54 protein-coding genes, 1 tRNA gene and 1 pseudogene (1 of these 56 running past the window's edge) are annotated in these 57,671 nt (G+C 57.7%); 16 read left to right on the top strand and 40 right to left on the bottom strand.

Annotated elements, in window-relative coordinates:
* Positions 1 to 188: 188 nt before the first annotated feature.
* Positions 189 to 264, bottom strand: a tRNA-Thr gene (locus tag QP978_RS00005).
* Between the two features lie 359 nt (positions 265 to 623).
* Between QP978_RS00005 and thrE the strand changes: the two genes are divergently transcribed.
* From thrE to QP978_RS00020, 3 genes are all read left to right on the top strand, one after another.
* Entirely contained in the window at positions 624 to 2,252 is a 1,629-nt protein-coding gene (thrE, locus tag QP978_RS00010; protein WP_016421439.1) for a threonine/serine exporter ThrE, read from the top strand.
* A gap of 277 nt (positions 2,253 to 2,529) precedes the next feature.
* On the top strand, positions 2,530 to 2,907 hold the full coding sequence (locus tag QP978_RS00015; protein ID WP_016421440.1) for a hypothetical protein: 378 nt from the start codon (positions 2,530 to 2,532) through the stop codon (positions 2,905 to 2,907).
* A 14-nt stretch (positions 2,908 to 2,921) separates the two neighbouring features.
* Positions 2,922 to 3,398 carry an META domain-containing protein gene (locus tag QP978_RS00020; protein WP_016421441.1) on the top strand — a complete coding sequence of 159 codons (477 nt, stop codon included), beginning with the start codon at positions 2,922 to 2,924 and terminating at the stop codon, positions 3,396 to 3,398.
* Here the strand turns inward: QP978_RS00020 and QP978_RS00025 are convergent.
* Both QP978_RS00025 and QP978_RS00030 read right to left on the bottom strand, forming a co-directional pair.
* Positions 3,380 to 4,003: a flavin reductase family protein gene (locus QP978_RS00025; RefSeq protein ID WP_016421442.1), complete on the bottom strand. Its 624-nt coding sequence runs from the start codon at positions 4,001 to 4,003 to the stop codon at positions 3,380 to 3,382. The two genes, QP978_RS00020 and QP978_RS00025, sit on opposite strands and share 19 nt — an antisense overlap.
* A gap of 103 nt (positions 4,004 to 4,106) precedes the next feature.
* Positions 4,107 to 5,213 (bottom strand): LacI family DNA-binding transcriptional regulator, encoded by a 1,107-nt coding sequence (locus QP978_RS00030; RefSeq protein WP_016421443.1) that lies wholly within the window; start codon positions 5,211 to 5,213, stop codon positions 4,107 to 4,109.
* Between the two features lie 317 nt (positions 5,214 to 5,530).
* Between QP978_RS00030 and QP978_RS00035 the strand changes: the two genes are divergently transcribed.
* From QP978_RS00035 to QP978_RS00045, 3 genes are read left to right on the top strand one after another with little or no spacing between them, the layout of a single operon-like run.
* Complete coding sequence (locus QP978_RS00035; protein WP_016421444.1) at positions 5,531 to 6,541, top strand: metal ABC transporter solute-binding protein, Zn/Mn family; 1,011 nt, start codon at positions 5,531 to 5,533, stop codon at positions 6,539 to 6,541.
* Between the two features lie 2 nt (positions 6,542 to 6,543).
* Positions 6,544 to 7,224 carry a metal ABC transporter ATP-binding protein gene (locus QP978_RS00040; RefSeq protein WP_016421445.1) on the top strand — a complete coding sequence of 227 codons (681 nt, stop codon included), beginning with the start codon at positions 6,544 to 6,546 and terminating at the stop codon, positions 7,222 to 7,224.
* Positions 7,224 to 8,096, top strand: a complete 873-nt coding sequence (locus QP978_RS00045; RefSeq protein ID WP_048731809.1) for a metal ABC transporter permease — start codon at positions 7,224 to 7,226, stop codon at positions 8,094 to 8,096. Before QP978_RS00040 ends, QP978_RS00045 begins: the two co-directional genes overlap by 1 nt.
* Positions 8,097 to 8,654: 558 nt before the next feature.
* Here the strand turns inward: QP978_RS00045 and rlmB are convergent.
* The 3 genes from rlmB to QP978_RS00060 form a co-directional block, all read right to left on the bottom strand.
* A complete protein-coding gene (rlmB, locus tag QP978_RS00050) occupies positions 8,655 to 9,599 on the bottom strand; it encodes a 23S rRNA (guanosine(2251)-2'-O)-methyltransferase RlmB (protein ID WP_070833295.1) in 945 nt (314 codons plus the stop codon).
* Positions 9,600 to 9,656: 57 nt separating this feature from the next.
* Positions 9,657 to 11,060, bottom strand: a complete 1,404-nt coding sequence (cysS, locus tag QP978_RS00055; protein WP_042388940.1) for a cysteine--tRNA ligase — start codon at positions 11,058 to 11,060, stop codon at positions 9,657 to 9,659.
* 139 nt (positions 11,061 to 11,199) lie between these two features.
* The gene (locus tag QP978_RS00060) at positions 11,200 to 11,775 is read right to left on the bottom strand and encodes a CarD family transcriptional regulator (protein ID WP_016421449.1); all 576 of its coding nucleotides are present in this window, start codon (positions 11,773 to 11,775) and stop codon (positions 11,200 to 11,202) included.
* A 156-nt stretch (positions 11,776 to 11,931) separates the two neighbouring features.
* On the opposite strand from QP978_RS00060, the gene QP978_RS00065 reads away from it, so the two are divergent.
* Entirely contained in the window at positions 11,932 to 12,618 is a 687-nt protein-coding gene (locus QP978_RS00065) for a hypothetical protein (protein ID WP_016421450.1), read from the top strand.
* 292 nt (positions 12,619 to 12,910) lie between these two features.
* Positions 12,911 to 14,470: a DNA repair protein RadA gene (radA, locus tag QP978_RS00070; RefSeq protein ID WP_284856699.1), complete on the top strand. Its 1,560-nt coding sequence runs from the start codon at positions 12,911 to 12,913 to the stop codon at positions 14,468 to 14,470.
* Here radA and QP978_RS00075 read toward each other — a convergent pair.
* Complete coding sequence (locus tag QP978_RS00075) at positions 14,467 to 15,177, bottom strand: hypothetical protein (protein WP_016421452.1); 711 nt, start codon at positions 15,175 to 15,177, stop codon at positions 14,467 to 14,469. The two genes, radA and QP978_RS00075, sit on opposite strands and share 4 nt — an antisense overlap.
* Positions 15,178 to 15,181: 4 nt before the next feature.
* Positions 15,182 to 15,814, bottom strand: coding sequence for a carbonic anhydrase (locus QP978_RS00080; RefSeq protein ID WP_042388218.1), 633 nt, complete (start codon positions 15,812 to 15,814; stop codon positions 15,182 to 15,184).
* A gap of 29 nt (positions 15,815 to 15,843) precedes the next feature.
* Between QP978_RS00080 and QP978_RS00085 the strand changes: the two genes are divergently transcribed.
* Together QP978_RS00085 and QP978_RS00090 are read left to right on the top strand one after the other, a co-directional pair.
* Positions 15,844 to 16,776, top strand: coding sequence for an HhH-GPD family protein (locus QP978_RS00085; RefSeq protein ID WP_284856700.1), 933 nt, complete (start codon positions 15,844 to 15,846; stop codon positions 16,774 to 16,776).
* A 62-nt stretch (positions 16,777 to 16,838) separates the two neighbouring features.
* A complete protein-coding gene (locus QP978_RS00090; RefSeq protein ID WP_284856701.1) occupies positions 16,839 to 18,101 on the top strand; it encodes a lipase family protein in 1,263 nt (420 codons plus the stop codon).
* A 39-nt stretch (positions 18,102 to 18,140) separates the two neighbouring features.
* On the opposite strand, the gene QP978_RS00095 is transcribed toward QP978_RS00090, so the two are convergent.
* Together QP978_RS00095 and QP978_RS00100 are read right to left on the bottom strand one after the other, a co-directional pair.
* Complete coding sequence (locus QP978_RS00095; protein WP_005510144.1) at positions 18,141 to 18,317, bottom strand: hypothetical protein; 177 nt, start codon at positions 18,315 to 18,317, stop codon at positions 18,141 to 18,143.
* A 333-nt stretch (positions 18,318 to 18,650) separates the two neighbouring features.
* Positions 18,651 to 19,484, bottom strand: coding sequence for a DUF1266 domain-containing protein (locus QP978_RS00100; RefSeq protein WP_187400235.1), 834 nt, complete (start codon positions 19,482 to 19,484; stop codon positions 18,651 to 18,653).
* Positions 19,485 to 19,617: 133 nt separating this feature from the next.
* On the opposite strand from QP978_RS00100, the gene QP978_RS00105 reads away from it, so the two are divergent.
* Together QP978_RS00105 and QP978_RS00110 are read left to right on the top strand one after the other, a co-directional pair.
* Entirely contained in the window at positions 19,618 to 20,178 is a 561-nt protein-coding gene (locus QP978_RS00105; protein WP_187400234.1) for a hypothetical protein, read from the top strand.
* Complete coding sequence (locus QP978_RS00110; RefSeq protein ID WP_284856702.1) at positions 20,178 to 21,023, top strand: hypothetical protein; 846 nt, start codon at positions 20,178 to 20,180, stop codon at positions 21,021 to 21,023. Before QP978_RS00105 ends, QP978_RS00110 begins: the two co-directional genes overlap by 1 nt.
* A gap of 123 nt (positions 21,024 to 21,146) precedes the next feature.
* Here QP978_RS00110 and QP978_RS00115 read toward each other — a convergent pair whose 3' ends face one another.
* Positions 21,147 to 23,864, bottom strand: coding sequence for an ATP-dependent Clp protease ATP-binding subunit (locus tag QP978_RS00115; RefSeq protein ID WP_016421459.1), 2,718 nt, complete (start codon positions 23,862 to 23,864; stop codon positions 21,147 to 21,149).
* A gap of 210 nt (positions 23,865 to 24,074) precedes the next feature.
* On the bottom strand, positions 24,075 to 24,527 hold the full coding sequence (locus QP978_RS00120) for a hypothetical protein (protein WP_016421460.1): 453 nt from the start codon (positions 24,525 to 24,527) through the stop codon (positions 24,075 to 24,077).
* Between the two features lie 231 nt (positions 24,528 to 24,758).
* Between QP978_RS00120 and QP978_RS00125 the strand changes: the two genes are divergently transcribed.
* Entirely contained in the window at positions 24,759 to 24,953 is a 195-nt protein-coding gene (locus QP978_RS00125) for a DUF4236 domain-containing protein (RefSeq protein ID WP_016421461.1), read from the top strand.
* Here the strand turns inward: QP978_RS00125 and QP978_RS00130 are convergent.
* The 7 genes from QP978_RS00130 to QP978_RS00160 all read right to left on the bottom strand — a co-directional run bounded on the left by QP978_RS00130 (position 24,950) and on the right by QP978_RS00160 (position 32,655).
* The gene (locus QP978_RS00130; RefSeq protein WP_224784275.1) at positions 24,950 to 25,645 is read right to left on the bottom strand and encodes a hypothetical protein; all 696 of its coding nucleotides are present in this window, start codon (positions 25,643 to 25,645) and stop codon (positions 24,950 to 24,952) included. The two genes, QP978_RS00125 and QP978_RS00130, sit on opposite strands and share 4 nt — an antisense overlap.
* A gap of 150 nt (positions 25,646 to 25,795) precedes the next feature.
* Positions 25,796 to 27,391, bottom strand: a complete 1,596-nt coding sequence (locus tag QP978_RS00135; RefSeq protein ID WP_284856703.1) for a serine/threonine protein kinase — start codon at positions 27,389 to 27,391, stop codon at positions 25,796 to 25,798.
* The gene (locus QP978_RS00140; protein ID WP_070546640.1) at positions 27,388 to 27,978 is read right to left on the bottom strand and encodes a hypothetical protein; all 591 of its coding nucleotides are present in this window, start codon (positions 27,976 to 27,978) and stop codon (positions 27,388 to 27,390) included. Before QP978_RS00140 ends, QP978_RS00135 begins: the two co-directional genes overlap by 4 nt.
* Positions 27,978 to 29,597: an Hsp70 family protein gene (locus QP978_RS00145; RefSeq protein ID WP_284856704.1), complete on the bottom strand. Its 1,620-nt coding sequence runs from the start codon at positions 29,595 to 29,597 to the stop codon at positions 27,978 to 27,980. The genes QP978_RS00140 and QP978_RS00145 overlap by 1 nt, the downstream gene beginning before the upstream one ends.
* Positions 29,598 to 29,712: 115 nt before the next feature.
* The gene (locus tag QP978_RS00150) at positions 29,713 to 30,612 is read right to left on the bottom strand and encodes a hypothetical protein (protein WP_284856705.1); all 900 of its coding nucleotides are present in this window, start codon (positions 30,610 to 30,612) and stop codon (positions 29,713 to 29,715) included.
* The gene (locus QP978_RS00155) at positions 30,599 to 31,900 is read right to left on the bottom strand and encodes a hypothetical protein (protein ID WP_284856706.1); all 1,302 of its coding nucleotides are present in this window, start codon (positions 31,898 to 31,900) and stop codon (positions 30,599 to 30,601) included. The genes QP978_RS00150 and QP978_RS00155 overlap by 14 nt, the downstream gene beginning before the upstream one ends.
* Positions 31,897 to 32,655, bottom strand: a complete 759-nt coding sequence (locus QP978_RS00160) for a hypothetical protein (protein WP_284856707.1) — start codon at positions 32,653 to 32,655, stop codon at positions 31,897 to 31,899. The genes QP978_RS00155 and QP978_RS00160 overlap by 4 nt, the downstream gene beginning before the upstream one ends.
* A gap of 192 nt (positions 32,656 to 32,847) precedes the next feature.
* On the opposite strand from QP978_RS00160, the gene QP978_RS00165 reads away from it, so the two are divergent.
* Together QP978_RS00165 and QP978_RS00170 are read left to right on the top strand one after the other, a co-directional pair.
* Positions 32,848 to 33,597 (top strand): hypothetical protein, encoded by a 750-nt coding sequence (locus QP978_RS00165; protein WP_284856708.1) that lies wholly within the window; start codon positions 32,848 to 32,850, stop codon positions 33,595 to 33,597.
* Positions 33,598 to 33,599: 2 nt separating this feature from the next.
* On the top strand, positions 33,600 to 34,313 hold the full coding sequence (locus QP978_RS00170) for a hypothetical protein (protein ID WP_284856709.1): 714 nt from the start codon (positions 33,600 to 33,602) through the stop codon (positions 34,311 to 34,313).
* A gap of 107 nt (positions 34,314 to 34,420) precedes the next feature.
* On the opposite strand, the gene QP978_RS00175 is transcribed toward QP978_RS00170, so the two are convergent.
* Positions 34,421 to 34,549: a hypothetical protein gene (locus QP978_RS00175; RefSeq protein WP_284856710.1), complete on the bottom strand. Its 129-nt coding sequence runs from the start codon at positions 34,547 to 34,549 to the stop codon at positions 34,421 to 34,423.
* A gap of 375 nt (positions 34,550 to 34,924) precedes the next feature.
* Between QP978_RS00175 and QP978_RS00180 the strand changes: the two genes are divergently transcribed.
* Entirely contained in the window at positions 34,925 to 36,643 is a 1,719-nt protein-coding gene (locus tag QP978_RS00180; protein WP_284856711.1) for an AMP-binding protein, read from the top strand.
* Between the two features lie 112 nt (positions 36,644 to 36,755).
* On the opposite strand, the gene QP978_RS00185 is transcribed toward QP978_RS00180, so the two are convergent.
* The 20 genes and pseudogenes from QP978_RS00185 to folP all read right to left on the bottom strand — a co-directional run.
* Positions 36,756 to 37,583: a hypothetical protein gene (locus QP978_RS00185; RefSeq protein ID WP_070439715.1), complete on the bottom strand. Its 828-nt coding sequence runs from the start codon at positions 37,581 to 37,583 to the stop codon at positions 36,756 to 36,758.
* A 149-nt stretch (positions 37,584 to 37,732) separates the two neighbouring features.
* A complete protein-coding gene (locus QP978_RS00190; protein ID WP_284856712.1) occupies positions 37,733 to 39,190 on the bottom strand; it encodes a purple acid phosphatase family protein in 1,458 nt (485 codons plus the stop codon).
* A gap of 218 nt (positions 39,191 to 39,408) precedes the next feature.
* Positions 39,409 to 40,620 carry an acyl-CoA dehydrogenase family protein gene (locus tag QP978_RS00195; RefSeq protein WP_016421475.1) on the bottom strand — a complete coding sequence of 404 codons (1,212 nt, stop codon included), beginning with the start codon at positions 40,618 to 40,620 and terminating at the stop codon, positions 39,409 to 39,411.
* Positions 40,621 to 40,662: 42 nt separating this feature from the next.
* On the bottom strand, positions 40,663 to 42,069 hold the full coding sequence (locus QP978_RS00200; RefSeq protein ID WP_070858976.1) for an acyl-CoA dehydrogenase family protein: 1,407 nt from the start codon (positions 42,067 to 42,069) through the stop codon (positions 40,663 to 40,665).
* Between the two features lie 122 nt (positions 42,070 to 42,191).
* Entirely contained in the window at positions 42,192 to 43,697 is a 1,506-nt protein-coding gene (locus QP978_RS00205) for a metallophosphoesterase family protein (RefSeq protein WP_101687902.1), read from the bottom strand.
* Positions 43,698 to 43,823: 126 nt separating this feature from the next.
* Positions 43,824 to 45,356, bottom strand: a complete 1,533-nt coding sequence (gene lysS, locus QP978_RS00210) for a lysine--tRNA ligase (RefSeq protein WP_101687903.1) — start codon at positions 45,354 to 45,356, stop codon at positions 43,824 to 43,826.
* Positions 45,357 to 45,426: 70 nt separating this feature from the next.
* A complete protein-coding gene (locus QP978_RS00215) occupies positions 45,427 to 46,989 on the bottom strand; it encodes a polyamine aminopropyltransferase (RefSeq protein WP_070862568.1) in 1,563 nt (520 codons plus the stop codon).
* Positions 46,990 to 47,499: a DUF350 domain-containing protein gene (locus tag QP978_RS00220; RefSeq protein WP_083308211.1), complete on the bottom strand. Its 510-nt coding sequence runs from the start codon at positions 47,497 to 47,499 to the stop codon at positions 46,990 to 46,992.
* A 2-nt stretch (positions 47,500 to 47,501) separates the two neighbouring features.
* Positions 47,502 to 47,966: a DUF4247 domain-containing protein gene (locus QP978_RS00225; RefSeq protein WP_101687905.1), complete on the bottom strand. Its 465-nt coding sequence runs from the start codon at positions 47,964 to 47,966 to the stop codon at positions 47,502 to 47,504.
* A gap of 4 nt (positions 47,967 to 47,970) precedes the next feature.
* Positions 47,971 to 48,510, bottom strand: coding sequence for a DUF2617 family protein (locus tag QP978_RS00230; protein ID WP_284856713.1), 540 nt, complete (start codon positions 48,508 to 48,510; stop codon positions 47,971 to 47,973).
* 11 nt (positions 48,511 to 48,521) lie between these two features.
* Positions 48,522 to 49,151 carry a DUF4178 domain-containing protein gene (locus QP978_RS00235; RefSeq protein ID WP_070601080.1) on the bottom strand — a complete coding sequence of 210 codons (630 nt, stop codon included), beginning with the start codon at positions 49,149 to 49,151 and terminating at the stop codon, positions 48,522 to 48,524.
* A 155-nt stretch (positions 49,152 to 49,306) separates the two neighbouring features.
* A complete protein-coding gene (locus tag QP978_RS00240) occupies positions 49,307 to 51,502 on the bottom strand; it encodes a PhoX family protein (RefSeq protein ID WP_284856714.1) in 2,196 nt (731 codons plus the stop codon).
* A gap of 247 nt (positions 51,503 to 51,749) precedes the next feature.
* Positions 51,750 to 52,172, bottom strand: coding sequence for an aspartate 1-decarboxylase (gene panD, locus QP978_RS00245; RefSeq protein ID WP_016421480.1), 423 nt, complete (start codon positions 52,170 to 52,172; stop codon positions 51,750 to 51,752).
* Positions 52,173 to 52,486: 314 nt separating this feature from the next.
* Positions 52,487 to 53,428 (bottom strand): annotated as a pseudogene (gene panC, locus QP978_RS00250) (pantoate--beta-alanine ligase); the annotation flags it as partial.
* Positions 53,429 to 53,525: 97 nt separating this feature from the next.
* Positions 53,526 to 54,446, bottom strand: a complete 921-nt coding sequence (locus QP978_RS00255) for a Rossmann-like and DUF2520 domain-containing protein (protein WP_070429763.1) — start codon at positions 54,444 to 54,446, stop codon at positions 53,526 to 53,528.
* Positions 54,447 to 54,510: 64 nt separating this feature from the next.
* Positions 54,511 to 55,782: a DUF6779 domain-containing protein gene (locus QP978_RS00260; RefSeq protein WP_070429764.1), complete on the bottom strand. Its 1,272-nt coding sequence runs from the start codon at positions 55,780 to 55,782 to the stop codon at positions 54,511 to 54,513.
* A complete protein-coding gene (locus QP978_RS00265) occupies positions 55,779 to 56,285 on the bottom strand; it encodes a DUF3180 domain-containing protein (protein WP_049190665.1) in 507 nt (168 codons plus the stop codon). The genes QP978_RS00260 and QP978_RS00265 overlap by 4 nt, the downstream gene beginning before the upstream one ends.
* A 2-nt stretch (positions 56,286 to 56,287) precedes the next feature.
* Positions 56,288 to 56,800, bottom strand: coding sequence for a 2-amino-4-hydroxy-6-hydroxymethyldihydropteridine diphosphokinase (gene folK, locus QP978_RS00270; protein ID WP_070429765.1), 513 nt, complete (start codon positions 56,798 to 56,800; stop codon positions 56,288 to 56,290).
* A complete protein-coding gene (gene folB, locus QP978_RS00275) occupies positions 56,797 to 57,201 on the bottom strand; it encodes a dihydroneopterin aldolase (RefSeq protein WP_016421486.1) in 405 nt (134 codons plus the stop codon). Before folB ends, folK begins: the two co-directional genes overlap by 4 nt.
* A 5-nt stretch (positions 57,202 to 57,206) precedes the next feature.
* A protein-coding gene (gene folP, locus QP978_RS00280; protein ID WP_016421487.1) for a dihydropteroate synthase crosses the window boundary here: on the bottom strand, positions 57,207 to 57,671 show its end. 477 nt of this gene lie beyond the right edge of the window; the window shows 465 of its 942 coding nt (coding positions 478-942); the start codon falls outside the window, past its right edge; the stop codon is at positions 57,207 to 57,209.

Here is a 57,671-nt window from a genome sequence, read left to right on the forward strand (position 1 = left end):
CAACCTCGGCATCCAAAAAGGCTGGATCAAATAACCGCAACACGCCCGGAAAAGACACACTTTTCTTTACTTAACCCCTCTTGGCGCGGGGGTTTTTGCATTGGAGCGACGAAAAAGGACCCAAAAAGGACGCGAGCACCCTTTAAACCAAAGAACCCCAGGCCGGAAAACTTCCTGACCTGGGGTTTTGGAGCCGGAAACGGGACTCGAACCCGTAACCTACTGATTACAAATCAGTTGCGCTACCAATTGCGCCATCCCGGCAACTTTAAAGCGACCTTTTGGCGTTAGCCGTCGCTGGCTCGAAAGAATCAGAGTCAACCTGAGAATCGAACTCAGCTGTGCCGCTGACAGGCGATTGTACAGGTTGGCAAGCAGAAGTTAAAAACGACACCACAGGAAAACTGCAACCGCACTTCTTGAACACTTTTCCACACGCTAAAAGCCCCGCTCAGATAGGCAAATTCACCGCCTCAAAAACGAATTAAGATTCTCGGTCACTGACGGGGTAGTGTGACTATCGCTAAATCACTGGGGCTATGTTTCTGCAACGTCTCCGCATCGCGTCTTTGCAGCATCACTGCAATGCACCCCAGGCAGTATCGGGGAAAGGAAGTGTCGACATGTCATTCGCTGGTGACAGCAATTCCAACGCCGGAGAAAACTCCGCTGCGAAGAATGATCTCTACGACGCTGAAGCCACTGTCTCTTACGACGACACTCCGCAGACCCAGTTTCCTGCAATCGAAGGTCAGTCCACCTTCAAGCAGCGCGTGATTGATTTCGTTTCCGGCCCAACGGCAACTGTCGACCTAGTGCACTCGACTACTACCCCGCTGCCGCTGGCACCGATCGATTATTCCGACCCGAGTCAGGTCACGGCCGTACTCGATCTCGCTGCTCGCATCGGCGGGCTATTGCTGGCATGTGGCTCGGGCAACCGCGATACCGAGCTACAAATTAAGGCCGTGACCTCAGCCTATGGCCTCACCCAAATCCAAGTCGATATCACGTTGACCTCCGTGACGGTCTACCACCTCATCGGCGCGCGCCGTACCCCTATTACCGCGATGCGCGTTGTCACCGCACCAGTGCCCGACTTCGAGCGCTTGCGTCACACCGACCGTGTCATCCGCCGAATTCGCGCGGGCCACCTGAGCTTGGAGGAGGCTATTGAGGCTATCGACAAGGTCGAGCGTGAGCCCGCAAAATACCGCCTCCGCGTCATCTACACTGGCTGGGCATTGCTGGCTTCATCTGTGACAGTGCTGCTCGGCTCGAGTTTCGAGGTCGCCCTTATCGCGGCTGCGGTCACACTGGCCATCGTCATCGTGATTGGTGAACTCGCTGCCCGCGAGTTGCCCACATTCTTTCAGAATGCAGTCGGCGGTCTCATTGCCACGCTCTCCGCTGCTGTGCTCAATGCGGCGCAGGCGTATCTCCCCTTTGAGATGCAGCCATCCAGGCTGATCGCCTCGGGAATTATCGTGATGCTCGCCGGCCTAACCCTCGTGCAAGCACTGCAAGACGGCATCACCGGCGCACCTGTGACTGGCTCCGCGCGCTTCTTCGACACCATGTTGTTGACCGGCGGAATCGTCGCTGGCATCGCAATGGGCATCGAGTTTTCCGGAATGCTGGGCATTCCGCTTCCCGACGTCATCGCGGGTTCTGACCTCAACCTGGCACAGGCGACAGTGAGGGTGATAGCGGGAACTACCGCCTCAATCGCATTTGCGTTGGCCTCGAATGCTGGGTTCACCGCGTTGTCAGTGTCCGGAACGGTCGCTCTGCTGGGGTCGATGACCTACTACTACGTGTTGACTCCACTGGGAGTTCATCCGGTGACCAGCGCAGGCGCGGCAGCAACGCTGATTGGTCTCATCGGTGGCCTGCTGGCACGACGTTGGTCCATCCCGCCGCTGATTACGGCAGTGGCAGGCGTAACCCCGCTGCTTCCGGGTATGACGATCTACCGCGGTATGCACGCACTGCTGCACGACCACCCGACCAAGGGGTTTACGGCGCTAGCCTCAGCGCTAGGCATTGCGACGGCACTAGCTGCGGGTATTGTCCTCGGTGAATGGATGGCGCGCAGGCTCCGTCGCCCTCGCGCACTGCGCGAAGACAGTGGCCTGACCCGTCCAATCCGGGCCGGTATGCGTCGCATCCGTCCTGTGAATCCGCGGAACAAGCCTCGCCGTCCACGCAACTACCGCTTCAAGGGCGGTATGAACCCGCGTGTGGACTAGCCATTCCGCGGGGCAGCCACTGCTCAATCCGCGGGACAGCCGCTGCGTGGACTAGCCGTATCCATGGGAGCATTATCCACACCGCGCGACCTATCAACAACGTGGTAGAATAAGGTTTTTGAATTGTAAGTAGCGCTTAAAGCTGAAACTGCGTCATCACAATCCCATTCCTTCTTCACTGAACTCGGTTGAGCTCAGTGCCGGGAGCATGTGGCGAGATGGCTGGCAGAAGTAGGTGTATGGGGCGCAATTAAGGCCATGCTTGCCAGGAGGATTCGTGCCACCGAAGGTCACAGACACTCGCACTGCTCAGAACGAGGCTCTTCACAAGGTCGAAGAAAAGACCGCTGCTGGCGCACGGCGAATTGTTGCTACCTTCGCCGAGGATTTCTACGATGCCGTCACTCTGATGTGCATGCTCGGAGTGGAGAAGGAAGGCCTGAGCTTCAAGAAGGTTCACGAGGAATACGAGAAGGAAAACGCTCCGAAGACCGCAAAGCGCACACGCAAGTCCACTAAGAAGACTGCGAAGAAGTCGACCAAGAAGGCCGCAAAGAAGACCACTCGTAAGACGGCGAAGAAGGCTGCCAAGAAGGCCGCTAAGAAGACGACGAAGAAGGCTGCTAAGAAGACCACCAAGAAGGCAGCTAACTAACGGGGTCACGCAGCATGGGTCGGAGCGGGAAAAAAGCGGTTGCCGCAGTAGCTGTCGTTGCGGCAGTGTCCATGACGGCTACCGCATGCCAGGCAAAGCCGGCAGCGGAGATCGTCGGCAAGCAATGGCAGATAACCGCGATCTTTGATGACCCAAACCTGCCCCACGGTGTGCCGGACGGAACTCAGGCGCCGACTATTACGTTGGGGCAGACAACATATACCTTCGCTGATTCCTGTGGCAACGGCTCTGGTTCGCTGCAGTGGAAGGGCGAGGCGGTCGAATTCGGTACCCCGGAGCAGACTCGCAGTTTGGACTGCTCAGACCAGGCGCAGACCTATTCGGAGCGTTTCCACAAGATTGTGGCGGGCGAATTCGTCTACACGCAGGACAACAATGGTCTGCGCATGCGAGAGATGAAAGACCCCAAGCCAGGCGAGGATCGCCGTGGCTGGACTGCGACAACTTCGGGTTACACCGAGGGGCGCTGACGCCACTTCTGATCGACAGGCGCATCGGTGCCGGGGTGAGAAACCCGTGCGTAAGAACCGCGGTGGTAAATGAGCGGATTGATTTCTTCACGCTTGCCGATAGCCACAATATCCGCCGTCACAATCCAGTGATCGCCGCCTTCGTAAACATCGACGACGGTGCAATCAATCCACACGGAGCAGCCGTGCAATAAAGGGTTGCCCAGCTCAGAGCGGGTCCACTTCCCCGTCTTGAACTTTTCGCCATTACTGCGGCCGAAGGCTGCCGAGATATCCTCCTGATCCTCGGCCAACACATTGACGGAGAAGCGTCCAGCGTTCCGTATATGCGGCCAGGACCGCGAGGTCTTCATGACAGTAAACAGAACCATCGGTGGAGTGAGACTCAGCGAGGAAAAAGACTGGCAGGCGAAACCGTACGCTTCGCCTTCATCCTCGGTGGCGATAATGGTCACGCCAGTGGTGAACTCACTCATCGCGCCACGGATAGACATTTCATCCAATTCGACGGGGCCGCCAAGTTCGACATGGTCGTCGCGGGTAGCTTCCGGACTATTGAGAGCCGCAGCTGATCGGTCGGTGCTCGAATTTGTTGAATCTGTCATGTAATAGACCTTAATCTGAATCCGAACACAGTAAAGACGAGGTGGGGTTTACCACCCCAAGAGCCCCCGATAGCGCCACGATGTTGTTACCCTCGTCGGCCCGCTACCCGGCTGACGGTGCCGACGGCGCTGCGGTTGTCGATCCAACGACAAACTCAGTCTCCAACAAGACGCGAGGAGCGCGACCGCTGTCCTCGCGTGCGGCCTCAAGCTCCTCGGCCAGCGCGCGGCCGACGGCAATGCCCTTCTGCCTATTCGGCTGAATTACAGTGGTCAGCTTGTGGAAGAGGGCGCGCTCGATTCCGTCAAAGCCTGTGATGGACAGGTCCTCCGGAACACGAATTCCGTTCTCCTTGGCATATTCCAAGACCGCAATTGCCTGAGTATCCGTGGTACAGACCACCGCCGTGAGATCCGGGTTGTCGGTCAGCAGCTGGCGAGCCGCATCGCGGTTATTCTCGCGGTCATTGAGGTGGCGCTCGATGATAGGCACATCCACCTGCTGAATACCAGCCTCGGCAAGCGCTTCCAGCGCACCTTCGACGCGGTTCTTCTGCACCTGGTGATGAGCTTCTGCCAGCCGCTTCTCCGTGACATATCCCGAGTTCGGGGTACGCGACAATCGCACTGACAAGATTCCCACCTTGCGATGTCCCAGTTCAGTCAGGTGTCGCACCGCGGGCTTGATGGCCTCACGGTCATCGATGCCCACAAACGGTAGAGCCACCGCATCTGCAGGCTGGTCGCACACGACCGTCGGCAAGCCACGGGCGCGCACGGCAGCGAGGAACGGGTCGTTGTCCGCGACGGAGTAGACCACGAAACCGTCGACCACCGCTTGCCGAATCAGATTGAGATCTACGTCCCCGCCCTCCTCGGAGGAAGCTGGAATGACCAACATGGAGTCGCCCATTTCGCCGAGCTCCTCTGCGAGGCCGGCGAGAAAATCCACCGACGCAGGGTCTTCAAAAGCGAACGGGAGGTGCTCGGTGAACAGCACGCCGATGGCGCCAACCCGGCGCATGCGCAGACCGCGAGCCATTGGGTCCGGCCCGGGATAGCCAAGCCGCTCCGCAGTTTCCAAGATGTGCTCCCGCAACTTCTCCGAGAGCTGGTCAGGGCGGTTGTACGCGTTGGACACAGTCGTGCGCGAGACCCCAAGTTCTGCAGCGATGGAAGCCAAGGTGCCACGACGACGCCGACTTTGCACGGAATACCGACCCTTCTTGAAAAACCAACAGCGACTGCCCGCTCAGATATCTTCGTCCAGCTACCTCAGGTAGAAAACCTCGATTTTATGGAAAAGAACTACAACGAGCATCACACGCATCTAATCGCGGACAACTTTACCCAACGAATGTGCGCGACTGTCATTTCGGCCACTCCGGCAGAGGCCCGCCTTGTGACTGGGTCTCCGCAGCCCCTACTATGTTCTTTGAACTAAAAGACAACTGTTTTCAATAGCGGTTGATGCTCAGGAGCTGAATAAAAGGAATAATTCAGCCCGCAACAGGATTGGATACATATATGAAGGCACGCTTTTCCACGCGCATCGCGGCGCTAGTCGCCAGCGCCGGCCTCGTCGCAGGTCTCGGCGCATGCTCCAGCAATGATGACAGCGCTACGTCCGCGGGCAAGTCCGAAGACACCATTAAGGTGGTCACCTCCACCAAGGTCTGGGCAGACGTCGCCGACGCAGTCACCGACGACGAGAAGGTCTCCATCGACCCGATTATCGCGTCCAACGACATCGACCCTCACTCCTACGAACCGGCCGCAGCCGACATGGCAAAGGTAGAGGACGCCGATATTCTCGTCGCAGGTGGCGGGCATTACGACGCATGGCTGACCTCCTCTCTGCGTGACGCAAAGGACAAGGTCATCATCTCTGCGCTGCCGCAGGAAGAAGGCCATGACCACGAACATGACCATGATCACGAGGGCCACGACGACCATGATCACGAGGGCCACGAGCACGACCATGAAGGCCACGAGCATGATGGCGAAGGTCACGACGACCACGAAGGCCACGAGCACCACCACCATGACGGCGAAGCCAACGAACACGTCTGGTACGACACCGATGCGGTTGAAGAAACTGCAGAGCAGCTCGCCGAAGCTCTGACCAAGCTGGGCGCCAAGGCCGACACCAAGGCCGTCGATAAGGAAATCAAGGACATCGAAGAGGCCAAGAGCAAGCTCAAGGCCGCTAAGGTTGCTCAGGTTCACCCGCTGGCCGATGACATCCTGAAGGACACGAAGGTCGAGGACATCACCCCGAAGGGCTACCGTCAGTCCACACTGAATGAGTCCGAGCCGTCGGCAAGCGATGTCAATGAAATGCTGAAGCTGATTGAGTCCGGCGAGTTGGACTACCTCATCGACGCACCGCAGACCCACGACCAGGTCTCGCAGCGACTCGTCGAGGCTGCCAAGGCAAAGGGCGTTAAAATCGTCGATGTTTTTGAGTCGCCGAGCGCTGACCAGTCGTTCTTTGACCTCTACAAGAAAACCCTTTCCGATATGGAGTCCGCATAACTTTGCCCTCACTGACTTTTACTGACGCAGCCGTCGAGCCGCTGTGGTCCGGTCTCAATTTGAATATCGAGCCCGGCGAGTTCTTGGCCATCCTGGGCCCCAATGGCGTCGGCAAATCCACGCTGCTGACCGCTGCCCTTGGCATGCGCCAGCTGACTCACGGTTCAGTAAAAGTCGACGGGAACCTCGGCTACATTCCACAGCAGCGGATGTTCGAGCCCTCACTGCCCATTCGGGTTCGCGACCTCGTCGAGTTGGCGGCCGGCAAGAACCGCTCCGCCACCGACGAAATGCTGGACTTTGTCGGCGCGGGCGGTATTGCAGGCCGTCGCGTCGGCACGCTCTCTGGCGGTCAGCAGCAGCTTGTCCGTCAGGCGCAGGCGCTCGTTTCGGCACCAGATTTTTTGCTTTGCGACGAGCCTCTGCTCTCCCTCGACCCTGCGGCGCAACGGACCACGGTCGAGCGCCTGGACCGGCATCGGAGGGAAAACGACACGGCAGTCGTCTTTGTCACCCACGACATCAACCCCATCCTGGGCGTCTGTGACCGGGTGCTCTACCTGACGCCGCACGGACATGCGGTCGGGTCAGTCGAGGAAATTATCACTTCAGAGACGCTCTCGGAGCTCTACCAAACCAACATTGCGGTTGCCCGTGTCGAGGGAAAGCTGGTTATCGTCTAATGACCCTACTGACTCAGTATTTCTCCGACACCGCTGCTCTGCTCCAAGTCGGGTTCGTCCACAATGCTCTCATCGCGGCAGCTCTACTCGGGCTAATCTCCGGCATCATTTCGCCCCTGATCGTCATGCGACAGATGAGTTTCACGGTCCACGGCACCAGCGAGCTGGCACTTATGGGTGCATCCGCGGCCCTACTACTTGGTGTCAGTGTCAGCAGCGGTGCCATTATCGGTTCGGTGCTCATCGCAATAGTCCTGGCGGCACTGTCGCTTCGAGGGCGCCAAGATGCGGTCGTGGGCGTGGTCTTGAGCTTCGGCATGGGCTTATCGGTGCTGTTTATCCACCTCTACCCCGGCCGGACAAGTACCGCGTTTTCACTTCTCACCGGCCAAATCATTGGTCTGACTGACACTTCTCTATGGACGATGGCCATCGTCGCGGTCATCGTCGTCGGCGGCGTTACCTGGAAATGGCGCCCGCTGCTATTCGCCTCCGCCGACCCCATCATGGCCGCCGCCTGTGGTGTCAACGTGAAGGCGCTATCGATTTACTTCGCGATTCTCACCGGTCTCGTGGCCGCCCAGGGCGTGCAAATCGTCGGCTCTCTGCTCGTCATCGCCCTGATTATCACCCCGGGTGCCGCAGCCGCATTCGTTACTGCCTCGCCGGTGAAGGCCATCATCCTCTCGACCATCTTCGCTGAGGTCGCGGCTGTCGGCGGCATCGTTCTCTCGCTCGCACCGGGTATCCCGGTCAGCGTTCTAGTGACGACAATCGCGTTTGTCATCTACCTCATCTGCTACGCCATCGGAACGGTGCAGTCGCGTAAGGCAACGCGTGACGACGTTCAGGCTGCCAAGTGGAGAAAATAGACACATACGCTTTTCGGAGTAGCTGTTAAAACAACAAAAATATCGGGCAGCTCCTCGAGTGACGATTGCGGAGAAGGTGCGTCCACCTTCCCTCTCGCCACCGAGGGGCTGCCCGTATTTTTACTGGATTCTCTAAAAGCAGACTCCAATACCCCCAGCTCTTTTTAAGACTGCGAGGCTGCCGAAATGGGGTGACCCGGCAGACAGAAAAACTAACGCTGAGGATGTCGTGGTCTGACATCTCAGTGACCCAAAAGCTAGCTGTACAAGCCACCGCTAGGTCCGTGAGCATCCCTAAATTACGGCCAATTACGCCCCCATTTCTAGGAGCATGATATGCCCGCCCTCCCCTTCAGGAAACTACGGATAATTTTCTGTTGGAAGTGATAATAACGCCGTCATTTCTGCAGCGCACGCCGGAAATAGAATTATCTTTAAAGCGCTGAACTACTGGGGGTAGCCATAAGTACCGGCCGCCATTTAGAACGCAAAATACCCCACGTAAACGCCATTACTATAACGAATTGATAATGGCGCCTACGGGGGGTATCAAATGCGCTACTGACTACTCTTAGCCCGGCGCTGGCGGGCAAACTCACTCAGGGTCACACCGGCAGCAACGGAAGCATTGAGAGACTCAACCCAGCCAGTCATCGGAATGGACATGATGGTGTCACAGGTATCGCGCACCAGGCGCGAAAGCCCCTTGCCCTCAGAGCCGACGACCACAACCACCGGGGTGGTGCCGTCGTACGTGTCCAGCGTGTGGTCGCCACCGGCATCCAAGCCAACGACCTGATAGCCAGCCTTCTGGAACTGCTTGAGCGAGCGCACCATGTTGGTCGCACGCGCAACTGGCAGACGCGCAGCAGTACCAGCTGAGGTACGCCAGGCGACGCCCGTAATGGCAGCCGAGCGACGCTCCGGAATCACCACACCGTGACCGCCAAAGGCCGCCACCGAGCGAATGACCGCGCCCAGATTACGGGGGTCGGTGATGTTATCCAGGCAGACGATAAGGCCCGGCTCCCCGGTCTTGGCCACCGAATCAATCAGATCTTCGACAGATGCGTACTTGTACGGCGGAATCTGCAGGCCGATACCCTGGTGCATAGTGTTGCCGGTCATGGCGTCCAACTCGTGGCGGGGCACCTCGCGAATCGGGATACCACGGGAGTTAGCGATACGCACTGACTCCTGCAGGCGCTCGTCATTGTCGGTACCCAGCGCCACAATCAGCGCTGCCGCTGGCACCTTTGCATGCAGGCACTCCACGACCGGGTTACGGCCAACTACCAGCTCGGTGCCATCCCCCTTGCGCTCATGACGCCCCGAGTCACGGCGGCGCTTCTCTTTCGCCCGCTTATGAGCTGCGTGATAAACGCGGTCCTCTGCTTTCGGGGTCGGCCCCTTGCCACGCAAGCCACGCTTTTGGCCACCGGAGCCGCCAACGTTCTTCTTGCTTGCCTTGCGCACTGCACCACGACGACCGTTGCCTGCCATAGCTACCTGCTTCCTGTTGTTAATAGTTTTCTTTAGCCTAAAGCCAGCTTTTCAGCCCTAGTCAGCGACAGACCATGCTGGACCATCCGCGGTATCAGTTACCTCGATACCCGCTTCCTTCAGACGGTCGCGCACAGCATCAGCCGTAGCCCAGTCCTTCTCTGCACGAGCCCGGGTGCGTTCCTCCAACTGGTGCTCAACCAGCACACCGAGCGCATGCATTGCCGCATCGGAACCGGAATCGGAGGTTGCCCACTGCTCATTCAGCGGATCGAACCCAAGGACTGCGGCCATAGCGCGGACAGCACCGGCAATCTCCTTGGCCTTGGTCTCGTCGCCGTCGGCAAGCGCCTGATTACCTCCGCGAACAGCGTTGTGGATTTCCGCGAGCGCGCGTGGGACGGCGAGGTCGTCGTCGAGCGCTGCTTCGAACGCCGGCGTCCACTCACCGATTTCTATATCGCCGAGCTTATCGACGGCACGGTGCATAAACGCCTCGATACGACGGTAGCCCGCTGCCGCTTCCTGCAGAGCCTCCTCGGAGTACTCCAGCACGGAGCGGTAGTGCGCACTACCGAGGTAGTAACGCAGCTCAACCGGACGAACCATGGTCAGGATATGCGGCACGGACAACACGTTACCGAGCGACTTCGACATTTTTTCGCCGGCCATTGTGACCCAGTGGTTGTGCATCCAGTAGCGAGCAAAGCCGTCGCCGGCTGCGTGCGACTGCGCAATCTCGTTTTCATGATGCGGGAACTGCAGGTCGAGGCCGCCACAGTGGATGTCGAACTCCGAGCCCAAGTAGTAGGTGGCCATGGCGGAGCACTCCAGGTGCCAGCCCGGCCGGCCATTGCCCCACGGCGTCGGCCACGAGGGCTCGCCCGGCTTGGCAGCCTTCCACAGTGCGAAATCGTGCGCACCGCGCTTGCCCGGAGTATTGGTCTCGCCCTGCTCCATCTCGTCGACGCGGTTGCCGGACAGGCTGCCGTAGTCGCTGCCTTCAGCCTTGGACCAGGCATCCACGTCGAAATAGACGCTGCCATCGACAGCGTAGGCGAAGCCGTTATCCATCAGACGCTGCATATACTCCACCATCTGAGTGACATGCCCGGTAGCGCGCGGCTCAACGCTCGGCGGGAGAACACCGAGCTGGTTGTAAGCCCAGGTAAATTCGCGCTCAAAGCGAGAGACCCACTCCCACCAAGGACGGCCGTGCTCGGCGGCCTTGTTCAAAATCTTGTCATCGATATCGGTGACGTTGCGCACAAAGGCGACGTCATACCCCTTGGCGATCAGCCAACGGCGCAAGATATCAAAGGCCACGCCGGAGCGAACATGGCCAATGTGCGGCTGAGCCTGCGGGGTCGCACCGCACAGGTAAATGGAGGCATGCCCCTCGCGGAGAGGCTCAAAATCCTTCAGTTGGCGGGTTGCGGTATCGAAGATTTGAAAAGTCACAGCCCCGAGCATAGCGGGGAAATAGATACGGGTGAAAAAGAGAAAACGGCTAGCGCACACGGGCAATGTATGTGCGCTAGCCGTTAACCGGAAAAGTGCAGAAAATCCCTACTGGAAGGAACCGAGGAAGGGAAACGACTTATGCGTCTGCGTCCAGGTCCACCGGCTTATCGTCGGCCTCGTCCTTCTTCTCACCGGCGGTACCTTCCTGTGCCAGCGCGCGGTGACGCTCGATAGTGGCATCGACGCGGGCAAAAACTTCCTCGACCTTGGCCTCATCAACGCCGTCGGCAAGCGCGAGCTCACCGACGAGAACCTGGCGAGCCTTGCTCAACATACGCTTTTCGCCGGCGGACAGACCGCGATCCTGATCGCGGCGCCACAGGTCACGAACTACCTCAGCGACCTTGTTAATGTCGCCCGAACCCAGGCGCTCCTGGTTGGCCTTGTAGCGACGGGACCAGTTGCCGGCCTCTTCTACGTCGGTCTCACGCAGAACGGAGAAGACCTTCAGCAGCCCCTCTTCACCGACAACATCGCGGACACCGACCAGCTCGGCATTCTTGGCGGGCACCTGGATATTCAGATCACTCTGCAGAATCTGCAGTACGAGGTACTGAACGGTCTCACCGTTAAGCTCTCGTTCAATGATGTTTTCGATTTTCGCAGCTCCGTGGTGCGGATAAACTACGGTATCCCCAATGCTGAATTCCATGTAATGCACACGCCCTTTCCAACGGCCTTCCACCCTATCATGTCCCCCCCCATGATTTTACGGGTAGTATGAGAACATCTTAGGAAGACACTAAGGTGTTCTTTAAATACTGAAAATCCTATCGCCCATCCTCAAGCTACTGGAGGAAATCTAGTCATGGCCTTCAAGTCCGTACTTCGCCGCAGCGCCCTCATCACCGTCTCCGCAGCATCCGCAGTTGCACTTGCTGCTTGTGGCGCCGGTCAGATTTCGCAGACCGCAAATCAGCACCCGGCTGTAGACGGTGCGATGAACGGCGGCGAAGATGCTGCCGGCAAGGGTGCTGAGAACACCAACTCGGCTCTTGGCTTCGTCAACATCCGCGACGCTCATATCCTGGTTGACCCGGAGGCTGGTACCGCTGGTCTGAAGTTCTCCGCCAGCAACCAGCAGCGCGCTACCGAGTCGGTCTACAAGCTGAAGTCCGTCACCGTTGAAGGTATCGGCGAGGTTGAGCTGAAGAAGGTCGCTGAGACACCTTCCTTCGCTAAGGCTGCAAAGGGCGAGGACTCCCTGCCGCGTGAGTGCCAGATTGTTGCCGGCCCGAAGTCCGTCATCGATCCGCTGGCTAAGACCGCCAAGGACAACACCGGCTGCATCGCGTACTACACCAATGAGCTGGACCCGAGCACCCTGGTTGGCGACAAGAGCAGCGCTGCTGGCCAGAACCGCGAGGCCACCTTCGAGTTCACTGACCCGCAGGGCCAGACCAACACCTACGACCTGGACATCACCATCTCTGCTGACATTCTGGAAGCTGGCGCACCGAACCGCGGTGCTGACGGCATGATTGAATCCAAGTAATCGCAGCACAGTGGTGTTCCTGCGCTGTTCGCGCGCAGCGCACTTTTAGGCGCTGGTACAGCGCAGTCCTGTCCCGCAAATAACGCGAGGCGCTTCATCGAGCGGGCATGGGCGATTGGTCGCTTGATACGGGTCACGGCAGTACAGTCATCCTTGACACAAGTCATTGACACTGCCCTGGCCCGCTCTCGCGTATCTGGGGTAAATTTTCTCGCGACATTCACCGCATACCGCACAACACACGTTGTGGAGTCTGTCGTGTCCCCTCTCTTGAAGCAAAGGTGGTTGCACCGTGGCCAAGACCAAAGACGAAGCCTACGAATGCTCAGCATGCGGCTGGCAGGTGTCGAAATGGGTCGGCCAATGTCCCAACTGCAAAGAGTGGGGCACGCTAGAGAAGGTCACTATCCGCTCCAGCGGTGGGAAGTCCGCCTCCACGCTGGAGGACAAAATTGCCGCGCGGGCAGCCAAGCAACGTCGCCGTAGCGCTGCCGCGACGGAACCCGGCGCGCGGGGTGGTCGTCGTAAAGCATCTTCCACTTCCGTCGCGGCTGAAAGCCAGCGTCTAGCACAGCGCGCGCTTGACGACGAGGCGGAGGAACGTTTCCTCGCCGAGACCTCCGCAACAGATCGAATCCCCACTTCATCTTCCGAGTTGACCGCGATCACGGGGATTTCCGCCAAGGCTGCGCACGCGGTGCGCACGGGCATCGGCGAGCTGGATCGAGTGCTCGGTTCCGGTATTGTGCCGGGTTCGTTGGTGCTCTTGGCAGGCGAACCGGGGGTTGGTAAGTCGACGCTGCTACTTGAAGTGGCCTACCGCTGCGCGGACGGCGATTTGGGGCCGACGCTTTACGTCACCGGTGAGGAATCGGTCGGTCAGGTGCGGCTGCGTGCCGAGCGCACTGGCGCACTGTCGGACTCGCTGTACCTGTCGGCAGTGTCGAATATCGAGGACGTCATCGATCTGACGCTGGAGCTCTCCCCCGGTCTGCTCATTGTGGACTCTGTGCAGACGATGCGTGCCGACGTCGCAGGTGCTCGCGGTGGCGTTGCCCAGGCTCGCGCCGTAACCTCTGCGCTGGCGGCGCTGGCAAAGGAGACCGGAACTGCGATTTTCCTGGTAGGACACGTGACCAAGGACGGCAATGTGGCCGGCCCGCGCACAATGGAACACCTGGTTGATGTGGTGCTCAACTTCGAGGGTGATAGGCATTCGGGGCTACGCTTCTTGCGCGGCCTGAAAAACCGTTTCGGAAGCACCGATGAAGTGGGCTGCTTCGAGCAGACGGCGGGCGGCATTGCGGAAGTTGAGGATCCCTCGGGGCTGTTTTTGCATCACCGAACGCCGACCTCGGGAACTGCAATTACCGTGGCCATGGATGGCCGCAGACCGCTGCTGGCGGAGGTGCAGGGCCTGGTAATCAATACCGAGGCGCACAACCCGCGACGCAATGTCTCTGGCCTCGACCCTCGCCGCGTGCCGATGGTCGCGGCCGTGCTGACTGAACATGGAAACTTCAAGCAGTTGGCCCGCATGGAGATGTACGTGTCCACCGTCGGCGGTATGACGCTGTCGGAGCCTGCCGCGGACCTGGCAATCGCGCTGGCACTGGCCTCATCCATGACTAAGCGGACCTTCCAGGACAAAACCATTGCACTCGGCGAACTGGGGTTGGCCGGCGAAGTGCGCCGAGTGACCGATTTGGAGTGGCGGCTTAAGGAAGCTCATCGAATGGGCTTCGACACGGCAATTGTGCCCAGAGGCGCAAAAGGCCCGGCGGGGATGCGGCTGCTGGAAGCAGGCACCGTTGCCGAGGCCATTGAGCTTGGGTTGGGAACTAAGCGCTAGCGCATGTTGAACGTGTAGGCGTCAGAGTTGTTGTCACCAATCACGCCGTAGAAGATGTACGACCCGGAGGGCGCTGGGACGCGGTCTTCTTCGGAGCACTTGTTCGGCGCCGAGGTCAGACGCGACCAGGTGGCGGCATAGTTGACTTCCTCGCCCGGTGCCAATACCAGTTCACCGTGGCCTTCGGAGTCATTGCAGTCCACATCCGACCAGACGCGCTCGTACGTTGCCAGGTCGTACACCTCGAAGCGCAACTGCTGCTCATCGAGGTTCACGCGGCATTCACCGCCGGTGGGATTGTGGACGGTAATTGCCAGAGTCGGCTGCTCATCGCCGTAGTTCGGCTGATCCGAGGTGGCTGTCACCTGCAGGTCTGCAAGGCTACAGTCCTTTTTGTTCGCAAGCGCCGCCTGAGCGTCATCCTTCGCGGAATCTTCGCCTTCCTTAGCGTCCGTCTTGGCATCCTTGTCAGACTTGTCCTTCGTCGAGTCCTTGTCAGACTTAGGCGCGTAAGGTTCCTTGGGCTGTTCCGGAGGGGTCACCTCTTTCCCGTCATCCCTGGTGACATTCACCGGTTCAGAATCCTCGCTGTCCCGGTTTACCAGTGCGGAAATACCCCAGCCCAGGAGAACGAGGATGATAACGAGCAACACCGCCGCGGCGATACGCCGACGCCGGTAGATTTCTGGAGGCAGCTTATTGGTCACACATTTAGGTTAGCGGGTTCTCGCTGACTCCATGGGTAACGACGGTCTCAGCGCGTCCGTCCTCCAAGCGGTACCGCATACCGACAACGCCCACCTCGCCGGTCACCAAGCGCGATGAAATCTCTGGCGAGCGATCAATAATGTGATTAACAATCTCGCGCACGTGGCGCCGCTCAAATTCGTCGATTTCCGTCTCGCCATCTTTGCGAGCCGCCAACAGCGACGGGGTGACTTTCTCAATCAGCACACGCTGGAAACCACCCGGCAGTTCGCCACCGTCCAGTGCATTCTTCGCCGCAGCCACAGCGCCGCAGGACTCGTGGCCGAGAACAATCACCAGCGGAACTCCCAGACCATCAACTGCGAATTCCAGCGAAGCCAGCACCGACAGGTCGGTGATCTCACCGGCAGTACGAATCACGAATACATCGCCCAGGCCCTGATCGAAGATAATCTCCACCGGTGCACGGGAATCCGAGCAAGCCAGCACAACGGCCTTCGGCTTCTGCCCCTGCGTCAGCTGCTTACGACGAACCAAGTCCTGGCGAGGATGCGCCGTCTTGCTCTCGCAGAAGCGGAGGTTTCCGCGCACCATCGATTGCCATACACTCTCAGGAGTCCTCTCAGAATTGCTCATAGTTATATTGTGCAACGACTCCGCTGTTTATGGGAAAGCGAGAATGTAGATTGACCTCTGCAATTAACCAATCCGACGACTTCGACGAACACGTCGATGCCGCCTTACGCGATTGGTATCGCGCCAATATGCGGCCACTTCCCTGGCGTGAAAAAGGCACTTCACCATGGGCTGTGCTCGTCAGCGAAGTGATGAGTCAACAGACTCCCGTCGCCCGCGTCATCCCCTCGTGGCGCGCCTGGCTGGAAAAATGGCCCACCCCAGCCGATCTGGCAGTCGCCCCCAAAGATGAAGTCCTGCGTATGTGGGGAAAACTCGGCTATCCCCGACGTGCACTCCGGCTGCGTGAATGCGCAGAAAAGATCGTCGAAAAGCACGACGGCGAAGTACCAAGCGACGTGAACACACTGTTAGCCCTTCCGGGGGTAGGAGACTACACAGCTCGGGCGGTAGCGGCGTTTGCTTTTGGCGCGCGCACGCCGGTGGTGGACATCAACGTGCGCCGCGTACTCCGGCGACACCGCCAGGGCACGTACCTACCCGGCATCGCCAAACGCACAGACATGACGCTCGTCGAAGAGTTCCTACCACTCAACCCGACGACTGCGGCCGAGACCTCTGTCGCACTCATGGAACTCGGCGCTACTGTCTGTCGAACGACACCCGAGTGCGAGGCCTGCCCCATCGCCACCAGTTGCGCCTGGATTGCCGCCGGTCGCCCCGAACCCGAGGACCATGAAATCGCCGCTGCGAAACGGCGTGTGCAGAAGTTCGAAGGCACCGACCGTCAAGTCCGGGGCTTGCTTCTCGACGTGCTCCGCGCCGCCGACTCCCCCGTCGAACAGACCGCTCTGGATGCGGTCTGGGATGATACGCATCAGCGTTCCCGCGCATTGTTTTCCCTGCTTGACGACGGACTTGCGGAGCAAACCTCCGATGGCCGCTTCCAGTTGCCCCGTTAAAGCCGAGGCAATGCTCCGGTAAAGACCAGATTCGAACAAGTGCGTTGCCTAGAATTAGACACATGAATGCCACGCCCCATCGACCTCAGCGCCAGCGCTGTCTCTTTGGGGCTAGTAAGCGCAGAATTGCGCTGAGCACAGTGCTTGGAGTTGCTCTTCTGGGCTCTAGCGTGGGAACGCTCGGTGGCTGCTCAGCAGTGGATGAATTAGGTGCGATTGGCTTCAGTTCCTCGGACTCTGACTCTTCTACGGTGAAGCGATTACCTCCGGGGCAGGTAATTACGAAGACGCCATTTCCGGTCAATGCGCCCGCACGTGCACAGCGGGTCGTGTTTTCCTCCACAGGTGCACGCGACCACCGCCAGACAGCCGTGTCCGGCACAATTTTGCAGCCCTACGCCCGATGGTCAGAGAAATCCCCGCGCCCACTGGCAGTAATTGCACCTGGAACTCTCGGTATGGCTGATAACTGTGCCAGTTCGGTCGCCCTGCGTTACGAAGCGCCTCCGACGCCTCCGGCACCTCAGCTGCTGGCACAGGGATGGAATGTTGCCATTGTGGATTACCAGGGGCTCGGCACGCCTGGGGTACATCCGTATCTCAACCGTGAGATTGCCGGGAATAACACGCTCGATATGGCGCGAGCGGCTATTGAGACTTTACAACTACCTGCAGATACTCCCATTGCGCTGTTCGGCTACTCACAGGGCGGAGGCGCCACCGCTGCAGCCGCCGAGCTAGCCGATGAGTACGCCTCGGAGCTGAACATCCGCGCTGTCTACGCCGGGGCTATTCCGGCCGATCTCACCGACACTGCGCTACATATTCGCGGCTCGGCGCTGGCGGGACTCGTCGGTTACTTCATGAACGGCTTGATTGCAGAGTACCCAGAGACCAAAGAACCAATCGAGCGCATGCTGAGCCCGCTGGGGCAGGACTTCCTGAAGCTCACCGCCGATGAATGCATTGGCGCCACTGTCGAACGTTGGCCTCGCAATGACACCAAGGCATTTACGGCCAACGACTTGGGGATAGCGGAAAATCTGCGCTCGCCGGAGCTCTCCCCCGTCGTTCGACGCCACGTGGACGAGCAGGCTCTGGGCACAAAGACTCCCAGTATGCCCGTGTTCGTTACCCATAACGCATTGGATGATGTGTTACCAGTGACGTCGGCACGCGAGCTTGTGCAGAAGTGGCAAAAGGCCGGCGCCGACATCACCTACATGGAGGTCGACACTGACCTCGGTGATGGGACGCACGGCCTTGCCTACGTGCTCACCCACGAAGAGATGCTTGCGTGGGTGAATCAGAAAATGGGGTACTAGCGGCGACATTCGCCACTTTCCTCCATCTAGCAAATACAGCTACTTTTTCTTCCAGCGACCACGGAAGGTCAAGCCTTTGCCCAGTCGGACGGTGTAACCGCCACGGCTGTTAATGGTCACTGGACCGATACGCTTAGAACCAGAGACTCCCGAACCCGAGTAGTTCAGCCACGTGTCCTTGTCCAGGTTCTGCTTCTTGCGAAATTGAATCCCCATTTAGTTCTCTCCCTCGGAGTTATCAGATTCGGTCTCTGCCTCGGCAGTATCTTGATTGGCAGTACCTTTGATGTCGCCAGATACAAACGCTCAGGATACCGTCAGCACTGCCGAGAACGCCCGTCATCTTCCTCAGAATCGGCCAAGGCACCGCTCATCGGCATCAACGTTACCGACCTTGCCTCATATTGGTGAAGATAACTTCGCCTTGCAGATGTCATTGAACTCGCCGTCCCTGCGCCATAGATGCCTCAATCCGTTATTTGTGACCGCCCCTAGTGAGCTCATGAAACCGGCCACCGCCACAGCGTGCCGAACAATGACGACAGCTAGTTAGTGCAAACCACCCAAGGATGCGAATGGCTCCTCGGCCTGGATGTCGTGCAAGGGCACGCGCACCCAAGGCGAATCACTGTGTGCGAGCAGCTCGGTGAGCCGTTGCGATTGATCCTTCATCGCAGCGGTGACGTCGGGCTCACCATCACTCGCCCAAATCATTCGACCCCACCAGAAACTTGCGGCTACGTCAGCCCACGACACGAAGTAGCGCTGCAGCGCCGCCACGGCCTTGTCTGAAATCTGAAGGAACTCTTCTGGAGAGATCCACCCCAGCTCCGTTGCCGGGCCACCAACGTTGTGAACACGGATTATGTCCCATGCGCGAGTAGTGGCGGGCAGTGCCGGGGCCGCTGCTTTGGCAAAGCCCTCCGAGCGCAACATCCTTACGAGGTAGCGGAACTTACGTTCTCCACGACGCGGATCCGCGCCTTGGGCAATAAAGAAGTCTTTGAGGAACTCGACCTTTTCCTCCACTTCCACATCTAGCTCGCGCTCGGGGACGTCCTTCACGGCGTATGCGAGGGGTAAAACCAGGTCATCTTCCACGTGCTGGCCACCTTCGAGCAGAGCATCAATAACCTGATACGCTTCCTGTGCACCAGTGACCCCCCAGTTTTGCTCGAGAGAAGTTTTGTAGTACTTGGCCGCCCTTGCGTTGATGGCCTCAACCCCTAGCGGGGTCGCAAACGCCTTATTGCTCTTGTACACCATTGCCCAAGAGTGGCGGCGCACCTCATCTTTGCTCGGCGCCGGTTCCGGCCATGGGAACTTTGTAAGGCGGTAAATCCAAGTATCATCAAACTTTGCTGGCGTGAACGTTGAGCTCATATCCACACAACGTACCGAGGTTTCTGGCGCGGTTCCGCGGTGCCCCATCCATCACCCCTATGCTGGGGAATGATCTACGCCATAATTCAGCACACCCAGTCACAGTTTTTGATGTGTTGTTAGTCTCGTGTGCATGACAGGATCCCAAATTGCATTGACAGACCGGCCAGATCTCGGTGCTGCGCTTAAGCGTGCTGGCGATTCCGAGATTGTGCACGCTGCCGCCGAAGCCGTTATAGAAGGCCTTGGTGTCGACGAGATTGTGCTGGAAGCCGCCGCCACGAAAGCTAGCGGGGTGGACGGTGCCGCGTTTGTCACCAACCGCAGGATCCTCGTGACCGCCGATAAGAAGGATCCATCCCATTTTGAGTTCCTTGAACTTGACAACCTGGGCAACGTCACAGTTCTGCCTTACAAGGGTGGCTGGGCCGTCGTGGCCCAGCTCTACAACACATATAAAGTGTGGAGCGGTTTCACAGAAAAAGCTGCGAAACGTGTGCAATTTGCCGCCCAGTGGGCCCTGACCGCAGGCCGAGAGGCACGAACGGAGGCCTCGCGTGCAGTGTCGTCGACGGAGCTTTTTGAGCGATGGAAAGAAAACAAGCACCGTCTCAATCGCAATAGTTTGGAAGAGCTTGCAGAGTCGATGCGCTCCCTGTACTCCGACATTGATTCACGGTGGTGGACTGAATAATGATTCGACTTGCATACCCGGGTTCGCCCGACCGCTTAAATGGGCCAGAAGACACATCACACATCGAGCAAAACCTGGCTATTGCGGAAAATGGCTATCGCCATTACATCAAGCATGGCTCGTTACTAGAAACTGGAGCATCTCCGGCAAATACGACTGCTACCTCCAGGTCAAACTCCAGTGCGGGCACGACAGGTGTTCAGGCCAGCGGCGCATCGAAAGGTCTCAGTGTAAAGAAGCAGCTATTACTCCTCCCCTTAGTGATAGCGGGCATCGTGGTGCTAGCGATTGCCTACGTTGCGGCTAAAGACGCGCTCTTTAGTGACAAGTCAGACGAGTCCGCTGCTCCCGCACAGTCCGCCGCTGAAGCACCTGCCGATCCCGGCGCTTCCAACGGTGGCGCTACCGGTGCCACTGGTGGGGATACCGCTGGCGGCCTCACCCCTGCCGACCACGCACCCGAACCGATTGCTAGTTTCGTGCGGGCCTGCACAGACTATGAAGTGGTGTTTAGCTACTACGGTGCGGATAACGCCCCTGCCCCACAGGCAATGGGTACCAACTGTTCCGTGGATACTACGAAGGCACCCGACGTTGGTTACGTAGTCTTCACCGATGACCCTGCCGCCACCGCCGCCGTTCGTGACGGCAAGCCCGTCTTGGATGCCGTTGAGATTCCGGCAGAATCAACGCGCGGTTCCACATTCAAGGCGCAGCGAGTGGAGTCCCTCATCACAGTTGCGGAAATCCTCCCAGAGGACCAGGGAATCGTTGAGTACATGATCAAAAATGATGACCCCGAAGTGGCAAAGAAAGCATTGGTCGACCTCGGCGTGGCCAAGTAGAACTACAACTCTCCGCGCTTTTAGGAAAGACCGCATATAGACACACTGCCGCCCCAGTTCCTCCCATAATGGAATCGGAACTGGGGCGGCAGTGTTCGTTGGTACTGCTAGCGGCTAAACCTCTTAGAGTGGCTGGCCAGCACCCGCACCAGCCGGTGGCGGGTTGTGGCCGTCGTTATCGGAGTCGACCTCTGCCTCGGCAGCGGCTTGGTCAGCAGCACCTTCGATGTCGTCGGCTTCAACGCTCAGGGTGCCGTCAGCATTTCCGAGAACGTCCTTGTCTTCCTCGGATTCACCCAGAGCACCGCCGTCGGCATCAACGTTACCGGCCTTGCCCTTGTTGGTGAAGGTGAACTTCGCCTTGTCGACGTCCTTGGACTCGCCATCCCAGCCTTCGACATCGATGAAGACGGTCTCGCCGAGACCAATCTCACCGTAGAGAATCTTCTCGGAGAGCTGATCCTCAATCTCGCGCTGAATGGTGCGACGCAGCGGACGGGCGCCGAGCACCGGATCGAAGCCGCGCTTGGCCAGCAGGTTCTTGGCGCGGTCGGAAATCTCCATGGTGATGCGCTTCTCGTCGAGCTGGTCGCTGACGCGGGCCAGCATGAGGTCGACCATCTGAACAATCTCAGCCTGGCTCAGCTGCTTGAAGACCACAATCTCGTCGATACGGTTCAGGAACTCCGGACGGAAGTGCTTCTTCAGCTCGTCGTGGACCTTGTCCTTCATCCGCTCGTACTTGCCATCTTCATCGGCCTCGCCGACACCCGAGAAGCCCATACCAACAGCCTTGGAAATGTCGCTGGTACCCAGGTTCGAGGTGAAGATCAGAACCGTGTTCTTGAAGTCCACCACTCGACCCTGCGAGTCAGTCAGACGACCGTCTTCCAGGACCTGCAGCAAGGTGTTGTAAATCTCCTTGTGGGCCTTCTCAATCTCGTCGAAAAGCACGACGGAGAACGGCTTGCGGCGCACCTTCTCGGTGAGCTGGCCGCCCTCTTCGTAGCCGACGTATCCGGGAGGAGCACCGAAGAGACGAGAAGCAGTGAAGCGGTCGTGGAACTCACCCATATCAATCTGAATGAGTGCGTCTTCCTCACCAAAGAGGAACTCGGCCAGAGCCTTCGACAGCTCGGTCTTACCAACACCGGACGGACCAGCGAAGATGAACGAACCGGACGGACGCTTCGGGTCCTTCAGGCCAGCACGGGTACGACGAATAGCGCGGGAGACAGCACTGACAGCCTCTTCCTGACCGATGATGCGCTTGTGCAGCTCATCCTCCATGCGCAGCAGACGCGAGGACTCTTCCTCGGTGAGCTTGAACACCGGAATGCCAGTCCAGGAAGCCAGGACCTCCGCAATCTGTTCCTCGCCAATCTCAGCGATGGTGTCGGACTCGCCCGCACGCCACTTCTTCTCGCGCTCGCGGCGCTCTTCGCCCAGCTTGCGCTCCTTGTCGCGCAGACCAGCTGCCTTCTCGAAGTCCTGCTCGTCGATGGCGGCTTCCTTCTGGCGGCGCACATCGGCAATCTTGGAGTCGATCTCCTGCAGGTCAGCCGGGGCAGTCATGCGCTTGATGCGCATACGAGCACCGGCCTCGTCAATAAGGTCAACAGCCTTATCCGGCAGGAAGCGGTCGTTGATGTAACGATCCGAGAGGGTAGCTGCCGCAACCAGCGCCTTGTCCGAGATGGATACGCGGTGGTGAGCCTCGTACTTATCGCGAACACCACGCAGAATCTCGATAGTGAGATCCACGCTCGGCTCCGGCACGTTCACCGGCTGGAAACGACGCTCGAGAGCGGCGTCCTTCTCGATGTGCTTACGGTACTCATCCAAAGTGGTAGCACCGATGGTCTGCAGCTCACCGCGAGCCAGCTTCGGCTTCAGAATCGAGGCCGCGTCAATTGCGCCCTCTGCAGCACCGGCACCGACCAGCGTGTGAATCTCGTCAATAAACAGAATGATGTCACCGCGCTGGTTAATCTCCTTGAGCACCTTCTTCAGACGCTCCTCGAAGTCACCGCGGTAACGGGAACCCGCAACCAGGGAACCCAGGTCGAGGGAGTAAAGCTGCTTATCCTTCAGTGTCTCCGGCACACGGCCGTTGACGATGTCCAGCGCGAGGCCTTCCACAACGGCGGTCTTACCAACGCCCGGCTCACCAATCAGCACAGGATTGTTCTTGGTACGGCGAGAAAGAACCTGCATAATGCGCTCGATTTCCTTCTCACGGCCAATGACCGGATCCAGCTTGCCCTCACGTGCAGCCACGGTCAGGTTACGACCGAACTGATCGAGCACCAGCGAACCGGACTGGTGGTTACCCTCCTGCACACGAGCGCCGGAAGTAGCACCGACCGGACGTTGCTCCGGAGAACCATCGGACTCATCGCCCTGGAAACCGCTGAGCAGCTGAATAACCTGCTGACGTACGCGCGGCAGGTCAGCGCCGAGCTTAACCAGAACCTGAGCGGCAACACCTTCGCCCTCACGAATCAGGCCGAGCAGCAGGTGCTCAGTACCGATGTACTTGTGACCCAGCTGCAAAGCCTCGCGCAGAGAGTACTCCAGCACCTTCTTTGCACGCGGGGTAAACGGCACGTGACCGCTCGGCGGCTGGGAGCCACGACCAATAATGTCGACCACCTCAGAGCGCACAGCGTCCAGGGAAATACCCATGGACTCCAGCGCCTTGGCAGCCACACCGTCGCCTTCACTAATCAGGCCGAGCAGGATGTGCTCCGTGCCGATGTAATTGTGATTGAGCTCGCGTGCCTCATCCTGTGCCAGGACGACAACGCGACGTGCTCGGTCCGTAAACCTCTCGAACATCACTGCCCTTTCAAGTGTCTATTTTTGCCGTAATTCAATAAAGGTTGTTTCACCTAGCTTAAACGCGCCGCGACACAGATTAATCCCTATAGCCGTACGCCAGTAGCGAACAGGCTGGTCGAGAGAGGTATCACTGCTCATACGGCAGCAAAAGCTCCCGGCGGCAATGCCACCGGGAGCTAATGGGAAACGACGTTATCCCCCACACAACTAGTCAGTTTCGATTGCGGTCCAAAAATCAGGTTGAACTTCACCACGGCACTGTTGCTTCGGAGAACTGAAGTACAAAGTGCCGTTCTTGCCCTGAACTACGATGCCGTTAAAGAGGTACTTCTTACCTTCCTTCAGCTTGAAAACATCCAAATTGGCATCAAAGTCAGCAAAGGTTCGCTCAACCACTTCACGTTCTTCGAGATCTACCTCGAACATGTTGTAGTCAGGCTTAGCCTTGTCACTCCACGATTCGGTGGTCTGACAGCTCCAAAACCCATACTTCGCGGAGCCATCACAGAAAACTCGACCATCATCGTTGCCGTACGAAACGAGGTCCGCATGAATCCTCGGATACTTCGTAGCTGCATCGGCGACGGACGGATTGACAACAGCAAGCGCAGCGGCGGCAGTGATTGCGGCGGCTACAGCGGAAATCTTCTTGGTGAACATGATCTCAGATTAAAAACTCTCGGACACAAAAGAAACGGGAGTTCTCCCCGGGGAGTTCTCCCCTAGCCAAACCATGCTGGACTGCCCAAATCTGGACAGTGGTGCCATCAAACGCACCACGTTTTATCCGCTTATGTCACCGGCACAATGCGGTCAGAGAGCGATGCTGTCCAAAGCAGCACGGTCAGAGCGCATGGCAGTCTGTGACGCACCGAGAATGGACTCATATCAATGGCTTTCAAACTATTCAGCTTCCGAAAGACCTTCCGCCCCACCCGCAACTCCCGGGTTACGCTATCGCGTTCTGGCCTCGGATATTCCTATCGCATGGGGCCCGTTCGGTGGACGAAGAATGCCCGTGGCGGCCGAACCACCACTGTGAACACGCCAATTAAGGGATTGACTTATCGCAAGTACCGTCGTTAAGCGAGCAGTTTCAAGTCGTCTGCAGTGACCAATCGTGCTTCGATTGCAGCGACAACTACCAGCTGCAGACGGCTCTTTTGATTAACCCGTTGCCACTCCTTGCTTGAGACCAGCCCCTTGCTCAAAGCGGATTCAAAAAGTGCGGTGCGGTAATGCTCGACTGCCTTTGCAGTCTTGCCTCCCAGCTTTCGGCCGGCCTCGGCATCGGTGCACGAAACCATAATGGTGTCGATTCGGCCGCGCAGATAGTCCTCCGCATATGCGGCGATTAGAGCACGCTGGCGCTCCGGCAGCTCCCCAACCGAGATGGTTTCAGTCCCGTCAGTTGGCAGCACGACCTTTGCATCGGCGTGCTCAATATCCTGTTTAATCTGAATTTCGTACTGGTCATCCTTGACGGAAAAGCGGATGAAATACTCCGGGTAGCTCAGATCAAAACGCTGTTGCGGAGCCAGCCGGAATGACCGCGACACCTCCGGAATGTGCACCATTGCAGTCACGTGCTCGCAGTTATTGAGCAAAAACCACATTCCGGATTCCGCATACACATACATTGCTATGCGGTGCATGTAGCGGTTATCTTCGCCCACTTTGAGGTCGGCGTCACGCCCGATGGTCAATCCCTCACTCGGATTGGCAACAATCGCATCCCCACACAAATTATCAACCACAAGTGTTGGGAGCGATGTCACGTTGACCAGGCCTTTCTCTCGCACCACCAGCCACCAACCGTGAGTTAGGCACCTTGCCCAATGCTCCTGCGGAATCGCCCAACGACGGCTGAAGTGACTGGCATTCAGGATAATAATCCGAAATATAACAAATAATCTCGGCGTTATCTCTTAATTCGTCGTGGTTTGCATTGCCCACGCCGCCACCGTGTCATAGGCAGCAGGACAAGGATCGCCTTCAGTCAAAACGACAAATACCGGACGGAGCACTTCGGGACTGGATGGCGCAGAGCTTTCCGCCGGCTGAACCAAACAGTAATTGATTGGCCTTGTTTCCTCGGAACCTTCGCTGTTCACGGCGTGAAAAGAACCGGATGTCTGTAGGACATCCAACCGGCGACCATCGGGCTCCATTCGCAGTTTCACCACTTCAGAACCAGCCGGTTCTGCCACTGACCGGTTCTTGCTCACGGCATCCAGAATTTCACCACGCCATTTGCCATTTTCAGCCTCTGCAATCGGCTTCTTCTCATCAATGCCGTGGCGAAATGGCAGCAAGAATTCATCCGCTGAAGCAAACTGCGTGGCGTGATATGCAGCACCGTTGAATGTTCCCATCCGCTGAATCCCCTGCCAGCTCTTCTCGCCGATGGGGACGTCGCTTAACGACGTAAGGGTCCATCGGTCACCCACCGGGATCCGAGGCCCCTTCGCCAAATCGGGAGCACGAAGTCGCATTGGCTCCGCGGAACCTCCGATAGCTACTGGCTGTGCCAAGTGCTTGGCACTAAAGAGACCGCCATCTCCAATGCCGCTACGTTCGGTAACAACAATGCCGCCACCAATAAGGCCTAGACATGCCACTACAGAGAACGCTGCAAGCGCTTTCTTCCGGTTCTTCGGATTGCGGACCTCGACATCACCGCCATTCAACGCAGCAATGAGATCGCTAATAAACGCATTGCAGGATTCGTAGCGTTCATCGGTGTCAACCGCCAACGCCTTGGCGAAGACCGAATCAACTACCGCACTGAGGTTGGTAACCGGTCGCTTACCGCAGTGCAATTGCCGCGCATTGGCCGCGTCAGTAGCTGGAAATGCTTTATATCCCTGCAACAGCTCGAATATCGTGCACGCAAACGCATACTCGTCACTAGCTGCACTAATGCAACCCTTAGTGAAGATCTCTGGCGCCATGTAGGGCAATGAGCCGGCAACACGATTTGTCACGCCAACACTGTCGATTTCAGTGGCGGTTGATACACCGAAATCCACAAGCGTCGCACTTAACACAAGCCCCGACGAATCCCGCTCTACCACGATGTTTGATGGTTTTACATCACCATGAATCACCGGTGATTCGTGCTTTGCTAGCCGATCTAGCGCGGTAGCAATCTCCACACCAATCGACATGACCTCGCTCTTATCGAAATTGCGCGGCGGATACTCGGCCAGTTCAGTGCCCAACGAATTACCGCTAATAAGAGTCATGGTGAACCAGAGCAGGTTCCCGGCTCGCCCGCCATCGAACACGGTCACAACGTTGGGAACGTGAACAGTGGCTGCGATAGAAACCTCGTTCTGGAACAGTGCCTCCATTCGCTTAGAAGCACTGGCCTCTTCCGGCAGTGGGACGATTTTCAGTGCTTCGTTTCGGCCCAGCTTGGGATTCCGTACTCGAAAAACCGTCCCCATATTGCCGGCACCGATGAGAGCTTCAACCTCGTAGCCCTCAAAAATATCGCCTACCTGGGGAAGATCAGTCATCGGTTCCGTTGCCCAGACCCATCGAGATTACCCACCATAATCTGAATCCCAGACTCAGAGCGGCAATCATAATTAGGCGAAACTTCTTGGCATTCCATCGTCAGTGGCTGACCGTCATACTCAATCTCGATTGTCGTCTGCTCTGGCAGTGTTCCTTGCTCTTGCCGCTGTTTACTGAGCGCCCGCACTACCTCGTAATATGCTTCACAGTCCATATCGGAGCCCTGGTTTGACCAGGCACTCTGCAGGTTGCACTCCGAGTCAAAGGTCGACGCTAAGACCTCTGGGTCTACGAACCGATCGTCGGCAGGCGGTGCGATAGTGGTCGAGGTTGGTTCCTGATCATCGCCCACATAGTAGGACGGCGAGACTTCCACTTCGGTGCTTTCAGTGGTTTCAAACAACCCGTCGGCGTTATCCTGCTGGTTAGAGCGGAAATTTAGGATCCAGACCACCATTGCCAGGATGACGACAACCAGAATGGCGAGCACGAACAGCAGAATCTTCCGATTTCGACCACCAGTATCGGAATTTGCACCGCTGTCAATGTCATCGACGCCCGGGATTAATGTGCGATCGTCGGTCATCAGTTATCTCCTTGGCTGACAGAAACCTTCATCATCGTCGTGCGAGCAGCCGAAATCTCTTCCTCATTCATCACACCAATGCGCACGTGGGATTCGATTGAGCGACCCGATGGAACGTGAGTACCTTCCACGGTAATCATGCCGTCTGCTGCTACAAAGAACTTAACCTGAATTGGCTGACCCTTGGGCAACGGCGGGATTCCTGTCAGCATAGATTCCGAACCACTAATGATGTCATTGAGGGCGACATCTTCAGATGGAACGTCGCTGGCCTGCTGGTACAACGTCAAATCTACTTCCTCTTGGCCATCAGCTATGGTCGCATACTCCCGTACCACAGGTTCAGACAGCGGAATCATGTCATTCTGGTTGACCAGATAGTCGATGTACGGGTTGTTCAGGTGATCGACAACTCGAATGCCAATCGACTTTGGCAACACATTTGCCACCTTCTTCTCCGACAGTGCGGTCAGTTGCCCGGCGTCGATTCCCGTCTCAGCTGCAATCTGCGCAATTGACTGCTGTTGTGCTGCAGGGCTGGACTCAGCATTGACCACGCCCCCGAGCTTGCTAATCATCGCAGCGAGCGCGGCCCCCTTAGCAACGGCCAAATCCGGCTCGACCAACAGTGGCTTCTTACCCGTCAGACGCTCCACCAGTTTGGTTACGGCGGTCATTCGCGAAGATCCACCAACCAGGATGACCTCATCAATTGTCAGTCCCGGCTCCTTTTCCTTTGCCGTCTCCAATACCCGGGTCAAAGGAATCTCCGTCTGCTCGAGCAGCGGCGCAGTGACACGCTCCAAGTCTTCGCGGGTAACGGCAATCTTGGCGCGGGAACCGGAGTCACTGGCAAGTCGCACAGTGGCGCTTTCCGCATTACTCAGCGCCTCTTTACAGTTCACCGTCTGCTCGTGCAGCTTAGCGACGAAGGTCTCATCGTTTTCCGCCTCCTCGTCACCAGTCTGCTCAATGAATTTATCCAGGATAAATTCACTAAGAGCCTTGTCCCAGTCGGCACCGCCCAGTCGAGCATCGCCATCAGTGGCAATAACTCGGAAGGTGTTGTCGATCCCCTGCACAATCGTGGCATCGAATGTGCCACCTCCGAGGTCATACACCAGCAAGGTCTTGTCCTTTAGAGGCTGCTTGGAGTCGTAGTAGAGGGCCGCAGCAACCGGTTCTGCTACCAGCTCCAACACATTGAAATTAGCAATCTGCCCTGCGTTGCGAGTTGCCTCGCGCTCCTTCGCACCAAAATATGCCGGCACAGTAATAACTGCCGAAATTTCGTCGTCAGCTGCTTCGTCTGGAACCAACGAGCGCAAAATCAATGAGGAAATCTCCTCCGGGGTGTACGCCTTCCCGCTGAAATTCCATTTCTTATCGGTGCCGATGCTCCGCTTCACCAGCTCGACAACGTCATTGGGGCTGAAGAGCTTCTCTTCACGCGCTAGCTTTCCGACAACGGTATTGGCCTGCGATTCAAACCACACCACACTTGGTGTCGACAGGTCACCGTCGAGGTTTTCTTGAATGACAGGAACACCCAGTGAGTCCACGTAGGAAATTGCGCTATTGGATGTGCCCAAATCGATGCCGTAGATACGCTCAGCCATGATTTTTCTCCTTATTCTGAAATCTGTTGGATTCTTGACTTCTTTTGCCGTGTCAGCGCTCTAGTTGTGTGCTGGCCGGACTCGAGCTGTGCTCTGTTCAGACTCGAGTTTTGGCCTAGTTGCCGCTCTGCCGGTACACCGTGACCGGCGCCTTGGCCACCACAATTGGGCTGGTAGAACTGGTGAAGGTGTAGTAGTGCGAGATTCGTCGTGATGGCGCTAGCGTGCGGTGCAGCGCGGGGTTATCTGAATCCGCGAATTTGGTACGACGGTGAATTGAAGAATCAAAGGCATCGCCCACCTTCGCCTCTGTAATTGCCACTCCCATGGACTGAAGCGCATCTGCAATCGAGTCCTGCAGGAAATCCAGGGTCGAATACAGGTCACTGCCATCAGTTTCGGTAGTTTCTTCGAGCCGCGAAAGGTCAGCGCAAATCCCGTCATGGATGGCCGCCAACTTTTCCGCCAGGGGCATCAACTGGGCGTACCAACGACGATCAGTCAGCGCTTCCAACTCTTCACTTTGAGAGCGCAGTACTGCGTTCATTGTGTCCAGCCGAGTTTGAATCAAATCCAACTGCTTTACGACGTTCCCGGCCGCAACACCTGCGGTACTTTCGGCATCCGTTTCTGGGAGCTCTTCCACTGTCGCGGGAGGAATGTCCTGCTGGGCTGGAGCTCCTTCCGTGGTGTCTTCATCATGGCCAAACTCGGCACCACCAAATTCAACACCGCCAAATTCGGCGTTCTCAACCTTGGACCATGCAGCTTCGTCGGTGTCTAGTTTTGGATCTCCGGAATACTCGACCGGCTCCTGACCTGTGGTATCACCGTTGTCGACCGTGTCCCGGGGGCCGAAGGACTCATCAAAATTCGGCAGCGGGGCGAAATTATGCGCTCCACCGAAGTCAACCTCCGGATACTTAGGATCTCGTTCCTGATACTCATCAGCACGACCGTCTGAATGTTTATCCGACCTTTTATTTTCATCCTTTTTGTTATTAAAGAACCCCATTTTTATACTCCTTACCCTTAGCGAATAGATAGACAATCGACACAAATGTAATGATAAATATAGAAAATAGAACCCATCCTAATTCATAGAAATTATCATTTATAACCCCCATGGCAATGAAATATACGATTCCAAAAACAGCAATCCATCGTTTTGCCACTCGCTTCTTTACCAACGCCCACAAGATACCGACAAAAATAGCCAGAACCGGTACAGCAATAAATCCATTACCTTCCTGCATGAACTGCACTATTAAACCGAGCACAACAAATGGAGAAAGAAATCGTAATAACTCCTTGGCAATCGCATCCCCTTCACCGGTATGGGGCGTCTTAAAATCCGATTTTCCCCTTCCGGTATCAGCCTTCAGGACATCGTCGTGATTGACGTTTTGAAGAATGCGATTCTCAATTGTTGAATCGGAACTAGAACAGTAGGCTCCCTCAGCAATTTGCAATTCTTTACGAAGTCTCATTGGGTCCAGCGACGTTCCGTCGTTAAGCAGACCGAAAGTATGTCGAGTCACTAAATCCGCTGGATCATCGACTGCTTGCAACCTTCGAATAAAACCGGTGCGGGTTTCAGCCTCTGGCGAACCGGTACGAAAGTTCGCACCGATGGATTTAGTTGCACTCTTCAGCATGTCGCTATCGATTGGCTTGCCGTCAATAAAGCCTTCGGACTGTTCACGAAAACCGCTCGCAATGACGTCTGCAATCGACCGGATGTCGGTATTTGCACTACTGGCCTCATCAAAGGCCGCCCAGACTCGTTTCTCCGCGTTGTTCGTCGGACCAGTCTCAATTTCCTGGCTATCTTCAACGTCGACGTATTCACGGAGCTCCATGCGGTTAGACGTTGGAACCAATATCCGATCAAAGAACTCTTCAAGCCCGTGCTCGGTAATCGCTTTTCCGCTGCCCTTTGCATACGGCTTCAAGAACCCCTCTTTAACTGCCTTCATCTGCACATCAGTGAAGAAGTACTGAGGACGCTGTACTCGTTTGAGAACAAGTCGAAAAGAAACACCGAACTTCTTTCGCACTGCGTCGGCAAAATCTTCGGTGTGCAGCTCATCGATAATGTCCAGTGCGCGCTGGGACTGCTTACCGAAGAACAACAGGTCTCGAATTAAACGGACACGCGCTTCCCAAAAATCCGAGGAAGAGGCATCTCCGCCCATGGGAATGTCAGCAATCAGCTGAGCTAACTTGGCGCCCGTTGGCACTGCGCCTGGTGAAAATAAGTTTTCAGCTAGGTTGTCTCGAACTGCGGGATTCAGACTCACATCTGCTCCTGAATCTCACTGATGCGAACACGCTGTTCTGGAGATAGGCCTGTCATAAACCGCCTGGCGGGATCTACTGCGATAAGCCATCCGGGGTCTACATGCTCCGGCAACAGTCGAATCATTGCCCGAGCAGGGCGTCCCGAATCAAGCGTGGAGACAGTTGTCAGAGTCTCTCCGTTGACGTTGGTGTCCTCTCGTTCTTCAAGCTCATAGGCAGTGCCGTACGTGGAAAGCGCCTGCTTCATCTCTTCAAACGCAGCAGCAGTGTTGTAGTCGAATGCGGCCCGGGCGTAGATGTATTCCACTAGGACTACGAGAGCGAAAAGGATTAATGCTTCGAGAGAAATAAGGCCGCTTTTAGACATAAGCGATGCTGCGGTGACTGCCAGCACCGTGATAATGAGGCCGGGAATCCAACTAGTCTGATTTCGCAAGAACCACATCGCAAAACCCATGGCGAATGGAATCAACATCGCCGTATCTGGATATGGTCCACTATTGATGGATTCCAAAATTCCGCCAATTATGAATCCGGCGATAACGAGTACAACTCGAAACATCCAGGGTGCCCACCAGACAAAAAATGGCGGAATGATACGACCTTCTTGATCTACACCAACACGGTTAGGAATAATTCCTTGATCCTCCAAATCGCCGCGCCAACCTTTAGTGCGATCTGGAACATTCTTCACAATATCTGTGGTTTTTGAGAAGTATCTTTTGGCCGCATCTTTCAGCTGTTGGAAATTCATTAAACGGTTCTTTCCCTCGATTCTCTGCCCAACGATTAATTCGCTGAACCCGACAGGATTTAGTTAAGCCCGCACGGGTAGTGAAAGTCACCGGGAGAACTCCCGTACCGCTTCTGAGGCCTCCGCTATAGCGTCGTCAAGCAGATGAAGAAAACGCTTATTCGACGCTTAACCCGGAGGTTTTTAACGCCCATGTCATCCCAGTTTCATTCAAAGCACGTTTTAGCTGCGGCAGCCGCCGCGACTACCCTGACCCTGATTGGCTGCTCAGGTATGCCCACTAACAACGCTGCCCCGGAGTCCCCCGCAGTGGTGACAGTTACAGAAACGTCCCCTGCTTCTGATGCACAATCCGAACCCCCTAGCTCGACTGAGAGCTCGACCGAGTCAGAAGAGCCAGAGCAGGAATATGCCAACAGTTCGCAGGATAAGAATTCTCCAAACAGCGGACTTTCGGATACGGACGATGACTCTGGTGTAGTAACGCTGAACAGCTCGATGGAGCTGACCAAAATTGGCGGCATGGAGCCTGGCAGCGCCAAGCGCCAAAACGTCAAGATTGACGCAACTGCTCACCAGAAAGAATTGGGCGGCTTCGACACTGCTCGGATCACATTTCCCTTCGAGGGGGCCAATAGCCTGTTGACCTATCCCCTGGTTGATGGCGAAGCAAACGTCAGGTTGCTGTGGAATTTCAGCCAGACCGGAGGAACTGAAACCTGTGAAAACAAGGTGGATGTCTACGATTCTGAGGGCAAGCCGACTGCGAGTGCCAGCGCAGGCGTGACTGGACAACATACTCCTTGCCAGATCGTTCGCCGGTTTGGGGAGAAGGCCTACGCAACATTTACAGAACCCGGTGAATACATCGTTGCTGTGACAGCTCAGCAGCCAGGATTCGAACCAATCACAATCGCACAGAAGGTGAAGGTAGTCGGTTAAAAATGAACGCTCACGAACCCATCGATCCGTGGAATAGCAACCAGTCGGACACTTCCGAGAAAGTGTCGGAGAGAGCTTCCGGCACTAAGTCCGGAAAGAGTAAACCTTTGACGCTGCCGCTCATCCTCGGCGCAGTCGGAGTGATTGTTGCCGGCGCGGCGGGGTTTGCCATGGGCGGTAAGAATGCTGAGTCCGAACTTGCAAGCGCGAATGAAGAGATTTACTCGTTTCAACAGCAGGCAGAGGAGCGGGAAAGCGAGCTGCAAGCAAAGATTGATGAGCTGGAAGAAGCAAACTCGGAATTGGAAGACAAGAACACCAATTCCGACCAGGCCTCCATAGCCTCCTATTACTACAAAATGGCGCTCAGCTGGCTTAACGTCTGTGATGCTGGCGACTACATGCCGGAAGAGACTCACGCTGTGCCGACTAGCGTGAAGGACTTAGGTATTGGCTGTGGCTACAACTTTGAAGATTCCAATGGAACAATTCTCATTCTTGTTGGTGGAGCAGACGAAGACGCCCAGTCTCGTGCATCTACCATTAACGACCAGGACGGATACCTAGAAACCATCCGAACCGGGCATATACAGCTCAATGTGTGGGTATCCAATTCTGGCCCGTGGGATGATGCCGAACAACTGTCAACAGATATCGCCGACAATGTCAGCCATGCCGCTAAGCAGAATATGGCACAGGACACCGCAGGACAATAAATAGCGTCCCTGCCATAAACGCCCATGAACCCCGCTCACTAGTGAGCGGGGTTCATCGGTTACGTGGGGGCCGATAATTCACAAAATCTACGGTGCCGATTAGAAAACTAATTGTTCACGCGGTCATCGTCATCGTCGTCATCAAAGTCATCGTGATCATCGTCGTCAATGCCATCGTCACGATCATCATCCATATCGTCATCGCGATCATCGTCCAGCTCCTCAGTCGACGTCACCGTAGTGGTCTGGACTGGAGCCGTATCGGATAGGTTCGCCCTTCGCCACCGAGTCGAGGGCGCAGCTGGATTAGAACACGTTTCAGGAGCTTTCCCCAAAGGAATCAACTCCAAACCAGAACCTTCTCCGGCTAAGGTCAGCACCCATTGAGCTGCGAAAGAGAACTGATACTTGACCGTCTTCACTGGTCACCGCGCATATCTTCACAAACATTCGTTTCTGATAAAAAAATTTTGCAAAAAGCTACACAAAAGTGACCTAGGACACTTATTCTTACTGTAAAAGAAACTAAATCGGCGGTCCTACCGATGAGGTTTCGCCTGATTAGGCCTCTCCGAAGACCGCAGGACATGAACCACGGAAGATGAGTGACTATGACATCTAATCCACAGACCTCGATTTTCAATAAGGTGCGCAAAGCTTCGCGAGCTACCTCGGACCTCGTTCTCGGACTCGCACCGGTGACGCAGGCTGGCGTCCTCGGCTCGATGGGACCTGGCGCTGCTGGAAAGGCATTGAATTCCATCTACCGTTGGGACTTCCTGCCAGCTGGTCTCCTCGGCATTGCAGCCGGCCGCGACCCGCACCACACCGCGATTATTGATGACGGCGGCTCGCTGACCTACGAAGAACTGCACGAGCGCTCCACTGCCCTGGCTCGAGCACTCCGCCACGGTGATATTCAGCAGCGCGACCGCATCGGCGTGCTGTCTCGCAACCACCGCGGTTTCATTATGGCGCTGTGTGCCCACGGTCGCCTCGGCACCGACCTGGTACTGCTCAACACCGGCGCCTCTGCCGAGCAGACTCTGGCCGTGATTCGTGAGCAGAAGATTGACTTCCTGTTCATTGATGAGGAATTCACTCACATGTTGCCGGAGGACTTCGATGAGTGCCCGGTCGCAGTGTCGTGGTTCGAAAACTACGGTGACACCTCCTGTGTTCGCGAGGGCTGGACCTCCATGCAGGAGATGCTGAAGACGGCACCGCCGGCAAAGTGGCCAACCGCCGAGCTGCCAAGCCGTCCACGCCGTGGCCGCGTTATTATTCTGACTTCCGGAACCACCGGCACGCCAAAGGGTGCCAAGCGTCCGGAGCCGCGCAGCTGGATGCCGGCATCGTCCATCATGAGCCGCATTCCGCTGCGCCAGCGTCGCCCGGCTTACCTTGCGGCTCCGCTGTTCCACACCTGGGGATTCGCAACTGCACAGCTGTGCATCGCACTGCGTTCCACCATGATCATGCGCCGCAAGTTCGATCCGGCCGACAGTCTCCGCATTATCGAGCAGCACTCTCCGCACACCATCTTCCTGGTGCCGACCATGCTGCAGCGCATGATTGAGATTCTCCCGGAGAGCTACGACATCGGCGCGACATCGCTGAAGGTCATCGCATCCTGTGGCTCGGCCATTCCGGAGGGAATTGTCACTAAGACCCTCGAGCGTTTCGGGCCGGTTCTCTACAACCAGTACGGCTCCACCGAGGTCAGCTGGGCAACTATTGCTACCCCGGATGAGCTCAAGGCAAACCCGACCACGGCAGGTCGCGCACCGCTGGGCACTCGTGTCCAGATTCTCGACGAAGACGGCAACCGCGTTGCCGACGGCGAGACCGGTCGAATCTTCGTGGGCAACAACATGTTGTACGAGGGCTACACCCGCCCCGGCGCGGACAAGCAGGTCATTGACGGCATGGTCTGTACCGGTGACCTGGGTCGCATGGAAAATGGCCTGCTCTACATCTCCGGTCGCGAGGACGACATGATTGTCTCCGGTGGCGAGAACGTCTTCCCACGTCAGACCGAAGATGCACTCAGCCAGCTCGAGGGTGTCCGCGAGTGCGCAGTCGCAGGTGTTCCGGATGAGCGCTTCGGTCAGGCCCTGGTCGCCTGGGTTGTCCGCGACGACTCCCCTGAGGGCCGTGCCCTGACTAATGAGCAGATTCGCACATATGTCAAGCAGCACCTCAGCCGATTCGCCGTGCCGCGCGAGACCGTGTTCCTCGATGAACTGCCACGCAATGCAGTCGGCAAGGTGGTTCCTCGCCACCTGCCGAAACCGTGGGAGAATGTCGCCGAGGAGAAGGTGGCTTAGGGCGCAGGGACCGTCGTAAAGCGAACGGCAGACACGAAAAGGACGCGGTAAAAACTTCCATTGTGGAAGTTACCGCGTCCTTTTTGCGTGTCCTAGGAAGAACTAGAGCTGATTAGCCAGCGTTCAAAACACCGTAGTCCGTGACAGGCTCACGGAAAATCTCTTCGCCGTCCTGGGTCACGGTTACCGCATTCGGAGTGACGGTATACGTGTAGCCACCATTTTTCGCGACAGCACGGTTCCCGGAGAAACTATCTACTGTGTACGCATCCGGGGTATCCGAAATCTCACCGAAGTCACCAATGTAATGGCGCTGCTGGCGGTTATTGGAATTCTCACAAATCACGGCCTTACCCGAAGAAGTCTCCGCCAACACACGCGCGTAATACCCACCCGAGCAGCGAGCGGTACTGCCAACCCAACCTTTGGCATCGATATCATCGCGATTCATACCGAACGCGCGAAGACCAAAATTTCCCCGCTGCGTAGTGGTAGGAGCGCTGCTCTCCGGCTGCTTCGTCGTTTCCGGCTCGACGGTCTGGGTATAGGTTTCCGTGTACGTCTCCACCGGCGCCGGGGACGCAGTGCTTGACGACGAGTCCCCTGCCGCAACCGTATCGGGAGACTGCGGGGAATGATCGGAGGAATTATTCAGGTAGTACGCGCCACCGATACCGGCGACCGCTGCAAGTGCGACACCGACGATGCCCAAAACCACGTACAGACCGTTGTTGCTCTTCTGCTCAGGTACCGGAGCCTGCTGATAAGCCGGATATTGCTGGGGTGAACCTCCCTGGTTCGGCCCCTGCGACTGGTACTGGTACTGAGGCTGGTACTGGCCTTGAGCCCCACCCTGCGGCTGCTCCCAGGCAGATGTTGCATAACCGTCCTGCTCCCAATCCTGCGGGGAGGACGAACGCGGGTTGTACTGGTCGGTCATCGCTAAATTCCTTATTACTTCAGAGCCACACTTGTACTCGGCCAATAACGTGGCGGCTTGCGACTTCGCCCACAGCGGAACTTGCCACTACGTATTTTCCATTAACACTATGCGTTGCCCAGCGTACCCTGCTAGAAGCTAGCACTAGCTCAGAGCGGCACTTTGTTCTTGAAGAAATTGACGTAGTTCCGATCGGAGATCTTTCCCAGCATAAACTCTGGCTCCAACCCGAACATCGACCAACGAGTCTTCGTTGACCAGGACAGAGACTGAGGTGTCGTAGTGCGGTGGTAGCTAATTTGGTAACCGTCAGTGTGAACTCGAATCTGTGTGTATCCACCCGGATAGCCGAGTGCCGCACCCCGCTCACAGAAGTCCGTATCCCCGTAGTCAGCGATACCACGGCGGCTGCGGTGCGTATGACCAGCGAACACGCCTTTGGCACCCGGCGTGGCGGCCAGAATCTCCTGAAAAATCTTGGCCTGCTGCGCCTCGACCATGAATGCCTCACCACCGAAATGCGAACGCACCGCATCCTGAGTAAACGGGTGATGCGCAAACAAAATTGTCGGACGCTCTGGATCCTCCGCGAGTTCGGCACGCAATGCACGCATCTGACGCTCATTAATACGTCCACCTGCATAACCAAACTCGGCGGTATCAACACCGATGAGGCGCACTTCGCCGACACGAGTCGACCAGTGCTGCTGCGTCGGCACAAGACGCTGGCTGAAGTAATCCGGAACCGCGGTCTTGCCCTTGCGGATTCCGCGTCCCCGGAAACCATTGATATTGGGTAGCCCGGGCGGGTGCACATCGTGATTACCACGGGTGACAAACCAGTTTTTCCCAAACTCACCGAAAGTATCCAAAACCCTGATGAGTTCGTCATACTCCTCAGGGCGGTTGCTATCCGTGCAATCGCCATTGATGACGAGAGTGTCTAACCCGGCAGCCTTTACCGTGTCCACCAGACCCTGCAATTGCATAGAGGCAAAAGGCTGCTCTCCCGGACCGGAGGAAAGACCGAGGTTGCCAATGCGAATGCCATCATGATTGGGCTTACCAATGTGTGTGTCATTCGTCAGCGCGAACGTCGCCAAATGTGCACCCTCCAGCGCTGGCAGAGTGCTTACGACGCCTGTCTTCTCCGGTGCCGTTTTGCTCATGGTGATATTCAGCGACGGAACCGCGCGACAGTTGTGTGACCAGCACTCAAAGCGGTACTCCCGTCCCGGCTCCAACCCGTCAATGACCACATGGTGGTAGCCCGACTCTGAGTACCCCTCGTGCACGAGCTCTAACTGCGTTGAATCCGCAGTACCAAGCAGCACCCGCTCATCCGAAGGAACGGTCGGCTTAATGAAGCCATACGCTGTCTGCACTCCCGGAGCATATGTTGCCCATGTAAATGCCACTGACGTGTCTGTGACAGTGATGACCTCCAAGTCGCTAGCCAGTACCTGCCACGACTTGGAATCCGACTGGGTAAGCCCCAGACCCGACGTGACGTACTCCAGGCCGTACGCTCCCGAGGTTTTCGCGACGGCCATTGAACTTGCAGCAAGAGTTGCAACAGAGAGGTAGGCCCGGCGGGAAATGCTCATGTCCAATAAGCCTAGAACCTAAAGATGAAAATTAGATGAACTCTCCCTCTAATCTCAGAAAAATAGGAACGCAACGACAAAAGACACACGGCTAAAACAGCGCAAAATAAAACACCGCCTACCAAGTCATGGCAAGACGGTGTTTTAAGAAATGTGGCTTGAGCATCTAGGTGAGCTTTTACCGGCTCACCAGTAAGTAGATTGCTCTGAAACTGTAACTACTTCAGTTCCTTGGAGGACAGACCCAGGGTGCGGCGAGCAACGACCAGCTGCTGAATCTGCTGGGTACCTTCGAAGATGTCCAGGATCTTGACGTCGCGGGACCACTTCTCCAGCAGGTTACGCTCAGAGTAACCGAAGGTACCTGCCAGCTGAACGGCACGGAGGCAAATCTCGGTGCCTGCACGGCCGGCCTTGGCCTTACACTCGGAAGCCTCCAGAGTGTTCGGCTGCTTGTTGTCAGCCATCCACGCAGCGCGCAGAGCCAGGAGGTATGCAGCCTCCCAGTCAGACTCCAGCTTCAGGTACTCAGCTGCAGCAGCGCTCTGGGTGTGTGCCGGGGCATCGTAGTCAATCTCGATGCCAGCTTCTTCCAGGATGCGACGCAGCTCTTCCAGCGAAGCACGGGAGACACCGATGGCCATACCCGCAACCAGCGGACGAGTGTTGTCGAAGGTCGCCATTGCGCCGGCGAAGGACTTCTTAACATCAATGTCCGGGGAACCAAGCAGGTTCTCCTTCGGAACGCGGACGTTGTCCAGGCGGAGCACTGCAGTATCCGAGGAACGAATACCCAGCTTCTCTTCCAGACGCTCCACGGTGAAGCCCGGAGTGCCCTTCTTCACCAGGAAGGACTTAATCGCAGCACGGCCCTTGGACTTGTCCAGGGTCGCCCACACAACGACGGAGTCGGAACGCTCACCAGCAGTGACGAAGATCTTCTCACCGTTGATGACGTACTCATCACCATCGAGCTTGGCGGTGGTGGAAACTGCGGAGGAATCAGAACCGAAGGACGGCTCGGTAATTGCCATGGAAGCCCAGGTCTTACCAAAAGCCTCCAGCTGCTCATCAGTAGCAACAGCTGCGATGGCTGCGTTACCCAGACCCTGGTACGGCAGGGACAGGGTCAGGCCCACGTCACCCCAGCAGGTCTCAATAACGTTGAGCAGCGAAGCCATGTTGCCACCGTTCTTTACACCGGTGCGCTTCGGCTTCTTATCGTCACCACGTCCACCGGAAGCACCGGAGAAGCCACGGCCACCATCTGCCATGCCGTCCATCATGGAGGCAAGGGTGTCGAGTTCCTTCGGGTACTCGTGCTCAGCGAGATCGTACTTACGGGAAATCGGTCGGAAGATCTCAGCGGCGGCCTGATGCGACTGGGACGCGCCCGCCTTGAGGAACTTCGGCAGTTCGAGGTTAATCATTTTCTTTCCTCTTAATTCTTTTCGGCTGAAGTATCTAGCGGTTTACAGAACGACGATGCCTTCGGCGACACCAATTGCGCGGAGGTCACGGTACCAACGCTCAACCGGGTGCTCCTTGGTGAAGCCGTGTCCACCGAGCAGCTGCACACCATCGGAACCAATCTTCATACCCTTTTCAGTGGCGAAGGTCTTAGCCAGAGCTGCCTCGCGAGCGAAGCCGCGACCCTGGTCAGCGCGGGAAGCACCGCGGAGAGTAATCATGCGGAGACCATCGAGCTCAATCTTGATGTCGGCGACCATGAAGGCCACTGCTTGGCGGTGGGAAATCGGCTCGCCGAATGCCTGACGCTCATTGACGTAAGGAATGACGTAGTCGAGAACTGCCTGGGAAGTACCCATTGCAAGAGCTGCCCAGCCGAGGCGGGAACGACGCAGAATGTCGAGGTATGCCTCTTCACGGTCTGCAGCCGAGGTGCTAGCGCCGCCGAGAATGTTCTCAGCCGGAACCTTGACATCCTTCAGGATGACGCGCCCCATTGCGGCACCGCGCAGACCCATGGACGGGTCAGCCTCAACGTGGAGCCCCTCAGTGTCGGACTCAACGATAACCAGAGCCGGCTTACCCTCGAGCTCAACACCGATGATGAACAGCTCAGCTGCGCCGGCGTTCGGAACGAAGGACTTAACACCGTTGAGGACCAGCGAATCGCCCTCGCGCTTTGCGGTGGTTTCAGGCTTGCGCGCGTCGAAAAGCGGGCGCGGCTCTGCGAGAACAACAGCGGCAGCCGGGACGTTCTCACCAGCGAATGCCGGCAGGTAGGTCTTCTGCTGCGAGTCGGAGCCGTGAGCGGTCAGGGTGGCAGCGACACCGGCCGGAGCCAGCACTGCCAGAGCCAGACCCATGTCACCGTAGGACAGAGCCTCTGCGACCAGTGCGTTGGTGGTGACGTCCTCGCCGGTAGCGATGCCCTCGAAAGCCTCCGGGACGTTGATCATGGTGACGCCCAGCTCAGAAGCCTCAGAGACGAGGTCCTCCGGCGGAGTTGCCTCGTGGTCGGACTTGTAAGCAGCCTCGCGCAGGCGAGACTCAGCGAACTCCTTAACCGTCTCGACGATCATCTGCTGATCCTCGGTCGGGGTAAGGTCGAAGAGCTTCTTTGCCTTCTCCTCTGCTGCGGCCTCCTGTGCAGCCTGGGCTTCCTCAGCCGGACGCTCCGGCTTACCGGAACCGGAAATCTTCTTAAACTGACGGTTCGCGGCACCAAGGGTCTTAAAACCGGACTTGGTGGACTGGTACACCACGCGGTCGATCTTTGGCTGAAGGTCGTACTTCTGGGCGAAGTCCGAACCAGTAATCGACGTGATGAACCGCATTGCCGCTCCGATAGCGTCGCGACCAGGGTTATTGCGGCCGACAGTCGAATCTTCGCGGTTCTTCTTCTCGCTCATGTGATCATGGCCTTTCGAGTCAGAACTATTACTGGCATAACAATAAAACAATCACGTGACCGTTGTCACACGAATTGAAAAAACATTGCCAAGTAACAGAAAACTTTCAGGCTTCTAACTTGTCAGGCGATAACGCGGTTAACAACGTAGTTGCGATCAGAGAGCTCACCAAGCAGAGCCTCGGGCTCGAAACCGTACATCGCCCAACGGGCACGCGCAGTCCACGCAAGCGCATCTTCGCTGCTCAAGCGATGGAAATTAACCTGGTAACCACCGGAGTAGACATGCAGCAGCGTGTACCCACCGGGGTATGCTTTGCACGCGCCGGTCTCCAAATAATCAACGCCGGCCCCAACATCACCGCGAGTACGCTTTGCACGGTGGGTGTGACCTGCCCCCGCGAAGAATACACCCGGAGCGTCGTTAAGCATCTGCTGCAAGCGTCGTGCATCAGCGCTGTTGAGAATGAAGGTGGGGCCGGCAGCATGTGTCCAACCAGCCTCGGCGGTAATTGGGTGATGAGCCAGCACAACTGTCGGCTTGCTGGGGTCACGGTGCAGTTCCCGCTCCAGTGCATCGAACTGTTCCGGGCTAATTTCGCCGCCGGACTCATCCAACTTCGATGAATCCAGCCCTATGACACGGACCGGCCCCTGCTGAGTGACCCACAGTTCCTGTCGCGGACGCCCCAGGAGAACACCGAAGGGATCGCGATGATTCTCGGTACCCTCCAAAACCGGGAATTCGTCGTAGCCAGCAGATGGATCGGCATCCGGCTTATGCGGACGATCATGATTGCCGCGGGTGACAAACCACTGCTGGCCTTGAGCACCAAAAGTATTCATAATCTCGGCAAATCGACGCACCTCCGCCGGACGTGCTTCCGACGTGGCATCGCCGTTGACGAAAACCTTTTCAATCCCCATCCCGCGCAGCTCGGCGAGCGCAGCTGTCAGCATGACCTCGGGGTACGGTGCGGCACCCGGTTCAGAAAAGATAGGAGCGGGGAAATTGCCGGTGATAATACCGTGCCCATTTTCGCCAATATGCGTGTCATTGAGGATGGCAATCGTGGTCAGGTACTCCCCTTCCGGGGCGACCAACGTCGTGAAGTGTCCAGTTTGCTCGGGTGTATTGGGGAGGTTTCGGGTAATTAATCCCGGCTCGGCGACCAGCCCATTCGATCGGCATTCGAAACGGTACGTGGTTCCAGGGCGCAGCTTATCGACGGTCACAAAGTGGTAGCCAACCTGCGTCTCGTCCTTATGTACCACGGGTAGCTCGCCGCCCTCATCGGCATCGACTGGCACTAGCGCAACTTCAGTGTCGGCCGGCGCCAGTGGAGCCAGCTTCCCCCACGCTGGATGTGGGCCTGCATACGTCGCCCACGAAAATGTCACCGACGTATCGGTCACGGTCACGACTTCCAGGTCCGTCACAACAAGGCCGCTGGTCAACCCGGTGAATGGAAACGGCGCCTGGTTCGGGGCCGCCGATGCAACTGCTCGCGTCCCGACGCTATTGACGGCAACCGCTACAGCCCCCGCACCCGCTACTGCTCCCGCTGCTGCTCCCAAGCGCAATACGGATCGCCGATCAATTTTCTTATTCCCATTTACCGAATTCACGGGTGAAGAAATTACGGGATAAAAATAATCCCGGTGATAACACCGGGATAACTACACATGAATTCGGCGGCCAGCCGTGGTTTTCCGGCTGACCGCTGCAGACTACATGCTAAAAAGAAACGTCGCTTACGCTTCCGGCTTCACGATCGGGAACAGCACGGTTTCGCGAATGCCAAGGCCGGTCAGGGCCATCAGCAGGCGGTCAATGCCCATGCCCACACCGGTCGTCGGCGGCATGCCCTGCTCCATTGCGTGCAGGAAGTCCTCATCCAGAACCATGGCCTCGTCGTCGCCGCCAGCGGCCAGTCGCGCCTGATCCTCAAAGCGCTCACGCTGGACAACCGGGTCAACCAGCTCGGAGTAGCCGGTAGCCAGCTCGAAGCCACGGACGTAAAGATCCCACTTCTCGGTCACGCCAGGCTTGGAGCGGTGCTGACGAGTCAGCGGAGAGGTCTCGACCGGGAAGTCGCGGACAAAGATAGGACCGTCGAGCTGGTCTTCACAGAGCAGCTCCCAGATTTCCTCAACCAGCTTGCCGTGGCCCCAGCCGCCCTTTTCCGGAACCTCAAGTCCAATCGCATCGGCAATTGCCTTGAGCTCCTCGACGGTCGAGTCAATAGTGACTTCCGGCTGACCAGGGAACTTGCGGGCAAGTGCCTCGTTCAGCGACGGATACATCTCAATCTGCTTCCACTCGCCGCCGAAGTCGAACTCCGTGCCGTCGGCAAGCGTAACAGTCGTCGAACCGAAGACCGCGACACAGATTTCCTGAATGACCTCGCGGACGGTGCGAGCGGAGTCATCGTAGGTGCCGAATGCCTCGTAGTACTCCAGCATCGCGAACTCCGGGCTGTGCGAGGAGTCGATGCCCTCGTTGCGGAAGTTACGGTTAATCTCAAAGACTCGCTCCATACCGCCGACGACGCAGCGCTTGAGGAAAAGCTCCGGCGCGATACGCAGGTAGAGATCGATGTCCAAAGCGTTGGAATGAGTCACGAACGGACGTGCAGCTGCACCGCCGTGCAGAGTCTGCAGCATCGGGGTTTCGACCTCGAGGAAACCGCGACGCTCAAGTGCGTGGCGCAGCTCGCGGATGACCTTGATGCGAGTCAGTGCGTTAGTACGAGCCTGCTCACGCATAATCAGGTCCGTGTAGCGGTGACGCACGCGGCTGTCCTCGGACAGATCAGCGAACGACACCGGCAGCGGACGCAGAGCCTTCGAGGCCATCTGCCACTCGGTAGCCATCACAGACAACTCGCCGCGGCGCGAAGAAATTACGCGGCCAGTAATGAGGACGAAGTCGCCCATATCTACGTCCGACTTCCAAGCAGCCAGGGCGTCCTCGCCGACCTCAGCCTTGGAAAGCATGGCCTGCAGGGTCGTGCCGTCACCCTCCTGCAGAGCGGCAAAGCAGAGCTTGCCGGTGTTACGAATAAACATGACACGACCAATGACGGTCACGACATCCTGAGTCTCCTCGCCAGCCTCGAGGTGGCCCCACTCTTCACGGACATCCTTGAGAGAGTGAGTACGGGGAACCTCAACCGGGTACGGCTGAATTCCAGCCTCGAGCAGGCGGTCACGCTTCTCGCGGCGAATGCGCAGCTGCTCAGGAACGGTGGCGGTGTTTTCAGGGGTCTTCTTCGCGTCAGTCACGGCTATAAAGGTTAGCCGACTACACCGCCGACCTGCTACTCGCCCGCCCCTTTGCGAAATACTCGGCGGGCTACTCCCCTGCCTGCCGCCAACCTCGACGAATATCCTCCACAATTCGAGGATGAGCAAGTGTCGACGGTTCCAATTGTTGCGGACCGTTATCGGCACCGAACACGGTCGCAGCCCGGGCCACGTCAGGAGTGAGGAATTTCAGCGGCGGGGCGTCGTCGTAAAGCTCGAGCGTAGGAGGCTCAGGCCCGGCCTGCGCGAGTACAAACCCCCAGTCCCCAAAGGTGGGAACATGCACGTGGTACGGAGTGGTCGACCAGCCTGCGGCGCGAATCGAACTGTCGGTGCGCCAGAAGGCCTGCGGCGTCGAAAACGGCGAACCCGACTGCACCACCAGCTTCGCGCCTGGCGCGGCCACCGTGCGGATCACCCCATAGAACTCCTGAGAGTAGAGCTTGGCTAGCACTGCGTTGTCGGGATCGGGAAGGTCTGCATAGATGGCGTCGAACTTCTGCACCTGCGCCTTACCACGTGCCTGCTCGTGGAGCCATGCGAAAGCATCCGCAGCAATCTTCTCCACTCGGGGATTGTCCAGGCTGCCACGGTTATCTTCCCGCAGCACAGTGCGGGCGACCTCGATGACGTCCGGATCCAAATCGACCTGAACAATGCGCTCGATGTTGGGCATCCGCAGCAGCTCCCGGGCAGCCAACCCATCGCCTCCGCCGAGAATCAACGCCGACTTCGTTTCTTTATCCACCGCCGGGTAGACCAGCGACTCGGTGTAGCGGTACTCGTCACGACTGGAGTACTGCAATCCCCCGTCGAGATAAAGCCGCCGGTCCCCGCCAAATCGAGTGACGACGATGTCCTGATACTTCGAGTGCTTGGCGAAAACAATGGGCTGGGCGTAGAGCGACTGCCGGGCGGTCGCCTCAATGTCCCGGATTCCGGCCAGCAACGCTACCAACCCAACCAGTGCCGCGACGAGGGCGGCGACAGATGCGACCAGTGCCCGGCGGGTCAACATCTGCTTCAGTAGCAGCGCGGCGATTATCAATGCCGCGGTGACGTTAATCAGTCCAGCGATGGCAGTGGCCTTCAGCATTCCCACTGTAGGCAGGAGCACAAACGGCCAGATTAAACCGCCGACCAAGGCTCCGAAGTAGTCCGCGGCGTTGAGATTCGCCAGCACGCGACCGGTGTCCTCTGCGGAGGACGTCCGACCGGTCTGCAGAAGTGTCATGAGTAACGGCACCTCGGCGCCAACCAGCGTTCCGATTATGAAAGTGGCAGCGACCAATGCTCCGAGGCTCTCACCTGTAACCGAAAACACCCAGTACAGGGCGGTTGCGGAAACACCACCGAGCAAACCCAAAGCGCACTCGATACCGAGGAAAGACACCGCGGCACGGCGCACAAACGGTTTCGCCGCGACGGCACCAAAACCCAGTGCTGCGACATAACCGGCCACAATCAGGGAATTCGCAACGACGTCACCGCGGCCAAGAGAAGCCGACAGCGCCAGTAGCGCCAGCTCATAGACCAGGCCGCAGGCAGCGCAGGCCGCCACAGAGCCCAGCAGGAGAGCCCGCCAGCGCCGGGAAGTCGTGGTGGTCTCCATCTATGACAGCGCCACCGCGTTAATCACACCGATAACGATGAAGGTGGTCGCCGCCAACGCCGCTCGGGGGCGTACTTTCGCGTCCATCACGACATCACGGAAGCGCCCCGGAATCAGGGCTTCCAGCACCAGCAGCGATGCTGCCTGCAGCACAATGCCGAGGGCACCGTAGACGAGGGTCTCCCCCAAGCCAATCATCAGGGCGTCGTCGGATGCGCGGATTACCGAAACGACAATGCAGGCCAGCGCAATCTGCTGCGAGCCCGCTATCATCGCGGCGCCCGCACGGTTTTCGAGAAACACCAGGTCGCGCAGTTTCCCAGGGGTAATCAGATCAAGGACAATGAATCCGACTACAAGCACTAGGGCACCCGCAAGGAAGTAACCGATGGTGGCCGGTACTCCGACGGCCAGATGCTCGCCCACTGTTGACTGCGCTGTCTCTGATGTCTCCGACTGCGCCGTGAGGATAGCCGTCCCGGTGGTGGCCATGTACGTTACTGGTCCCATGTTTATTTCGCTCCTCCGAATGATCCGGCCGATCCACCCGAACCGCCAGAGGGGGCGGAGGGACCGAAACCGGGGCCGAGATAGATGAAGTGCCCACCCGAATAGCGGCCACTAAGTGATTCTCTGGTTATCAGGCACGTGTCCTTCGACCCTGCCTCAGAGGTCTGACGCGAAACGATGAACAGGTGCTTCTTCGTCCTCAGGTACGCCGCCCCGCCATCTTCGTTGTAAGCCTGTGGCTTGATCTCTTCTTTCAGCTCACGCCCCACCTCAATGGGGTCGCGGTCGCCACAGGTCCAACGTCGATCAATTCCGCTGCTGACCTGCGTCGCAGATGCTGCGCCGGGCGCGGACTGATAGCGCTCGCTAATCCTCTCTTCCGCAGATTTCCCGCCGACGAAGAAACCGACCAGCGTGACCATAATGCCGACAACGATCAGTGCGTAACCAATACTTCCGCGTCCCATAGACTCAGGAACCTCCCTTTACGCGGTCTGCCTCAGCCCCATGGTTACCAGCAACGGCAGTCCAAGTATTCGACGTCCACACGAGCTGCCCCGGCGGGTAGCCGTGCCACGTATCCCAGCGATACCCCTGCTCAATCGGCTCAGCAGACAACACAGTCAGCGCGCCGGGAGAACCGGGAAACTCTGCGACGACCGAATGGGGATGCCCCGCTCCGAACTCACGCTGTAAAGCATTTGCGCGCTGAGCGAAGGCTTCTGGCGAGAGGTTCTCCACACGAGCTTTCACCATCACGCCCGCCCCACTCAGGGGCACACCGTGTGTCGCAGTACAGGAAATCTCCTCGGTAAAGCACGGGTTCTTCCGCTTACCGACGAAAACCACATGCGACGCTCCGAGGACACCGAGCGTCAGCGGCGGTGTTTTGCCGTCGGGGTGTGAGATAACCGCCTCGCAGAGGGTGTCCGGGACTTGGCCGTCAAAAGCAACGCGGAGTTGCTCCGCAGCGGTGTCTTTGAACGGCACATCTAGAATTGCCAGCGACATAGCGACCGTCACTAGCGATTGTCCGTGTCCGGATTATGGTCCGGCGCTGCCATAACATCAATCTCACCGGGAAGAATCCTAATACCGGTGGATGCCTCCCACATCGAGTCACCGTAGCGTTCCAGTCCGAGCAAGCGACCGTCACCGGACTTGTAGTCGACGAAGTCCGTAGCCCCCTCGGGCGGCAGCCCAGTGGTGCCAATCGCGGTGTAGCGGGCGGCCCCCCGCTCTTCCTCCCAGTACTCCACACCGTCGACAACGATGGGATTAGCTGGTTCGAAGCTACCTGGAAGCTTGCGCCACCAGGTGAGGATGACTTCACCCTCATCTTCCTCAACGCCGAACCAAGAACCATCTGCCCCACCGTCGACGAGATGTTCCCACCAGCGGAACGGTCCCTGAGAGAGCTCAAGTGATCCGCGCACAACATGGGAGGCACCACCGTAGTTCAGGATTGCGCCCGGTGCGACAGAGGTTGGGCCGTACTTGCGGTACTCATCGGTCATCAGTGGATCGACGAAGCGCTCCCGATCAGACCCCGGAACCTGAGTATTCCGACGCGCTACAACAACGACGATGACTCCGATGACAACGAGGATGATGCCGATTATGACAATGCTGTTCACTAGGATTAATCCCATCGATAGTGTGGTGGCGCTGAGAAAACGCCCGATTACTAACTTTCTACCGAATACAGTCGCGGCGCGTCGTCGAACATTATTTTCGTTCGAGACGCGCCGCGATAGGTCTACGCGCTAATCCGCGCGTTTTTGCTTAGCTCCTTGCCAAGGGCAACCTACACACCAATCTTCTTGCCATCAGTGCGTACAACCTGAACGACTGCCGGGCGTGGCTGCTCCTTGCCACCATCCGGCCAGTGCGAGGTCGGGTTGGTGGTCGGGTCCGGGTTGTCGCCGACCGGGTGCCCCTGATCCGTCTCGATTTCGCCCGGGTGCTGGACGTTGACCATAACGCGGTTGGAGAACACCTGCGGACCACAGGTCTCAGCAGCAACCGGAACAGTCAGGAAGCACTTGGTCTCACCACGACGCTCGCCTTCGACAGCAACGGCGAACAGGCCGTCGTTGGAGTCCAGGGCGTTGCCGTCTGTGGAAACCCACAGGTTGCCGTACTCGTCGAAGGTGACGTTGTCCGGGCAGGAAATTGGCGAGACCGATTCCTTGTCGAAGCCACCGAAGTAGGTGTAAGCCTCGTTCGGGTCACCGCAGACCAGCAGAAGGTTCCACTTGCCCTTGGTACCAGCGTGGTCATCTTCCATCTCCAGAACAAGGCCATTCTTGTTCTCGGTGATTGGTGCCACCTCAGTCGCACCCTCATAGGGGCGCCCTGCGCCATCAGTCTTCTTGGCGGCCTTGTTGTCCTGGGTCTTGCCAGAGCTATCCGGGCTCGCCTTACCGCGGTACTTGTTGTTGGTCAGCGCCGCGTAGACCTTACCGGTCTTCGGGGACGGCTCGATATCCTCCGGGCGATCCATGCGAGTCGCACCGACCTTGTCACCGGCGATGCGGGTGTAAATGCAGACCTCTTCTGCGGTCATGCCATCAACGTGGGACTCGTGCTTGCCGTCTGCCTTGGCGGTCATCAGCGGAAGCCACTCAATGTCACCGTCGAAACGGCCGTCCTTCGGCAGCTCACCGGAGCCGTCAATCTCGGACTCGGAATTACCGTTGAACTTACCGACGTAGAGCGTGCCCTCGGACAGAATGCCCATGTTGTGCTTGAGGTCGCCTTCCTTAACCTTGCGGGAAGAGACGAACTTGTAGATGTACTCGAAACGCTCGTCGTCGCCGGAGTAGCACACAACCGTGCCGTCATCGGTGACGTAAATCTGACCGGCTTCATGCTTGAAACGGCCCAGTGCGGTGTGCTTGACCGGGATGGAGTTCGGGTCAGATGGGTCAATCTCTACCAGCCAGAAGAAGCGGTTCGGCTCATTCGGCTCCTTGGAGACATCGAAGCGGTCGTAGTACTTCTCCCACGCGCGATCGGACAGCTCTTCATTCTTGACCGAGTAGCGCTTGAGCTTCTTAACTGTGTCCTCGTCCTTGAGCTTGCCAACGTTGCCGAAGTACTGGTCGACGTTCTCCTCGCCGGACAGGTAGGTACCCCACGGAGTAACACCACCGGAGCAGTTGTTCAAAGTTCCCTCGACCTTCATACCGCTCGGGTCAGCCTTGGTCTTCAGCAGATCGTGACCAGCAGCCGGGCCGTCAACTGTGAACTCGGTGAAGCCAGTGATGCGACGGTTACGCTTGTCGCTCAGGATCGGCTTCAGGAATCCCTTGTCATCCTCTTCCACAGCAAGGATGGTCTGACCGTGGGCAGCCAGTCCGATGTCGACCTGCTCCTTAGTGGCATCTTCCTTCTTGTAGGCACGGAACATCATCGGCTCGGTGGTGTACTCGTGCGAGCAGACGTACAGCAGTGTGCCGTCTTCAGCCTTAATCAGGCCAGCGAAGTCATTGTTGAAGCCGAACTGCTTCAGCTGGTTTTCCGGAGTCTGCTTGTCAAAGTCGAACTCCGGGCCACCTTCGTGGATTGGGTCGCCCCAGCGAATCAGAACATTCTGCTCGTAGCCGTCCGGGATAACGACTGCGTCTTCCGTGTTCGGCTTAACGGCGTCGAAACGCATACCCTCCGGCGATTCGCCCTTGCTACCGTCACCGGCAGCAGTGGTACCGGAGGCATCGGAGCCACCTGCGGCACTGCCCGAATCATCAGAGGAGCAAGCGGCCAGCACGGCGCCACCGCCGACCGCAAGAGCACTAGCACCAGTGACCTTCAGTGCAGCACGACGGGAGAATGCGCGCTGGGAGAATGCCTGCTTCGCAACATCACCGAAGTACTGGTTGTCAGAGAACTCATTCGGAGCATCGTCAGCACAAGCATTACCACACTTGTAAGTGCAGGTCAGGGAGCTGCGAGAGGTAGCAAAAGGATTTGTCAGCAGATTCTTGCCAATACGAACCACGGGGGAGACCGCCTTTGTATAGCTTCGACTAGATGAGGAAATGGAAAACTAAAACTTTTAGATCCTCTAAGAAGCTAAGGACGCTGCGTTACCTTTCGGTTTCTAAAGATCAACTCGCCAATGAGCTTTAGTTGACGGTCTAATGGCTTACAATTTAACGCTAAGTAAACACCCTGGTGTCGTGGTTTTCCGGCTCGACCTTCTCTCCACCCACGCAGTCGAAACCCAGCTCTGCGGGCTACGTGGACTAGCCCTGGTTCTCCGGGCTACGCGGATTCTTCAAATCAGAACCCTCCGGCACATCCGCCGGGTCGTTGCCACTTTCCAGAATCTTGTTGTCCTCATCGACGAAGATGACATTCGGCTTGTACGTACGCGCCTCAGCGTCATCCATCATTCCGTAGCCGATGATAATAACCAGATCACCCGGCGATATCAGACGAGCGGCGGCACCATTGATGGAAATGATGCCCGAGCCGCGCTCTCCGGTAATGCAGTAAGTAGTAAGCCGGTTGCCATTATTGATATCGACGATGTCGACGGCTTCACCTTCAAGCAGGTCGGCCGCTTCCATCAAATCAGCGTCAATCGTGCACGATCCAACGTAGTGAAGATCAGCCTGAGTCACCGTGGCGCGGTGAATCTTGGACTTCAACATAGTGCGAAACATGAAAAAGGTAGGTCCCTTCCTGGATTTGTCCCCTGGATGCTTGCCTACCGCGGCACCCCTTAGCGTGGCAGGTTATGAGTCGGCACACTATAATACGACAACTTCCCAGCCACGAGAAACTACTTCTAAAAGCCGTCCTACTCGCTGTCCTGCTCAACGCCAAAGCCAGCGTTCTTCAGAGTTTCTCTGCTGGACTCATCTTTCAGACGAGCATCTCGAGCAGCACGAACCTTTTCCTGCAGCTCAGCCAACTCAGCGGCCTCTTCCTCAGTCAATTCGCCGTCCAGCCCCGCCGCCGACAGAGCCGCCGACGCAATTTCGGCGTCCTTCTGCCCGAGCTGCCCGAAACCGTTTGCCGAATCCGGGCGCGGCGCACCCAGAATCAAGCCAACATTATCAATGAGACGAGTAGTGCCGACCTTCGCAGCAACCAGCAGGCGAGCTTCAGTCTCCTGGCCGTCGCCGCGCAACGCCTCGTCGGAAAGCGGGGCGAGCGCAGCGTCACGCAGCTCCAAGTAATCCAACTCGACTTCAGGCTGGCTGGCGAGCACACCACGCGCGGTTTCCAGCACAGCATCCGCACCACGGTCCGCGACAAAAGCACCAGCAGTCAGCGCGGCGGACAGGGTTACTGCGAGATTGCGCTGCTCCTCGGACAGATAGCGGTTGCGGGAGCTCATAGCCAACCCGTCGGCCTCGCGAATCACCGGTACACCGTGCAACTGCACCGGCATATTCAGGTCAGTGACCATCTGCTGCATCAGGCACAGCTGCTGGTAGTCCTTCTCACCAAAAACGGCATCAGTGCAGTTGGTGATGTTGAAAAGCTTGTTGACCACCGTCAACGCACCGGCAAAGTGCCCCGGGCGAGTAGCACCTTCGAGCTCCGAAGCCAGCGGCCCCGGCTGCACGGTCGTGCGGAAACCGTTGGGGTACATCTCCTTCGCGTTCGGCGCAAAGACCAGCTCAGCACCGACAGCGCGGAGCTTCTCAACGTCTTCCTCCAGAGTCCGCGGGTAGGCGTCAAAGTCCTCCCCCTCACCGAACTGCAGCGGATTGACGAAAATCGACACCACCACAACAGCGCGCGGCAGCGTCTTCGCGGCCTGTACTAGTTCAAGGTGCCCCTGGTGTAGCGCACCCATCGTAGGTACGAGCACCACCGGCCGCCCGGTCTTCCGCAACGCACGGGTGACCTGCGCGATTCCCGCAATAGTCTTGTGAACAGTTGTCTCTCCGGCGGTATAACCCGTCATGTTTCCTCCGCGTTCAGATCTACCGGACCAAACTTTTCGCCCGACGGCAATACCTTACGCCACATCCCGGATGACCAGAACAGCCAGTCCGCTCAGCTCATCGGCGTAGGTACCGCAAAACCTCGTTGGCGCCGCGCAGCTCGGCGATGCGCTCGGCAAGAGCCAGGTAGGCGGTTCCCATTTCCGGTGCCACCGCTTCAATTTCACGTTCGTGCTTGACGACGGTCCCAAGGTCGTCCCGCGTCACCGGGCCAGTCAGCCCCCGGGAACCCCACCTCAAGGCATTGTCCAATGAAGCTTCCAGCAGTGGACGGAGCAGCTCGGCGGCCTGGCCTCGACGCAGCTCAGCTAGGTCGGTGTCTTCGGCTGCTGCGTCTCCGCCGATAGTGGTTGCCAGCATTTCTACTGCATCGACCACAACTGCGCCCAGACCGTTTGAGCCGTGGGCCATAGCCGCGTGATAAAGGCCGCGGTGACGTTCGTTGATGAACACCGGACGACCGCCGAGTTCACCAATGAGCAGTTCACTGACTGTTTTCGCGAGCTCATCCCCAACAGTGATACCCCATGGGCAACCGGTCAGGAGCTCGGAGTCGTCGTCAAGCCCTGCGAATGTCATTGCGGGATGGGCGGCGATGGTCAGCGCGCCGGTGAGTGCGACCGGATCGAGCACGGCACGCCCGAGGGAACCAGAAGTATGCATGACGATGCGTCCGGGGCCGACATGGCGGGCGACTTCCTCGGCGACCTCTGCGATGGCGCGATCCGGCACGGCGATAACGATGAGCTCGCAGGTGGAAGCTGTGTCGGCAATGCTACTAACCTGTGCGTTCGGGAGACGTAGATGCGCTCGTGTGACAGATTCTGGTGAGCGCGCGACCACGTGAGTGACACGATGCCCACAGTGCTCTAACGCCTGGCCGAGCGCGACCCCGACTTTTCCGGCAGAAATAATCCCCACCGCCAACCGCGGAGCGGTTGTCCGATGGGGATGGGAATCATGCTGGCTTTGCGTCATGACTGACTAGGTTAGACCAAACCAGCTATGTGCAGTGAGTAGGCCGCGCATACTCGGTAAGCGACTAGGCCTCTTCGTCCTCGCGCTGCTCCCTCTTCTTGCGCATCTGCGCCATCAGCTCGGCAACCGTCAGGCTGCCCTTGTTGTCCTCAGCACGGCGCCGACCGTGGCTTGCAGGCTCCTGCTCAGGAGCCTGAGCCGGTTTCTGAGCTGGCTCTTCTGCGAGGTCCTCATCGCGAATGGCCTGCAGCTGGCGAGTCGGAGAGTCCGAGGCATCGTCCGATTCCGGCGCAGCGAATGGGTGCCGTGCACCGTGTGCCTCGTGAGCACCGCCCTGAGAATCATCCTCTGCGGCGTCCTCGGCCGGGGTTTCCTGCCAGTTGATGGCGCGGAAAGAGTTAGTGGAGAACTTCTCCTTGGAAACGGCTTCGTCATCCTTGGAATCGGCGACTTCGTGGACGTCAACCGGCTGGCCAGACGGCGAGAATGTACGGCGCATGTCGGTAGCCTCGGCGTCTTCAACCGGCGAAGCGGAGGAAGCGGAGCCCGTGCCGCCGTGCTGGGTATGAACGCCAACAGTGCCGTTAGCGGTCATCTCAGCGCGGTGGGAAGTCGCGCGTGGTGTCGGCCGGTCGTGACCGGTCGGATCCTTCATCGGCGAGGCCTGCTGTGGCGAGTCGAGCTCACGCAGACGCTCGGCCTGGGCGCGAAGAGCAACCTGCTCGTCGTCGAAATCCTCCCCCATGAACTCAGCAAGCTGGGCACGCAGTGCAAAGACCTCAGCGCGCAGCGCCGCAATGTTGTCATCGTTGTTACCCTCAAGCGAGTCCAGGTAGTTCTGCTCGAGAATCAGCTCCTGCTCACGGTGAGTAGCCAGCTCGCGGTCAAGCTCCACCTTGTGCAGTTCCTCGATTGTCTCCAACCGCTTGCGCTCCAGCGCAATGGTCTTGCGGTATCGAGTCACCAGCACAGCCCCGATAACTGCCGACCACAACGCCAGCAGCACGGCAACCTTCATCCACCCGGCAGAGGAGGCAAAGAGCATGACGATACTGGCAATCACCGCGAGCATCAGCAGCACAACCATGAGAATGACGGCGGTTTTCTCCGTCATACCATCGGTAGAACTGAATTTCGTCACATCATTGCTCTGCTCATCTGCATATGCCGCATCAGCCCCGGAGTTAGCCCCAGCGGAGTAGCTTTCGAAAGCCGAAGAAGGCGACGGAGACGGAGACTCGGCCATATCCGACGAAGTAGCTGCCGCGTCGCCCTGAAAATATGCGGCATCACCCGAGCGCTTCGGGTCATTACCGGCGTTGGAGAGGTCAGTCATAACTCCCACCCTACCGAGTTAGTTCCCATTTCCCCGCTAGGAGGCGAAGAATTTTCGCCATCAGTTGGCAATTGGCAAACTTTTTCCAGCCACAGCCCCGCCGCAGCGAGCAAAATGCCGGATACTGTGCCGACAATCATGATCGGCCCGTCGGCCTGTGCAGCCGCAAGCTCCGTCCACTTCGGCAAAGCCCACAGCACGCCACCGGCGTACAAACCTCCGAGAATCGCCCCCAACCATGCGGATGCCGTACCGACCACCAGCCATCGCGACAACGTTAACGGCTGCACCTGGCTGCGATCCTGCCCGACCTTCCCCTCTTTCAGCACCGACTTAATCCACCGCGCTGCCGCCACACAGACAGCTGTGAGCAACCAGGGAAACCCCAGGTCCCACCAACTTCGTGGCCCGAGCGCACCGAAAAACTGTGCCACGATCATCCATGACGCCAGTGCGAGAACCAGCGCAGATGCAGCCAACGTAATCGGTGAGGTCGGTTTCATCTCTAGGCCTCTTCTCCATCCGCGCTGTCTGCTAGACGCACTGCGTTTACGTCTTCAGGTGCCAGCTTATCGACGAGTGCCGCGACCCGAACTCCCCCCAATTCGGCATCCGGGTCGGCATCGAGCCACGGCACCAGTACAAAGGCACGCTCGGTTGCCCACGGATGCGGCAGGGTCAGAGTCGAATCGTCAGAGATGATCTCCTCGCCGGTGTCCTTGTCGATGACCTGCACAATGTCCACGTCGAGCGCCCGTGGTCCCCAGTGAATTTCGCGCACTCGACCAGCGTCATTTTCCAGTTTCCAACCAGCTTCCAGCAGCTCCATTGGTGTCCGGGACGTATCGACAATGAGCACGGCATTGAGGAAGTCACCCTGCTCTACCCCACCCCAAGGTGGGGTGGCATAAATTTTTGAGGCTGCGACCAATTCATCGGCGAAGAAGGCCTGCACACCAGTTAGGTTTTCTCGCGCGCGGTCCATGTTCGCGCCGATAGAAAGAACGGCGCGAATCATGCCAACCGCTTCTTCCGCGAACGGCGGGCTGTTACCGCAGCGTCATCAAAGTCGAGCGGAATGGGCGCATGCGGTTTGTGAATGGTTACTTCCACCGCATGTAACAGTGGGGACAATCCGCGTTCGGCGCGGCCATCGTCGTCGGCAAGCACTGCTTCGGCAATCTCGGTCGCGACGGTTTCGATGAGGTTGCGCGGAGTGCCGGTCAAAATTCCGTGCGCTGTGGCTGCGATGTCGGCGTAGTTGACGGTGTCGTCCAGCTCGTCGCTGGCAGCGGCACCGGAGAAATCCAACCACAGGGTGACATCACAGATGAAGTCCTGGCCATCGCGGCGCTCGAAGTCGAGACAGCCGTGGTAGCCGCGGGCTTTCAGACCTTTGAGTTCAATGCGATCAGCCACTGTTTCTACTCGTCTCCTTCCAGAGCCGCCTCGGCTGGCGATTCAGCAGGAGACTCATCGTGCTGTGCAGCGCGGTTAGAGCCACCTTCCGGATAGTCGCCGGCCGCGGTGTAACCGGTCAGTGAGCGGCCAAGGTTCCATGCCTGCGCCACCCGCACTGCGTCGAGGTTGTCGGCCACATTGTGAACTCGAACCGCCCATGCGCCCGCCGCTGCGGACAGCGCGGAAATTGCGGTAGTCGCAGCATCAGCCTGCTTTGGCGCGCGAGCCTCACTGCCGACGGCGGCGGCGAAACGCTTGCGGGAGGCACCGACCAATACGGGGAAACCGAGGTCAATAAGCTCCGGCAGGCCGTGGAGGAGCGCCCAATTGTCATCGGCGTTTTTGGCAAAGCCCAGGCCTGGATCCAGGACAATATTTTCCTCGACGATGCCGGCGCCCATGGCACCGTCGACAAGCTGAAGCAGGTG

Origin of the sequence: Corynebacterium sp. MSK035, from assembly GCF_030232615.1 — a bacterium.
Taxonomy (GTDB): domain Bacteria; phylum Actinomycetota; class Actinomycetes; order Mycobacteriales; family Mycobacteriaceae; genus Corynebacterium; species Corynebacterium jeikeium_D.

What these genes read in the sequence shown, in the direction of transcription:
- thrE (WP_016421439.1), top strand. Translation starts at nt 624, where the DNA reads ATGTCATTCGCTGGTGACAGCAATTCCAACGCCGGAGAAAACTCCGCT.
- QP978_RS00020 (WP_016421441.1), top strand. Translation starts at nt 2,922, where the DNA reads ATGGGTCGGAGCGGGAAAAAAGCGGTTGCCGCAGTAGCTGTCGTTGCG.
- QP978_RS00025 (WP_016421442.1), bottom strand. Translation starts at nt 4,003, where the DNA reads ATGACAGATTCAACAAATTCGAGCACCGACCGATCAGCTGCGGCTCTC.
- QP978_RS00035 (WP_016421444.1), top strand. Translation starts at nt 5,531, where the DNA reads ATGAAGGCACGCTTTTCCACGCGCATCGCGGCGCTAGTCGCCAGCGCC.
- QP978_RS00045 (WP_048731809.1), top strand. Translation starts at nt 7,224, where the DNA reads ATGACCCTACTGACTCAGTATTTCTCCGACACCGCTGCTCTGCTCCAA.
- rlmB (WP_070833295.1), bottom strand. Translation starts at nt 9,599, where the DNA reads ATGGCAGGCAACGGTCGTCGTGGTGCAGTGCGCAAGGCAAGCAAGAAG.
- QP978_RS00060 (WP_016421449.1), bottom strand. Translation starts at nt 11,775, where the DNA reads ATGGAATTCAGCATTGGGGATACCGTAGTTTATCCGCACCACGGAGCT.
- QP978_RS00065 (WP_016421450.1), top strand. Translation starts at nt 11,932, where the DNA reads ATGGCCTTCAAGTCCGTACTTCGCCGCAGCGCCCTCATCACCGTCTCC.
- QP978_RS00080 (WP_042388218.1), bottom strand. Translation starts at nt 15,814, where the DNA reads ATGAGCAATTCTGAGAGGACTCCTGAGAGTGTATGGCAATCGATGGTG.
- QP978_RS00085 (WP_284856700.1), top strand. Translation starts at nt 15,844, where the DNA reads ATGGGAAAGCGAGAATGTAGATTGACCTCTGCAATTAACCAATCCGAC.
- QP978_RS00090 (WP_284856701.1), top strand. Translation starts at nt 16,839, where the DNA reads ATGAATGCCACGCCCCATCGACCTCAGCGCCAGCGCTGTCTCTTTGGG.
- QP978_RS00095 (WP_005510144.1), bottom strand. Translation starts at nt 18,317, where the DNA reads ATGGGGATTCAATTTCGCAAGAAGCAGAACCTGGACAAGGACACGTGG.
- QP978_RS00100 (WP_187400235.1), bottom strand. Translation starts at nt 19,484, where the DNA reads ATGAGCTCAACGTTCACGCCAGCAAAGTTTGATGATACTTGGATTTAC.
- QP978_RS00105 (WP_187400234.1), top strand. Translation starts at nt 19,618, where the DNA reads ATGACAGGATCCCAAATTGCATTGACAGACCGGCCAGATCTCGGTGCT.
- QP978_RS00110 (WP_284856702.1), top strand. Translation starts at nt 20,178, where the DNA reads ATGATTCGACTTGCATACCCGGGTTCGCCCGACCGCTTAAATGGGCCA.
- QP978_RS00115 (WP_016421459.1), bottom strand. Translation starts at nt 23,864, where the DNA reads ATGTTCGAGAGGTTTACGGACCGAGCACGTCGCGTTGTCGTCCTGGCA.
- QP978_RS00120 (WP_016421460.1), bottom strand. Translation starts at nt 24,527, where the DNA reads ATGTTCACCAAGAAGATTTCCGCTGTAGCCGCCGCAATCACTGCCGCC.
- QP978_RS00125 (WP_016421461.1), top strand. Translation starts at nt 24,759, where the DNA reads ATGGCTTTCAAACTATTCAGCTTCCGAAAGACCTTCCGCCCCACCCGC.
- QP978_RS00135 (WP_284856703.1), bottom strand. Translation starts at nt 27,391, where the DNA reads ATGACTGATCTTCCCCAGGTAGGCGATATTTTTGAGGGCTACGAGGTT.
- QP978_RS00140 (WP_070546640.1), bottom strand. Translation starts at nt 27,978, where the DNA reads ATGACCGACGATCGCACATTAATCCCGGGCGTCGATGACATTGACAGC.
- QP978_RS00145 (WP_284856704.1), bottom strand. Translation starts at nt 29,597, where the DNA reads ATGGCTGAGCGTATCTACGGCATCGATTTGGGCACATCCAATAGCGCA.
- QP978_RS00150 (WP_284856705.1), bottom strand. Translation starts at nt 30,612, where the DNA reads ATGGGGTTCTTTAATAACAAAAAGGATGAAAATAAAAGGTCGGATAAA.
- QP978_RS00160 (WP_284856707.1), bottom strand. Translation starts at nt 32,655, where the DNA reads ATGAATTTCCAACAGCTGAAAGATGCGGCCAAAAGATACTTCTCAAAA.
- QP978_RS00165 (WP_284856708.1), top strand. Translation starts at nt 32,848, where the DNA reads ATGTCATCCCAGTTTCATTCAAAGCACGTTTTAGCTGCGGCAGCCGCC.
- QP978_RS00170 (WP_284856709.1), top strand. Translation starts at nt 33,600, where the DNA reads ATGAACGCTCACGAACCCATCGATCCGTGGAATAGCAACCAGTCGGAC.
- QP978_RS00180 (WP_284856711.1), top strand. Translation starts at nt 34,925, where the DNA reads ATGACATCTAATCCACAGACCTCGATTTTCAATAAGGTGCGCAAAGCT.
- QP978_RS00185 (WP_070439715.1), bottom strand. Translation starts at nt 37,583, where the DNA reads ATGACCGACCAGTACAACCCGCGTTCGTCCTCCCCGCAGGATTGGGAG.
- QP978_RS00190 (WP_284856712.1), bottom strand. Translation starts at nt 39,190, where the DNA reads ATGAGCATTTCCCGCCGGGCCTACCTCTCTGTTGCAACTCTTGCTGCA.
- QP978_RS00195 (WP_016421475.1), bottom strand. Translation starts at nt 40,620, where the DNA reads ATGATTAACCTCGAACTGCCGAAGTTCCTCAAGGCGGGCGCGTCCCAG.
- QP978_RS00200 (WP_070858976.1), bottom strand. Translation starts at nt 42,069, where the DNA reads ATGAGCGAGAAGAAGAACCGCGAAGATTCGACTGTCGGCCGCAATAAC.
- QP978_RS00215 (WP_070862568.1), bottom strand. Translation starts at nt 46,989, where the DNA reads ATGGAGACCACCACGACTTCCCGGCGCTGGCGGGCTCTCCTGCTGGGC.
- QP978_RS00220 (WP_083308211.1), bottom strand. Translation starts at nt 47,499, where the DNA reads ATGGGACCAGTAACGTACATGGCCACCACCGGGACGGCTATCCTCACG.
- QP978_RS00225 (WP_101687905.1), bottom strand. Translation starts at nt 47,966, where the DNA reads ATGGGACGCGGAAGTATTGGTTACGCACTGATCGTTGTCGGCATTATG.
- QP978_RS00230 (WP_284856713.1), bottom strand. Translation starts at nt 48,510, where the DNA reads ATGTCGCTGGCAATTCTAGATGTGCCGTTCAAAGACACCGCTGCGGAG.
- QP978_RS00235 (WP_070601080.1), bottom strand. Translation starts at nt 49,151, where the DNA reads ATGGGATTAATCCTAGTGAACAGCATTGTCATAATCGGCATCATCCTC.
- panD (WP_016421480.1), bottom strand. Translation starts at nt 52,172, where the DNA reads ATGTTTCGCACTATGTTGAAGTCCAAGATTCACCGCGCCACGGTGACT.
- QP978_RS00255 (WP_070429763.1), bottom strand. Translation starts at nt 54,446, where the DNA reads ATGACGCAAAGCCAGCATGATTCCCATCCCCATCGGACAACCGCTCCG.
- QP978_RS00260 (WP_070429764.1), bottom strand. Translation starts at nt 55,782, where the DNA reads ATGACTGACCTCTCCAACGCCGGTAATGACCCGAAGCGCTCGGGTGAT.
- QP978_RS00265 (WP_049190665.1), bottom strand. Translation starts at nt 56,285, where the DNA reads ATGAAACCGACCTCACCGATTACGTTGGCTGCATCTGCGCTGGTTCTC.
- folK (WP_070429765.1), bottom strand. Translation starts at nt 56,800, where the DNA reads ATGATTCGCGCCGTTCTTTCTATCGGCGCGAACATGGACCGCGCGCGA.